The sequence below is a fragment of the Virgibacillus chiguensis genome, from assembly GCF_900129865.1.
GTDB lineage: Bacteria > Bacillota > Bacilli > Bacillales > Amphibacillaceae > Virgibacillus > Virgibacillus chiguensis.
Genome location: NZ_FQXD01000002.1, coordinates 345,638 through 403,308, shown reverse-complemented (window position 1 = coordinate 403,308; position 57,671 = coordinate 345,638). Strand labels below are relative to the sequence as shown.

At 36.3% G+C, this 57,671-nt stretch carries 56 protein-coding genes (1 of these 56 cut by a window edge); 42 read left to right on the top strand and 14 right to left on the bottom strand.

From position 1 onward, the window contains the following. From BUB45_RS04400 to BUB45_RS04370, 7 genes are all read left to right on the top strand, one after another. On the top strand, window positions 1–299 hold the 3' portion of the coding sequence (locus BUB45_RS04400) for a TRAP transporter small permease (protein ID WP_073005666.1). Its footprint begins 190 nt before the window's first position; only the last 299 of its 489 coding nucleotides appear in the window; its start codon lies beyond the left edge, outside the window; its stop codon occupies window positions 297–299. Then, window positions 289–1,596 (top strand): TRAP transporter large permease, encoded by a 1,308-nt coding sequence (locus BUB45_RS04395; protein ID WP_073005664.1) that lies wholly within the window; start codon window positions 289–291, stop codon window positions 1,594–1,596. The genes BUB45_RS04400 and BUB45_RS04395 overlap by 11 nt, the downstream gene beginning before the upstream one ends. Window positions 1,597–2,113: 517 nt before the next feature. Continuing rightward, on the top strand, window positions 2,114–2,824 hold the full coding sequence (locus BUB45_RS04390) for a sirohydrochlorin chelatase (RefSeq protein ID WP_073005662.1): 711 nt from the start codon (window positions 2,114–2,116) through the stop codon (window positions 2,822–2,824). Continuing rightward, entirely contained in the window at window positions 2,821–3,036 is a 216-nt protein-coding gene (locus BUB45_RS04385; RefSeq protein ID WP_073005660.1) for a hypothetical protein, read from the top strand. Before BUB45_RS04390 ends, BUB45_RS04385 begins: the two co-directional genes overlap by 4 nt. Window position 3,037: 1 nt before the next feature. Next, the gene (locus BUB45_RS04380) at window positions 3,038–3,271 is read left to right on the top strand and encodes an antibiotic biosynthesis monooxygenase family protein (RefSeq protein ID WP_073005658.1); all 234 of its coding nucleotides are present in this window, start codon (window positions 3,038–3,040) and stop codon (window positions 3,269–3,271) included. A gap of 47 nt (window positions 3,272–3,318) precedes the next feature. Continuing rightward, a complete protein-coding gene (gene ytvA, locus BUB45_RS04375; RefSeq protein WP_073005657.1) occupies window positions 3,319–4,107 on the top strand; it encodes a YtvA family blue-light photoreceptor in 789 nt (262 codons plus the stop codon). Between the two features lie 578 nt (window positions 4,108–4,685). Next, window positions 4,686–5,867, top strand: coding sequence for a hydroxymethylglutaryl-CoA synthase (locus BUB45_RS04370; protein ID WP_073005655.1), 1,182 nt, complete (start codon window positions 4,686–4,688; stop codon window positions 5,865–5,867). A gap of 396 nt (window positions 5,868–6,263) precedes the next feature. On the opposite strand, the gene BUB45_RS04365 is transcribed toward BUB45_RS04370, so the two are convergent. Further along, complete coding sequence (locus BUB45_RS04365) at window positions 6,264–6,716, bottom strand: SRPBCC family protein (RefSeq protein ID WP_073005653.1); 453 nt, start codon at window positions 6,714–6,716, stop codon at window positions 6,264–6,266. A 342-nt stretch (window positions 6,717–7,058) separates the two neighbouring features. Between BUB45_RS04365 and BUB45_RS04360 the strand changes: the two genes are divergently transcribed. The 3 genes from BUB45_RS04360 to BUB45_RS04350 all read left to right on the top strand — a co-directional run bounded on the left by BUB45_RS04360 (window position 7,059) and on the right by BUB45_RS04350 (window position 9,623). Next, window positions 7,059–7,868 carry an ABC transporter ATP-binding protein gene (locus tag BUB45_RS04360; RefSeq protein WP_212590743.1) on the top strand — a complete coding sequence of 270 codons (810 nt, stop codon included), beginning with the start codon at window positions 7,059–7,061 and terminating at the stop codon, window positions 7,866–7,868. 80 nt (window positions 7,869–7,948) lie between these two features. Further along, entirely contained in the window at window positions 7,949–8,653 is a 705-nt protein-coding gene (locus BUB45_RS04355) for a hypothetical protein (RefSeq protein ID WP_073005651.1), read from the top strand. 223 nt (window positions 8,654–8,876) lie between these two features. After that, complete coding sequence (locus tag BUB45_RS04350; RefSeq protein ID WP_073005649.1) at window positions 8,877–9,623, top strand: sulfite exporter TauE/SafE family protein; 747 nt, start codon at window positions 8,877–8,879, stop codon at window positions 9,621–9,623. A gap of 388 nt (window positions 9,624–10,011) precedes the next feature. Here BUB45_RS04350 and BUB45_RS04345 read toward each other — a convergent pair whose 3' ends face one another. Next, window positions 10,012–10,431: an Hsp20/alpha crystallin family protein gene (locus tag BUB45_RS04345; protein ID WP_073005647.1), complete on the bottom strand. Its 420-nt coding sequence runs from the start codon at window positions 10,429–10,431 to the stop codon at window positions 10,012–10,014. A 505-nt stretch (window positions 10,432–10,936) separates the two neighbouring features. Here BUB45_RS04345 and BUB45_RS04340 point away from each other — a divergent pair. From BUB45_RS04340 to BUB45_RS04315, 5 genes are all read left to right on the top strand, one after another. Then, a complete protein-coding gene (locus BUB45_RS04340; protein ID WP_073005646.1) occupies window positions 10,937–12,106 on the top strand; it encodes a hypothetical protein in 1,170 nt (389 codons plus the stop codon). 15 nt (window positions 12,107–12,121) lie between these two features. Then, window positions 12,122–13,366, top strand: a complete 1,245-nt coding sequence (locus BUB45_RS04335; RefSeq protein WP_073005644.1) for a metal-dependent hydrolase family protein — start codon at window positions 12,122–12,124, stop codon at window positions 13,364–13,366. A gap of 1,000 nt (window positions 13,367–14,366) precedes the next feature. Then, window positions 14,367–14,846 (top strand): diaminobutyrate acetyltransferase, encoded by a 480-nt coding sequence (ectA, locus tag BUB45_RS04325; RefSeq protein ID WP_073005641.1) that lies wholly within the window; start codon window positions 14,367–14,369, stop codon window positions 14,844–14,846. A gap of 12 nt (window positions 14,847–14,858) precedes the next feature. Further along, on the top strand, window positions 14,859–16,145 hold the full coding sequence (gene ectB / locus BUB45_RS04320; RefSeq protein ID WP_073005639.1) for a diaminobutyrate--2-oxoglutarate transaminase: 1,287 nt from the start codon (window positions 14,859–14,861) through the stop codon (window positions 16,143–16,145). Window positions 16,146–16,162: 17 nt separating this feature from the next. Continuing rightward, window positions 16,163–16,549 (top strand): ectoine synthase, encoded by a 387-nt coding sequence (locus BUB45_RS04315; RefSeq protein ID WP_073005637.1) that lies wholly within the window; start codon window positions 16,163–16,165, stop codon window positions 16,547–16,549. Window positions 16,550–16,775: 226 nt separating this feature from the next. On the opposite strand, the gene BUB45_RS04310 is transcribed toward BUB45_RS04315, so the two are convergent. Together BUB45_RS04310 and BUB45_RS20100 are read right to left on the bottom strand one after the other, a co-directional pair. Next, window positions 16,776–17,078: a hypothetical protein gene (locus tag BUB45_RS04310; RefSeq protein WP_073005635.1), complete on the bottom strand. Its 303-nt coding sequence runs from the start codon at window positions 17,076–17,078 to the stop codon at window positions 16,776–16,778. 59 nt (window positions 17,079–17,137) lie between these two features. Beyond that, the gene (locus BUB45_RS20100; RefSeq protein ID WP_139300087.1) at window positions 17,138–17,353 is read right to left on the bottom strand and encodes a hypothetical protein; all 216 of its coding nucleotides are present in this window, start codon (window positions 17,351–17,353) and stop codon (window positions 17,138–17,140) included. A gap of 729 nt (window positions 17,354–18,082) precedes the next feature. Here BUB45_RS20100 and BUB45_RS04300 point away from each other — a divergent pair. The 7 genes from BUB45_RS04300 (at window position 18,083) to splB (ending at window position 25,191) form a co-directional block, all read left to right on the top strand. Further along, entirely contained in the window at window positions 18,083–18,925 is an 843-nt protein-coding gene (locus BUB45_RS04300) for a metallophosphoesterase (RefSeq protein WP_244527651.1), read from the top strand. Between the two features lie 304 nt (window positions 18,926–19,229). Continuing rightward, window positions 19,230–20,045 (top strand): lipid II flippase Amj family protein, encoded by an 816-nt coding sequence (locus BUB45_RS04295; protein ID WP_073005630.1) that lies wholly within the window; start codon window positions 19,230–19,232, stop codon window positions 20,043–20,045. Window positions 20,046–20,283: 238 nt separating this feature from the next. Beyond that, a complete protein-coding gene (locus BUB45_RS04290; RefSeq protein WP_073005628.1) occupies window positions 20,284–21,471 on the top strand; it encodes a phosphoenolpyruvate hydrolase family protein in 1,188 nt (395 codons plus the stop codon). 251 nt (window positions 21,472–21,722) lie between these two features. Beyond that, window positions 21,723–22,949, top strand: coding sequence for a Tm-1-like ATP-binding domain-containing protein (locus BUB45_RS04285; RefSeq protein ID WP_073005626.1), 1,227 nt, complete (start codon window positions 21,723–21,725; stop codon window positions 22,947–22,949). Between the two features lies 1 nt (window position 22,950). Then, window positions 22,951–23,775 (top strand): phosphoenolpyruvate hydrolase family protein, encoded by an 825-nt coding sequence (locus BUB45_RS04280; RefSeq protein WP_073005625.1) that lies wholly within the window; start codon window positions 22,951–22,953, stop codon window positions 23,773–23,775. 113 nt (window positions 23,776–23,888) lie between these two features. Further along, entirely contained in the window at window positions 23,889–24,170 is a 282-nt protein-coding gene (locus tag BUB45_RS04275) for a transcriptional regulator SplA domain-containing protein (RefSeq protein WP_280157321.1), read from the top strand. Next, entirely contained in the window at window positions 24,163–25,191 is a 1,029-nt protein-coding gene (splB, locus tag BUB45_RS04270; protein ID WP_073005623.1) for a spore photoproduct lyase, read from the top strand. The genes BUB45_RS04275 and splB overlap by 8 nt, the downstream gene beginning before the upstream one ends. A 453-nt stretch (window positions 25,192–25,644) precedes the next feature. Here splB and BUB45_RS04265 read toward each other — a convergent pair whose 3' ends face one another. After that, the gene (locus BUB45_RS04265) at window positions 25,645–26,031 is read right to left on the bottom strand and encodes a TIGR02328 family protein (RefSeq protein ID WP_073005621.1); all 387 of its coding nucleotides are present in this window, start codon (window positions 26,029–26,031) and stop codon (window positions 25,645–25,647) included. 119 nt (window positions 26,032–26,150) lie between these two features. On the opposite strand from BUB45_RS04265, the gene BUB45_RS04260 reads away from it, so the two are divergent. After that, entirely contained in the window at window positions 26,151–26,969 is an 819-nt protein-coding gene (locus BUB45_RS04260; RefSeq protein WP_073005619.1) for a ZIP family metal transporter, read from the top strand. Window positions 26,970–27,028: 59 nt separating this feature from the next. Here BUB45_RS04260 and pabB read toward each other — a convergent pair whose 3' ends face one another. The 4 genes from pabB to BUB45_RS19745 all read right to left on the bottom strand — a co-directional run bounded on the left by pabB (window position 27,029) and on the right by BUB45_RS19745 (window position 31,488). Further along, window positions 27,029–28,756, bottom strand: coding sequence for an aminodeoxychorismate synthase component I (gene pabB / locus BUB45_RS04255; RefSeq protein WP_073005617.1), 1,728 nt, complete (start codon window positions 28,754–28,756; stop codon window positions 27,029–27,031). After that, window positions 28,731–29,333: an anthranilate synthase component II gene (locus BUB45_RS04250; RefSeq protein WP_073005615.1), complete on the bottom strand. Its 603-nt coding sequence runs from the start codon at window positions 29,331–29,333 to the stop codon at window positions 28,731–28,733. The genes pabB and BUB45_RS04250 overlap by 26 nt, the downstream gene beginning before the upstream one ends. Window positions 29,334–29,793: 460 nt before the next feature. Then, entirely contained in the window at window positions 29,794–30,843 is a 1,050-nt protein-coding gene (locus tag BUB45_RS04240) for a C45 family autoproteolytic acyltransferase/hydrolase (protein WP_073005611.1), read from the bottom strand. Window positions 30,844–31,350: 507 nt separating this feature from the next. Then, window positions 31,351–31,488, bottom strand: coding sequence for a hypothetical protein (locus tag BUB45_RS19745; RefSeq protein WP_170861702.1), 138 nt, complete (start codon window positions 31,486–31,488; stop codon window positions 31,351–31,353). Between the two features lie 342 nt (window positions 31,489–31,830). Between BUB45_RS19745 and BUB45_RS04235 the strand changes: the two genes are divergently transcribed. The 7 genes from BUB45_RS04235 (at window position 31,831) to BUB45_RS04205 (ending at window position 39,446) form a co-directional block, all read left to right on the top strand. Beyond that, complete coding sequence (locus BUB45_RS04235) at window positions 31,831–33,078, top strand: YeeE/YedE family protein (RefSeq protein ID WP_162985839.1); 1,248 nt, start codon at window positions 31,831–31,833, stop codon at window positions 33,076–33,078. Between the two features lie 436 nt (window positions 33,079–33,514). Further along, window positions 33,515–34,264 (top strand): aminoglycoside adenylyltransferase domain-containing protein, encoded by a 750-nt coding sequence (locus BUB45_RS04230; RefSeq protein WP_073005607.1) that lies wholly within the window; start codon window positions 33,515–33,517, stop codon window positions 34,262–34,264. Window positions 34,265–34,555: 291 nt separating this feature from the next. Then, window positions 34,556–35,128, top strand: a complete 573-nt coding sequence (locus BUB45_RS04225) for a DeoR family transcriptional regulator (RefSeq protein ID WP_073005605.1) — start codon at window positions 34,556–34,558, stop codon at window positions 35,126–35,128. Between the two features lie 32 nt (window positions 35,129–35,160). After that, on the top strand, window positions 35,161–35,919 hold the full coding sequence (locus BUB45_RS04220) for a FixH family protein (RefSeq protein WP_073005603.1): 759 nt from the start codon (window positions 35,161–35,163) through the stop codon (window positions 35,917–35,919). Between the two features lie 339 nt (window positions 35,920–36,258). Then, a complete protein-coding gene (locus BUB45_RS04215; RefSeq protein WP_073005602.1) occupies window positions 36,259–36,822 on the top strand; it encodes a hypothetical protein in 564 nt (187 codons plus the stop codon). 25 nt (window positions 36,823–36,847) lie between these two features. Beyond that, entirely contained in the window at window positions 36,848–37,981 is a 1,134-nt protein-coding gene (locus BUB45_RS20595; protein ID WP_073005600.1) for a winged helix-turn-helix domain-containing protein, read from the top strand. Window positions 37,982–38,168: 187 nt separating this feature from the next. After that, window positions 38,169–39,446, top strand: coding sequence for an MFS transporter (locus BUB45_RS04205; protein WP_073005589.1), 1,278 nt, complete (start codon window positions 38,169–38,171; stop codon window positions 39,444–39,446). Window positions 39,447–39,578: 132 nt separating this feature from the next. On the opposite strand, the gene BUB45_RS04200 is transcribed toward BUB45_RS04205, so the two are convergent. The 3 genes from BUB45_RS04200 to spoIIP all read right to left on the bottom strand — a co-directional run bounded on the left by BUB45_RS04200 (window position 39,579) and on the right by spoIIP (window position 43,454). Next, window positions 39,579–41,123 carry a flotillin lipid rafts scaffold protein FloT gene (locus tag BUB45_RS04200; RefSeq protein ID WP_073005587.1) on the bottom strand — a complete coding sequence of 515 codons (1,545 nt, stop codon included), beginning with the start codon at window positions 41,121–41,123 and terminating at the stop codon, window positions 39,579–39,581. Window positions 41,124–41,261: 138 nt separating this feature from the next. Further along, window positions 41,262–41,798 (bottom strand): NfeD family protein, encoded by a 537-nt coding sequence (locus BUB45_RS04195; RefSeq protein WP_073005585.1) that lies wholly within the window; start codon window positions 41,796–41,798, stop codon window positions 41,262–41,264. Window positions 41,799–42,341: 543 nt separating this feature from the next. After that, window positions 42,342–43,454, bottom strand: a complete 1,113-nt coding sequence (spoIIP, locus tag BUB45_RS04190) for a stage II sporulation protein P (protein WP_073005583.1) — start codon at window positions 43,452–43,454, stop codon at window positions 42,342–42,344. A gap of 517 nt (window positions 43,455–43,971) precedes the next feature. Here spoIIP and BUB45_RS04185 point away from each other — a divergent pair. The 6 genes from BUB45_RS04185 (at window position 43,972) to BUB45_RS04160 (ending at window position 50,047) form a co-directional block, all read left to right on the top strand. Continuing rightward, on the top strand, window positions 43,972–45,087 hold the full coding sequence (locus BUB45_RS04185) for an ABC transporter ATP-binding protein (RefSeq protein WP_073005581.1): 1,116 nt from the start codon (window positions 43,972–43,974) through the stop codon (window positions 45,085–45,087). After that, window positions 45,084–46,022, top strand: a complete 939-nt coding sequence (locus tag BUB45_RS04180) for a carbohydrate ABC transporter permease (protein ID WP_073005579.1) — start codon at window positions 45,084–45,086, stop codon at window positions 46,020–46,022. Before BUB45_RS04185 ends, BUB45_RS04180 begins: the two co-directional genes overlap by 4 nt. Then, window positions 46,019–46,837 carry a carbohydrate ABC transporter permease gene (locus tag BUB45_RS04175; RefSeq protein WP_073005577.1) on the top strand — a complete coding sequence of 273 codons (819 nt, stop codon included), beginning with the start codon at window positions 46,019–46,021 and terminating at the stop codon, window positions 46,835–46,837. The genes BUB45_RS04180 and BUB45_RS04175 overlap by 4 nt, the downstream gene beginning before the upstream one ends. Window positions 46,838–46,889: 52 nt before the next feature. Then, window positions 46,890–48,239, top strand: coding sequence for an ABC transporter substrate-binding protein (locus BUB45_RS04170; RefSeq protein WP_073005575.1), 1,350 nt, complete (start codon window positions 46,890–46,892; stop codon window positions 48,237–48,239). Window positions 48,240–48,456: 217 nt separating this feature from the next. Continuing rightward, window positions 48,457–49,212 (top strand): glycerophosphodiester phosphodiesterase, encoded by a 756-nt coding sequence (locus tag BUB45_RS04165; protein ID WP_073005573.1) that lies wholly within the window; start codon window positions 48,457–48,459, stop codon window positions 49,210–49,212. A gap of 16 nt (window positions 49,213–49,228) precedes the next feature. After that, on the top strand, window positions 49,229–50,047 hold the full coding sequence (locus BUB45_RS04160) for a glycerophosphodiester phosphodiesterase (RefSeq protein ID WP_073005571.1): 819 nt from the start codon (window positions 49,229–49,231) through the stop codon (window positions 50,045–50,047). A gap of 133 nt (window positions 50,048–50,180) precedes the next feature. On the opposite strand, the gene BUB45_RS04155 is transcribed toward BUB45_RS04160, so the two are convergent. After that, window positions 50,181–50,318, bottom strand: a complete 138-nt coding sequence (locus BUB45_RS04155) for a YjcZ family sporulation protein (protein ID WP_073005569.1) — start codon at window positions 50,316–50,318, stop codon at window positions 50,181–50,183. A gap of 27 nt (window positions 50,319–50,345) precedes the next feature. Then, complete coding sequence (locus BUB45_RS04150) at window positions 50,346–50,447, bottom strand: YjcZ family sporulation protein (protein ID WP_073005567.1); 102 nt, start codon at window positions 50,445–50,447, stop codon at window positions 50,346–50,348. Between the two features lie 350 nt (window positions 50,448–50,797). On the opposite strand from BUB45_RS04150, the gene BUB45_RS04145 reads away from it, so the two are divergent. The 6 genes from BUB45_RS04145 to essB all read left to right on the top strand — a co-directional run bounded on the left by BUB45_RS04145 (window position 50,798) and on the right by essB (window position 57,545). Beyond that, window positions 50,798–51,055 carry a hypothetical protein gene (locus tag BUB45_RS04145; RefSeq protein WP_073005566.1) on the top strand — a complete coding sequence of 86 codons (258 nt, stop codon included), beginning with the start codon at window positions 50,798–50,800 and terminating at the stop codon, window positions 51,053–51,055. A 342-nt stretch (window positions 51,056–51,397) separates the two neighbouring features. Further along, window positions 51,398–51,694, top strand: a complete 297-nt coding sequence (locus BUB45_RS04140) for a WXG100 family type VII secretion target (protein WP_073005564.1) — start codon at window positions 51,398–51,400, stop codon at window positions 51,692–51,694. A 178-nt stretch (window positions 51,695–51,872) separates the two neighbouring features. Continuing rightward, window positions 51,873–55,406: a type VII secretion protein EsaA gene (esaA, locus tag BUB45_RS04135; RefSeq protein ID WP_073005562.1), complete on the top strand. Its 3,534-nt coding sequence runs from the start codon at window positions 51,873–51,875 to the stop codon at window positions 55,404–55,406. Then, window positions 55,381–55,878: a type VII secretion protein EssA gene (gene essA / locus BUB45_RS04130; protein WP_073005560.1), complete on the top strand. Its 498-nt coding sequence runs from the start codon at window positions 55,381–55,383 to the stop codon at window positions 55,876–55,878. Before esaA ends, essA begins: the two co-directional genes overlap by 26 nt. A gap of 12 nt (window positions 55,879–55,890) precedes the next feature. After that, the gene (locus BUB45_RS04125) at window positions 55,891–56,142 is read left to right on the top strand and encodes an EsaB/YukD family protein (RefSeq protein WP_073005558.1); all 252 of its coding nucleotides are present in this window, start codon (window positions 55,891–55,893) and stop codon (window positions 56,140–56,142) included. 113 nt (window positions 56,143–56,255) lie between these two features. Next, on the top strand, window positions 56,256–57,545 hold the full coding sequence (gene essB, locus BUB45_RS04120; RefSeq protein WP_073005557.1) for a type VII secretion protein EssB: 1,290 nt from the start codon (window positions 56,256–56,258) through the stop codon (window positions 57,543–57,545). Window positions 57,546–57,671: the final 126 nt, after the last annotated feature.

The following is a 57,671-nucleotide window of genomic DNA, read 5'->3' as shown; positions in this document are numbered from 1 at the left end:
ATGTAAAAGAAGAACATATTTCCATAGACTTTGTTTTCGAACGGTTTCCAAAGCGAATGCAATTGGTTTTACATGCCATCATTCATTTCCTCACCTTTATTTTAATGGTTTTAATAGGGTGGAGTACTAGCGAATACGCAATTCGTCTATACAATGCTAATACAACTACCGGAGATCTTACTATTCCTCTTTATCCTATTGCTTGGGTAGCTGTTATTGGATTAAGTTTATTCGCATTATCAGCCCTGCTACACGCTATACGTTATATGCATAAGGGGGTCTTCATAAATGACTCCTGAAATGATAGGGATGATAGGAATTATTGGATTAGTTGGCCTGTTGTTATTAAAAATACCTGTAGGCATCGCTTTAATTATAATTGCTCTAAGCGGAACAACACTTATTCGTGGTTGGGACGTGGCGTTTTCTCAATTAGGTAGAACGCCTTTTGATACAGCAAGTTCATACTCTTTAAGCGTTATTCCATTATTTATCTTGATGGGTATGATTCTTTCTTATACAGGTATGGGGAAAGATTTATACAAAGCTGTCGATAGTTGGATTGGTCATTGGAAAGGTGGCTTAGCCATGGCAACAATTGGTTCTGCAGCTATTTTTTCAGCCATATCAGGCTCTTTAAATGCTACAACTGCTACCGTATCGAAAATCACTTTACCTGAAATGGAAAAATATCGTTATAAGCCAAGCTTGTCTACAGCATGTGTGGCAGCGGGAGGAACATTAGGCATTCTGATTCCGCCAAGTGTGATTTTGATTTTATACGGCATTCAAACGAGAGAACCTATTGGAGAACTGCTTATTGCAGGAATCATTCCAGGAATGATTCAAATGCTCCTATTTATATTGATTGTAGTGTTTCTTGTGCGTAGAGACCCTACGTTAGCTCCTGCTAGAGAAGAAGGGAGCGCTTTAACAACGGAAAAAATGACCACACTAATACGTATGTGGCCCTTTGCAACGCTTTTTTTAATTAGTATTGGAGGAATATATTTAGGGATATTTACCCCCACAGAAGCTGCTGGAGTAGGAGCTATCAGTGCTTTGTTTTTCTCCTTACTTACTAGAAAAATGAATTGGCACCGGCTAAAACTAGCTTTTCATGAATCTGTAAAATTAACAGCTTATATCTTCTTTATTCTAATTGGAGCTACGTTGTTTAGTCAGTTTTTGACGATAAGTAGACTTCCTGTAGAATTAACTTATCTTGTCAGTCGTTTAGATTTAAATCACTATATCATTCTTATTGGTATATTACTAGCATTGTTTTTGCTTGGATGTTTTATTGAAGGGTTATCTCTGATTGTACTTACCATCCCAATTGTTTATCCAATAATCTTGGAACTAGGATTTAATGGTGTTTGGTTTGGAATTATAATGGTAATGGCAATTAATATTGGTTCTTTAACCCCCCCACTGGGAATTAGTATTTTTGTAATTAAAGGGGTTGCTCCTAATATACCTGTTCAAACTATATTTAAGGGAGCTATACCAATGATAGTCGGCATGATTATTTGCATTTTAATACTCATTATATTTCCTTCTTTTGTTACAATTTTGCCCAGTTTAATGAGATAAAACCCTTGCTTGTATTATAGAATTGTAGAAGGTTTATCGTATAAGAAATTCGCCATAAAGATTTGGTAATAAGTCTGTTTTTAAAGAGCTTTATTATAATAAGAGCTCTTTTTGTTTTGAAAATAAACCACACTCAATGGTTTTATGACGTTGCTCCATTTTTACAAACAAGGGAAGCCGACGTTGAAGGATGAGAATACTACCATGTTGTGTGTTTTTAAATACATGGAGGAGAATGACAAAAGCTTTATTAGTTATTTATTCATCTACTATTTTGTACATGAACATTTGTTCAAGCAATAGAAGTTTTAATAATGATAGTCGGGTTGGTAAACTGTTATCATGCATAAGAATGTGATATTGTTAATGTAGATTTTAGCAGCACTGGAAGGATCTTTCCCGCTATAGGAAAATAAACATCTTTTCTTCCTATTAAGAACGTTTTTTCCTTCATAAAAACTTTGCTGTGAAACTGATTTTTTCTCTAAAAAATGCATAAACGTAAAGGGGCTTCTTGATGGATAAAGATGTAGTTGTGATTGTCTATCATGGATCTAAGGATGATGATAAGAATCAAGCGTTTTTAAACTTTGTTGATCATTTACAGGCTTGGGATGATGGAAATGCGCGCTTTATTGGATGTTATATTGAGCAAGCAGAGCCTACTATAAATCAAATTATGCAACAACGGGATAGCTTATACGGACGTGTTTACATTTTTCCATTGCTTTTCTTAAGAGGGAAGCATTATAACCAGGATGTAAAAGGGGTTATTGAAGCATACGAACAAGAAATAAATAAAAATACAGTATTGCTCCCACCACTTTGCGAAGACGGTTTATTTTTAACCTATGTGGTTGAGCGTTTATATTCGGTTTATAATCAACCAGTTATTATTGCGGCACATGGGTCAGCTCATGACACTCGTGCAAATGATGCACTTGAACAGTTGACTACTCTTTTGGAACAACAATATTCCCGACCATCCTCGTCTCTGTTCTTATTTGGCGAAGGGCAACATGCCGTTTTAGAACAATTTTCTTTCCGTTATGAGTTGTTTTATATTTTGCCACTAACATTTGGAAAAGGGGCAGTTTACGAGCAGTTTAAAGACAGGGTGCTAGGCTATCCAAAAGCAAAGCTGTTGCCGCCTGTCTATTTTGATAAGTCGTTGCAGAATTATGTTTTGTTGCAGTTAAAAAGTTTAAGGGAGGATGTTGAAAAGTGAAATTGAAGATTCAAAGGATTCATGGGGGAGAAACATTAGCTATTATTGAAGAAGGAAACCAAGTTCAAATTGTTTCAGAACAGGTAAATACCTATGAAATCATTGATCAATCCAATAAGTTGTGTCAAGAGGCTGTTACTGTGTTAAATTATATTGGTGTTTATAGTGAAAATAGGGAGCGCTTTGAAGAACGTTTTTTTACAACGCCCTAGAATGATAGAAAACGAACAAGGCTTTATCGCAATTCGCGTTTTACGGCCTTTACAAGATGATATATATATTGTTCTAACACAATGGCAAACGGAGGAAGATTTCCGAAATTGGCAAGCATCTACTGCGTACCAGCATGCGCATAAAAATAGAAATACGCAAAAAGGAATTGACCAAGAGCAAGGCGTACTTAAAGGAAAACCATACCATTATTTGTATCAAGCAAGCCATAGATAAAGTATGTCTTATACAAGATAATTTTGCAGGAAAGAGGAATCATTTGAATGAAGAAGCAACGACATGATGAATTGCATTTATTTGAAAAGGCATTAAATTATACGAGAGTCGGCTTAATTATAACTGATCCAAATATAGAAGATAATCCAATTATTTTTGTAAATAAAGGTTTTACTGAATTAACAGGATATGAAGAAAATGAAGTTATAGGTAAGAATTGTCGATTCTTGCAAGGTGAAGCTACGGAATCTTATAGTATGGATAGAATACGGTCTGCAATTTGGACAAAGGAGTCCATTTCGCTACAGCTATATAACTATAGAAAAGATGGGACTGGTTTTTGGAATGAGCTTTCGATTGATCCGATGTGGGTGGAAGAGGAGCAAAAATATTATTTCGTTGGCGTCCAAAAAGATGTTACAGAATTAAAAGAAAGTGAACGCCTATTACAAATGAGTTTGCAGGAGATCGATAAACTTTCCACGCCTATTGTACCCATTAGAGATGATGTCGCAGTCTTACCTCTTATCGGTAATATGAATGATCAGCGAATGGAAACGCTCATGACTAATATATCTACGTATATGGAGCAGGCAAATGAGGGATATATCATTATTGATTTATCTGGGCTATATGAAGTGGATACATATACTGTGTCACGTCTTCTAAAAGTTCATCAATTTATTTCATTAATGGGCAAAGAATTATTATTTGTTGGTTTTCGCCCAGATATGGCTCTGAAAACGGTGATTATTCAAGATACGTTTAAAGATATGAATACATTTAAAAATGTTAAAATGGCTTTAAATTACATAGATAAAATTAGTAGAAATTAATTATTCAATTGGGAAAATGCATCGGATTAAACAAGATGGTTATCAATTCGATTTAGGGCCAAGTATCGTTATGATGCCAGAGTTGTATCGAGAGATTTTCGAACTTACAGGGCGTAATCCGGATTAGATCCAATGTATACAGTAGAAGAGGAAAATAAAGCTTTGCGCAGAGACTTTAATGGCATTAAAATTCACGGAGCACATGTGCACATTAGATACTGTTTTCCTCTTTCCCTTTTTTAAAAGATAAGAAAGCATAAAATTTGATGCTTTGGCGTAATCAAATAACCGAATGGGCGCCGGCATACTCCTGTTGCAGGAGCATGATTCCTAAAACTTTCGTCGATTCGCTACGTTGCTAAACTGGCGCCCCGAGCCTTTGTTCTTTCCTTTCCAAATTCATAGAGGAATCTTATGGGCGATAATTCAATTAAATAAAAAAATTGGAAGCGCCGTTATTTGTGTTTAAGACTAGATTATATTATGATATACTATGGTTAATTTTTTAGATTAATTGTGAAAATAGTCACTTAATGGATATTTCATCTAGTATGTAGTAAAGGAGCTAGGAGCTTATTATGAAAATAGGAATAGATAAAATAGGATTTTACACGCCACATTTATATGTAGATATGAATGATTTGGCAAAAGCTAGGGACGTAGATCCAGCCAAATTCACCATTGGTATTGGTCAAGAAAAAATGGCTATCGCACCACTTACCCAGGATGCTGTTACGTTGGCTGCTAATGCTGCCTTGGAAATTATTGATGAATCAGATAGACAAGCTATTGACTTTGTAATATTTGGTACAGAAACAGGTGTAGATCATTCTAAAGCAGCAGGAGTATATGTTCACCATTTATTAAATCTCCAACCGCAAACAAGAACCGTGGAAGTAAAGCAGGCTTGTTTCGGAGCAACAGCTGGGATTCAAATGGCTAAAGCTCACATTGCTTTACATCCAAACAGCAAAGTTCTAGTATTGGCCTCAGATATTGCCAGATATGGACTACGAACTGGTGGAGAGGCAACACAAGGTGCAGGTGCAGTAGCCATGGTAATGAGTAAGAACCCTAAAATTATGGCAATAGAGGAGCCATCTGCCTATTTAACAGAAGATGTAATGGATTTTTGGCGACCTGTATACTCTGAATATGCTCAAGTAGATGGAAAATTATCAAATGAAATGTATTTGTCTTTTTTTGAAAAGATATGGGAAGCCTATCAACAAAAGACAGGCTTGGGAATTGGCGATTTTTCTGCCATTTGCTACCATCTCCCATATACGAAAATGGGTTTAAAAGCTCTAAGAATGATTTATGACCAAGGAACGGAAGCGGACAAAGAACGTCTGTTAGAAAACTTGGAACATAGTAAAATATACAATAAAAATGTCGGAAATATTTATACTGGCTCTTTGTATTTGAGCTTTCTGTCTTTAATTGAGCATCAAAATAATCTACGTGCTGGTGACAGGATTGGGTTGTTTAGTTATGGATCTGGAGCAGTAGGAGAATTTTTTGCGGGTATTTTACAATCTGGTTATCAAGAACATTTGCATGCAGAGCAACATCAGAAATTACTTTCTTCTAGAACAGAAGTAAGTGTAGAGGAGTACGAACGAATATTTGCAGCGACGTTGCCAAAAGATGGAACTGCTTATCAACTGGATGATCAAAATGATCCTGCAAAGATTAAACTTTCCGGGGTTGGTGAGCATAAACGCCATTATGCAAATAGCCTTGCAGTGAAAATGTAATAAAAGCGGTAAGGTGACTCAAATTGCCCTCTGGAGCCATATGTCATACCTTTGGGCTACTAAACACAATTCGTGTTTGGGTAAAAGAAAACCTCCAAGGGTTGAAGATTCCCTTATGTAAGCAAGCTGAACAATGATAAGAATTGTTCAGCTTTTATTTTCGCTATATGAAGGATATGAAAAATTTGGGCTTTATTGTATTTGCTTATGTCTTATAGAAGGTATAAAAATGAAAGGTTTATAATATAAGAAAAACTCCCTTTTTCCCATAAAAGCTTCGTAAAAAGATAAGTCATGATCGGTTCGTCATCTTACCGTAAATCTTTTATCCCAGTTCATTCATTTCATTCGCTACGTTGCTAAATGTGCGCCCCTTCTTTGTTCTTCCAATGTAGATTAAGAATGACTTTTGCTGTTGGTTATTTCTTGGGCAATTGCTTCCGTTAATTCTGTAGTCATCTTAGGTAGAAAGGATTTTAAAACTGGGTTAATAACTGGTCCCATCATCCCCTCAGCTTTCATGTCTAGATGACCTGTCATTTTTGTTGTATCTGAATTTATTGCTAAAGCATGAAAGTAACCACTACCGGTGAATTTCTCACTTATTCCTTTTAAATTAAAAGTTACTTTTTCAGGTTTTTCCCACTTTGTTATAAGTACTTTTAGTTGTACTTTTTTTTGAACAATACCGAGATCCCCTTTGAATTTCCATGTGGATTCGGTATCGTTTATAATCTCATGATCAATATAGCCAGGTACTAACGGAGCCCAGTGGTTCATATCGCTAACAAAATCCCATACTTGTTCAATTGGCGCTTGAAGAGTCATTTCCTTTGTTCCGCTAGGCATACATGCATCCTCCTTAGAATAAAATGAAATTTTCCCCTGTATAGATAATTTTTTTTGGAACACAGACTGCTCTAATTCATGACACTTATATGTTATGTTATACCACAATAAAGATCCATTTAACCATCAAAAAAGACAAATAGGTAAAAAGATTTTGAAAGTAAAAGTAACTATGGATATAATAAATACATATATAATCCAAAATATTCCTTATAGCGTGTCAAATAAAAGTGTGGTTAAAAGTAAAGCACATGCTGGTAAGCGCAGTAATGTATTACTTCGTTAGAATAGGTATTTTTAAAGAGGGGTGGTTTGTTGTCCATATTGATGCAAGGTAAAAATATGTCAAAAAACATAAATAAAAAACATATTTTACAGAACCTAAACTTTACTTTTTATCAACAGAAAACAGTAGCAATTATTGGCGCTAATGGATCAGGTAAGAGCACTTTACTACGAATTTTAGCAGGAATTACACTTCCGTCAAGTGGAAGCATTCGACGTGAGCATATCCGGATAGGGTATGTACCAGAGCAATTTCCTTCGAATATGACGTTTACAGGATTTAATTATCTTTATCATTTAGGAAGAATAGGAGGACTCTCACGTGAAGTCGCAAAAGAACGTGTTGGTCAGCTCTTTGATCAGTTTAACTTTACTGCCCAGTTTGAAGCAATTAAGCATTATTCGAAGGGAATGAGACAAAAAATAAATATCATGCAAGCACTCTTACATCAACCTTCTTTGCTCATATTAGATGAACCCTTATCAGGGTTAGATGAGTCTGTTCAGTTAGAAGTAGAATCTATGTTATATCAATTAAAGCAGCAAGGTTTAACGATTTTTTTTACATGCCATGACTCGCCACTAGTGCATCGTTTAGCAGACCGTACCGTTACATTACAAAATGGGAAGCTTATGGAAAGTGTAATCACTTATGATTATGTCGAGGAGAGTCTTGTTACGATAAAGTCGACGCTTCCAGCAGATGTATCTATTCTTACACAAATAAGCGCTATCTATGGTATCAATCATGAAACAATACACAAAAAGAAGATTCAATTTACTGTAAATTCACGACAAAGTGATGAAATCATTGCTCTATTAATTCAAAGTGGAGCGTCCATTTATTCTGTATGGCATATTCCATAAAAAGCGTTTTCTATGTACGAAGTATAGAATTTCAGAGTTTATTGTGTAAGGCAAGTTTTCTAAGCAAAGGAGGGAACGAAATGAGATCTTTGATGACTTATCATCTTATATCATACATAAAATCATACAATTATGTAGCGCCTATGAGTTTTTTTATTATCATTTTAGTGGTCAACTATGCTATTTATCCAAACCCTGTGTTAGCTAGTTATGGCGTGACTTCGATATATTTGTATATTATAGCAGCTTGGATTACGGTTCGTTTTTTTCATACAGAAGATCCCGTTCAACAGCAAATAACGATGCTTCACGCTAAAAATGAGATGCGATATTTTTGCAGTAAATATGTAACAGCCAGTAGTTTTGTCGTTTTGTTAGCTCTTATTTCGACTAGTTATCCTATTGTTTTTGGAATGTTTAGCAAGAACCCAACAGTATTAGAAGTCACTGTTGGCTTTTTTACTCATTTTTTATTAGGGTTAGTAGCCGTTACTGTCAGTGTGTTATTTTCTAGAATAATTTTAGTTAAAAAGATTAATTCCTGGTTGGGGCTTAGTCTTGTGCTTGTAATATCTATTGTCTCCTTAGGAGTAGAACCATTATTGCCAGGATATTGGAAATACATATTAATAGTATTTCCGCCAGTATCAGAATTAGCTTTACTTATGAACGATCCATTGGACAGTACGAGACTGCTCCTTATTTATTTATGGATATTCCTTTATGCAGCCGTGATGGTAGGTTTGTTTGCGATATTGTATCGTCATAAAAAGAAATTTTCATAAATTAAGCTGGTTTGCGAAAAAATGAGCATATTGCTTTCAAAAACGTGTATTATGCAATACTATTCTATGTACACTTTTCAATTTTATGGCTCTCTCATTTACTGTAATAGAAAAGAAGCAAATGATTAGTTTCACAGCGGGATTTAGAGTCGGGAAATGCCAAGTCGTTGTGACGAAAGATAGATAGAAATTTTAGTATTACAGTAAAAAGGAGGGGATTCACTTGTTTGATTTAACCATTTTGGACTGGTTCATCGTAATTGCTTGTGCTTTATTTATTGGTTTTTCTAAATCTGGAATTCCAAATTTAGTTATTTTAGTGGTCACAATAATTATGTTTGTTTTTCCAGCAAAGGAATCAGTGGGCGTTCTGCTTCCTATGCTTTTGATCGGCGATTTATTTGCTGTCATTTATTATCGTCGTCATGTTGTTTGGAAAAATCTTATACCGCTTATTCCATGGATTTTAGTTGGAATTCTTGGTGGGTTCTTTGTTTTAAGACAAGTGAATGATGAACAGTTAAAGCCAATCATAGGAACGATCGTTCTCGTTATAATCGGTTTAAACGTCATTCGTAATCAATTTGGTGAGCGGTTTAATCAGCTGTTACCAACCTCCATTAGTTTTACAATAACTATGGGAATCCTTAGTGGTTTTACGACGATGGTAGGGAATGCTGCTGGTGCAATCATGACGATTTATTTGTTAGTAAAAAGAGTTCCTAAAAAAGAATTTGTGGGTACAAGTGCGTGGTTTTTTATAACTGTAAATACGATAAAGGTTCCTCTTTATTTGCATCTAAATTTAATTAGCAGTGCATCTTTTAGCCTGAATTTATTAATGCTTCCAGTAATTTTAATTGGGGCCATTATTGGGGCTAAAGTGCTACCGTGGATACCGCAAAACGTGTTTACAATTATAGTGTTGCTGTTAGCTGCTTTAGGAGGGTTATATTTAGTAATTGGTTAGATGATAACTTGATATAAATATAGGTGTACGAATATAAAGGCCAGAAAGAAAATGAGCGGGTTAAAGTTTGGAAATTTTTTCAAACTATGGAGTTTTTAAACATAATAAATGATCATCACAACAAGCGAAATTACTAATTTCCCTAAAAATTTCACCTGAAACCCCTCCGATTATATGTCTTTACTACATTCAGTGTAACAATCTGTTATGAAGGGAGTATAAAACTGGTGTAAAGTGTCTGTAAAGTGTGTCTTGAAATTTTGGCACGTATATAATACGGTCGTTCACATTCAAACTTTATAACAATTAGTGGGGTAGAAAAAAGCCCCACTAATTGAGTGATGCATCATCTTATGTTTCTGCTATTGTAAACGCTTAACCGAAACCGTTACAAATCTGTAGTGTCGTGAATGGAGATAAATTTCCGGCTGGAATTGTTTTTCGGAATAGTTACTTGTAGAATGCCATTATTCAATTTTGCTTCGGTTTCTTTTTCGGAAATTGCAAATGGAAGTGTTACAGTTCTTTCTGATTGGTGGCTGTAACCTTCTTCATCCGTGTTCGAATGATCTTCAACAAAAATTCGTAATTGATTACCAAATATCTCTAATTGGATTTGATCGCGTCTGTACCCTGGAAGTTCAGCTTCTACAATCACATTGTCCTCTGTTTCACGTGTACGAACAGCCAATGGGCGTTTAATAAGCGAATTGAAGTTCTTCGCAGATTCATTAAAAAAAGCGTCCATTTGTTCCATAATACCTTGAAACGGTCCTCGTTCTCCGCGTTTCCAACGTTTATTATCCATTAGCAAACACCTCATATATGCGTATTTATTCATAATATATGCTTTATCTATTCAATCGTTTTGGGCGAGTGCACCAAAATAATGATTTTACCTAAGGATTCTGAAATGTATATCACATTTGAACCTGTCCAACACATATCTGCCAACTCGTGAGTGGGAGTTTTGTACAATAACGATATATCCATTGGAATTTTCTATCATTATAGGTAAGTTTAAAGTTTTTGAAATTTATAGTAACAGAAAAACAAAGGCTTTTGCTATAAGACTTGCGACAAGCTAAGTTCTATGTAAAACTTTTGAGAAAAATTTTAGAAACATTTGCGCTCTTTTTAGTAATATATTGAAAGCGTTACCTATAAAGGGAGCATCGCAAATTTAAAATAAATATTAATTATATATTAGCGTAAAATTGTGTAAATAAACGTTAATTGTCAAAAAAAGCAGTATAGACAAAAAACACTACTAGTGATATATTAGTTAGTATTATTTTTAGGAGGCGATTCTCTTGTTAGCTAACCCGTTAATTGCTACTGTACTTATTTTTGCATTAATTGCACTGGGAGAATGGCTCTCCATTGTTTCTAGAGCAAGAATACCTATGCTACTCACTGCCATGACAGGGTTTCTTGTTCTTGTTTGGACAGGGATATTTCCAGGAGATATATTGGAAAAATCACAGTTTGCTGCATTAGGCGCCATATTAATTGGTCCTGCAATCGTTCATATGGGTACTTTGATTCCTATAGCTTTATTAAAAAGTCAAATAAAAGCCGTTTTTATTTCATTAGGTGGTATACTTGTAGCAAGTGCCACTATTTTAATAGTTGTTTCGCTTGCTTTTGACTATGCAACGGCTGTTGCTGGAGTTGGGCCGTTGAGTGGAGGAATTATTGCTTTAATTGTTACTTCTGAAGAGCTTGCTGCTGTAGGTAAATCTAGCCTTGTCGTTATACCAGCCTTAGTTGTTGCTTTTCAAGGGGTTTTAGGTATGCCATTAGCACTAAATTTTATGCGGAGATATGCGTTGAAGCTTCAAAAGCAAATGGATACCAATACATTTATCCCTATGGATGCAAGCATTATGTATAAAGAAGCGTCTAGTGCGACAGAACAAATCAGTCCATTAAAGCAAAGTTTAACGTTAAAACTGTTTTACGTGTTTGTGGGAGCAGCAATAGGTGTTGCTCTTGGTGAATTAACACCTATACATTATAGCTTATGGTGTTTGGCAATTGGTATTATTGGTTTGAAATTAGGTTTGTTAGAGAGTAAATCTCTAGAACAGGCGAATTCTTTTTCTATAACAATGGTAGCAATAATATTTGTAGTTATCGGCACAATGGCGGGGGTTTCTCCTCAAGATGTTCTCGCAAATTTACCTAGTATTTTGCTGATCTTAATTTTAGGAACATTCGCAATCGCACTGGGCGGGTATGTAATGTCCAAGCTAGTAAAATGGGATGTATTAAAAGGTATGCCTGTTGCTTTAACCGCATTATTTGGATTCCCTGCGGATTACATTTTATGTGAAGAAGTGAGTCGTAGTGTAGCTAGAAATAAACAGGAAGAGAAAATAATCTTCAATGAGCTACTTGCGCCTATGCTAATTGGCGGATTTACAACTGTAACAGTAGCATCTGTAGTTCTTGCTGGAATCTTAGTAAAAACTTTATAACGGGAGGAAGAAAAATTGGGAAAAAAATTAATTAAGAATGCGCTTATTATTGACGGAAACGGTGCAGCTCCAATAAAAGATAGTATCATTGCCTTAGATAATGAAAAAATTACTTACGTTGGTAAAGAAGAAAATTATACATTTGATGGATCAGAATCCGTAATAGATGCTCAAGGTGGCACCGTTTTGCCGGGTTTTATTGATACACACGTACACATGATGTTTGAATACGCACCAATTACCCAAAGATTAGCCACTCCATTTTCATTTATGTACTATCAAGCAGCAAATTATTTAAAAGCAACTTTACATGCTGGAATAACTTCTGTTCGCGATGCTTTAGGTGCTGATTTAGGAGTGAAAAAGGCTGTTAACGAAGGATTAATATGTGGACCAAGGATGCAATTAAGTATTAATGCTTTAACAATTACTGGAGGGCATGGCGATGGTTATACTATATCTGGAAACACCGTGGATTTGTTAGCTTCTAATTACCCAGGTATGCCAAATGGGAAATGTGATGGCGTAGAGGAAGTTCGTAAAAAAACACGACAAATGCTACGGGCTGGTGCAGAAGTGATTAAAGTTCATGCTACAGGTGGTGTGTTAAGTGCCACAGACCATCCTGAATTTACGCAATTTTCATTGGAAGAATTGAAAGTTATTGTAGAAGAGGCAAAATTTCGCAAAGGTGTTAAGGTAATGGCTCATGCCCAAGGTGCTGAAGGGATAAAGAATGCGATTAAAGCTGGTGTTCACTCCATTGAACATGGGATTTTTATAGATGATGAAGCTATTGAATTAATGTTAGAAAATGAAACTTATCTCGTGCCAACCTTACTTGCTCCGGTTGCTGTTTTAGAGACAGCAAAAGATGCAGGAATGCCTGATACAGCTGTAGAAAAGTCGAAAGAAGTGATTGAACAGCATCAAGCAAGCATTGCGAAAGCGTACGATTCAGGCGTAAAGATTGCAATGGGAACGGATGCTGGTGTTATGAAGCATGGAACAAATTTACGAGAACTTGGTTTAATGAGAGACGCTGGGATGACTGCTATGGAAACAATTGTGGCTTCTACTAAAACAGCCGCAGAGTGTTTAGGATGGGAAGAGCAGTTAGGCACCCTTGAAGTGGGGAAATTAGCGGATATTATCATTGTAAAAGGCAATCCACTAAACGATGTTGATATGCTATTGAATAATGATACCATACAAGTAGTAATCAAGAATGGGAAAGTAGAAAAAAACTTATTGTTTTAATTATATCTTACTATTCATAAGCTGTTGTTCGTTCAAAAAGAATCAGATACCTTTTTAGACCTAACATTTAGTAATTAATGGGAGACAACGATTTGCCGATATTCTTGCAAGAGCGTGGCTTTGATACATGCACCTCACATACTCTTTACTATTACAATTCGGTAACCAAACATATATATTTGTAATCGTACTTAAGCATTGAACAAATACCCGATCATCGTCATTTGATGCTCGGGTATTTGTTGCACTATAGGAAAGTATAGAACCTCTAGGCTTATTAGTATAAGAAAAACGACGGCATTCCCATCGCCATCAAGGCGTTGTGAAAAGCCAAGTTTTTCTAAGAGGATAAGAAAAGTATAAAATTTGTTGCTATTGGATACCGATTTAATGGAATAGCGACGTCCGGCTCCAGCGGCCAGCAACTAGGCGACTTCACTCCATTGCCCCTAAGCTGAGTCACTATCGGTTCGTGCTAAATAGGAAGGCCGACTAAAAACGGGCTTGCCTTCGTGCGTCGGCATACCCCTGTTTTAGTGGCAGGCTTCCTAAAACTTTCGTTGATTCGCTCCACTCGCTACGTTGCAAAACGGGCGCTTGCACCTTTTTTCTGTTATAGAGAGTCACTTATTCGAAAAAAGGAATGATACCTACAATTAGTTACATTTACCATTTAATTGTATAATAACGCTAGTTAAAGATGCAATAATTGTCGAATGGTAAGAGATGTTGTTTTATTTATCATCGAATTTAGATAACAATACTATTATTTGGAATTTTTCGTAGCTATTCTTAAAGGAGAGCATATTCTACAACCGTGAGGGCTGCTGAACACATTTAATCTTCCTAAATGCTACTTAAAGCCTTTTGACGATGTAGTTGATTTATTTATAAGCTTATATAGAAGCTTATATTAAACGAAGGGAGAAGTGAAACCATCCAAACAGCAATTCGCACGAATTCAGTTAAAAGTAAAGTAGAACAAGAACTTACATTTCGTATGCCTACAAAAGATGATGGGGCAGCAGTCTGGGATTTAATTCATCAAATTGATAATCTGGATTTAAACTCTTCTTATAGTTATCTTCTATGGTGTGATATGTTTTCTGAAACATCTATCATCGTTGAGGAAGAGGGAGAAGTGGTTGGGTTTATATCCGGGTTTATCCATCCGAATAAACCGAATACATTATTTGTTTGGCAAGTTGCTGTTGATACTTCACAGCGTGGGAAGGGTCTAGCGACACGTATGTTATTTAAACTGCTAGAACGAAAGCAGTTAGCAGAAATTCAGTTTGTTGAGGCAACGGTAACACCTTCTAACTTGCCCTCACAGTATTTATTTATGGGCTTAGCTAAAAAACTAAATACAGAATGTGTTGTTGGTAATTACTATACTTCCGTCGATTTTCCACGAACAGGACATGAAGATGAACAGTTGTATAAGATTGGCCCTATTCCAAGGGAAAATAACAAATAAAAGGATGATTTGGTGACTACAACAGTTGTAAAAAATAGTCCGATGCAAGCATTTGAAGAATTAGAATCAGCAGTAAGAACTTATAGCAGAGGATGGCCGACGATTTTTGAAAAAGCAAAAGGCTATAAACTTTGGGATATAGATGGAAATATGTATATTGATTTTTTTGCAGGTGCTGGTGCGTTAAATTATGGTCATAACCATGAAAAGATGCAACAGAAACTAATCACTTATATACAAAATGATAATATTATTCATAGTTTGGATATGGGGACGACACCCCGTAAAGAATTTTTACAGACCTTTTATAAGACCATTCTAAAACCACGAAATATGAATTATAAAGTGATGTTTCCAGGCCCAACTGGAACGAATACAGTTGAAAGTGCATTGAAGATAGCTAGAAAAGTAACTGGACGTGATACAGTAATAAGCTTTACGAATGCTTTTCATGGAATGACAATTGGATCGCTGTCGGTGACAGGAAATTCATTTAAACGTCATGGGGCCGGGATACCACTGCATCACAGTGTTTCTATGCCGTTTGACGAATATGTGGATGATCAAGATTCAATTGCTTACTTGGAACGATTTTTAGAAGATAGCGGGAGCGGTGTCGCTTTGCCTGCAGCAATTATTCTTGAAACTGTCCAAGGCGAAGGAGGCATTAATGCGGCTAGCACGGAATGGCTGCAAAAGGTTGCTTTCATTTGTAATCGTTGGGATATTTTATTAATTGTAGACGATGTTCAAGCTGGATGTGGGAGAACAGGAACTTTTTTCAGCTTTGAGCTAGCTGGTATCATACCAGATATAGTGTGTATGTCAAAATCAATTGGTGGTATTGGACTTCCAATGGCCATTACTTTAATCAAACCGGAATATGATCAATGGGCACCAGGGGAGCACAACGGAACATTCCGGGGTAATAATTTAGCGTTCATCGCAGCAACAGAAGCTTTAACGGAATTTTGGAAGGATGAAGAATTTTCAAAGTCTATACATCGGAAAAGTAAAATCATAAAAAAACGTATAGATCATATTATCGAAAAATTCCCATCATTAAATGCGAAAGCTCGTGGAAGAGGAATGATGCAAGGGATTGCCATGGAGAAAAGTGAACTTGCGTCAGCCGTTTGTAAGGAAGCTTTTGAAATTGGGTTAATTATAGAAACATCTGGGCCAGATGATGAAGTTGTCAAGTTTCTACCACCGTTAACTATTGATGAAGCGGGGATCAACCAAGGGTTTGATATTTTAGAAGTAAGCATTGAACAGGTGTTAAACAATAAAGGATAAATAAAGGAGATACTTACATGATTGTTAAATCACTAGACGATATCATTGGCACTCGAGATGAAACATCGGGTAACAATTGGACGAGTCGCCGTTTTATCATGAAGAAAGATAATGTAGGTTTTAGTTTAAATGATACGATAATTAAAGCAGGAACAACCAATTTCTTCTGGTATAAAAATCATATTGAAGCGGTTTATTGCATTGAGGGGGAAGGTGAGATAGAAAAGCTGGAAACTGGTGAAGTATATAACCTGAAGCCAGGCACTATGTATCTATTAAACGAAAATGATAAACATGAGCTTCGTGCAAAAACACAAATGCGCATGGTCTGTGTTTTTAATCCTCCTCTAGTAGGAACCGAAACACATACAAAAGAAGGATATTACCCACTTTTAACCGAATAAACAGCAAATCTTTAGAGCGAGGGACATAAGTAAAAGGAGTATAAACGCGGCTTATCACCAAATTTTATGGTGAAAGCCGTCGTTTTGTTTTCCTCTACTATGAACCCTTCATTAGCCATACCATTTGCGGTAGTATGTAGTTATGTCCCTTTCTCACTTATCATGGTGTAAGAATTGTTAGTAGAGAGAACACAGTCAACTAATCACTAATTATTAGCACGGGTATTTATGAAGTTTTATTTTGTTTTAACACCGTTCGTTGGGTCGGAACGCCACCTAAATTAACGTTCCATTCTATAAACGTGTAAGGAGCCCCATCAATAATAAATCGCCCATTACCTTCATAGAAAGCTTGCTTTCCTTGTTTTTTTAATTCTTGTAAAATAGCTTGTATGTATTCTCCGTAATTAACATAGCGCTTGTCTAAATCAAAGACGATTTTACCTTTTCCTTGACCAGATAAGAAATTGAAAAAAAACAGTCCGCCAACAATAGCTAAAGGTATTAAAATAATGCTCCATATATTCATATTTTTTGTCTCCTCGTATATTATGTTTAGGCGTTATTTTTCCGCCTATTTTATTCTAACTAATTTATAAAAATTGTATCTGCTAGTGCTACCGTTACTTTCCACTGCAGGCGGACGCTTTCCGCGGGCATGGCTTGAGCCTCCTCACTCGCAAAAAACGCTCGTTGCGGGGTCTCAAGTCTCATGCTTTTCCCGCTGGAGTCGCCGCCTTCCGTTCCAAGTAACTTGGTTTGGACAAACTCATGAATTAGTAAAGACCTAAGATAATATGTCAAATATCTTGGACGTTCCGTGATGTTCCTAATAATGGTCTTAGGATCATTTGGGACAATTCTTACTCTCCTTGCGGACAACCGCATTAGAAAGACTGTTTCCCAGTGTGCGTTTCGACCTACACATATTTACTGGAGTCGGTTTAGGGTTGCCTTTTTTAAGCAAATTGTACCTTGATAACTAAAAAACTATTTAATTTTTACTTGACATACTACCGCAGGTCTTTATGAAGTAGTACGATGCAGAAAGAAAAATGTTTCATAATTTATCTATAAAATCCATTAAATGTAATTTTTGCTGTGTAGGAAACGATAAAGAGTGTACTTAGGAAATAAATAAATAACTATTTATGCATGTCTTGATTCATCGCCCAGTAACTAAGCGACTTCATGAAATCACCCTACGACGGTTCTTCACCTTACTGTGATTTTTTTATCTTCGTTGATTTGTTCCATTCGCTACGTTACTAAACGGGTGCCTCTCGTTGTTGTTCTTGCGCTATATTTAATAGCATAGCACTACCAATGATTGCCATACGTCCAATTCCTGTTAAATAGCTTTAGGCTTCCTCACGTAGTACAATCCCAATTAATGATCATCTATACGGTTTTTATTTGGGGTTATACTGATTATAAAATAACTGTCAAAGAATTTTCTACTCGTATTTTTTCCATATATTGCTTTAGCCAGATGATCGAATTTGTTTATATAATAGTAGTGGAGGTGATATATTGTATATTGGCTTAGTAATATGTATTCTTTTTAGTTACTTGTTCTTTAAAGGCCATCAAAATACACAAAAATTCGTCGTTAATGAAATTACGATAGATACAGATGATAGAGATAATAAAGAAAAGGTGCTTCAAATATTGCATATTTCTGATATGCATTTAGAAAATATTTCCGTTACTCCAGATCGTTTAATAGAAAGCATCGGTTCTTATAATATTGATATAATCGCGCTAACTGGAGATTTTTTAGATCGGAAACGGAGTATACCTAAGTTAATTCCCTATCTAAAAGCTTTAAGGAATTTACAACCAGTGTACGGTTCATTTGCTGTTTTTGGAAATCATGATTATGTGTTAAAAGAGAAAAACTTTGTAAAACTTAAGAAAGTATTAAATGAATATGGTTTTCAAACATTACAAAATGAAAATAGACAAATAGAATTAGATGGGAAAAAAATAAATATCATTGGAATTGATAATTATTCTACGAAGCATAGTGATGTAAAAAAAGCTTTCACTGGTATAAATCAAGGAACCAATTTAGTATTAACCCATGATCCTAACGTTGTCATAACGATTAATAACTATCGATTTGATTATTTACTTTCTGGACATTTTCATGGTGGGCAAATCCACTGGCCAAAACCGTATCATCTTAAAAAAATGGGACAGTTGGTCAAAATGAATATGATAAAGGGGCTCCACAAAATAAATGGACGTCCTTTCTATATTAGTGAAGGGCTCGGTCAAACCGGCTTTAACATTCGTATTGGTAGTCGTCCGGAAATTACTATTCATCATTTTGCTGTAAATGGTAAGGTAGAAAAGGCGATTTTAAAATAAGAGACCAGCAACATGAGAGAGGTTACTGTAAATTTGTATGTGAAAAGTTTAACTCATTTCCTTCACCTTCCAGTAAATTTAAGGTGGAGGATTTTTATAAGATAAGAAAGCTTTTGTTTTTCTGATACTTTGCTATAGAGCAAAACAATTTCTAGTTAAAAAATGAATAAAAGTGTACATGAATAGAGTTTGCAAATCACTATGTTGTAAAAATTGATAGAAAGAAGATTATCTATACATTTAAAACAAGATTATGGTAATGTAAAGCTATTGTTTTATCTTTTTGGGAAGGAATGTCATCCTTATGGAAGTTTTTACTGGGAAATTAATCCTTATTTTCTTGTTTATTTTTGTCATACACAGTATTGAAACTTTAGCTTATGCAGTGCGATTATCGGGGGCTAGAGTGAAAATGATTGCCTCTGCACTTGCTTTATTTAATGTAATGGTTATTGTATCCAGACTAGCCAATATGATGCAGCAACCGTTTACAGGGAGCCTTATTGATACAGCACCGCCAGTGTATGCGCTACAAGTGGTTGAAGATCAATACCGTATATTAATTGGAGCTTCTACTGCAGGTACTATCGCAGGTATTATTGTATTTCCAACGTTTATCGCCTTGTTTTCTAGAGCTATTATTCATTTGGCGAATGAAAAAGGATCTATACCTGCGCTTATAAAAAAAGGCTTTTCAATGGAATTTTTTATGCGCGGGTGGAAACATTTTCGCTTACCAAAACGTACGGATATAAAAGAAATTCGTTTCAGTGATATACCAATGAAATTATTTCTTATGAATATGATCATAACAGCTATTTACACAATAGGTGTGTTAGCTGCTTTATACGCCTCATTGCTTGTACCAGAACGTGCAGCTACAGCTGTCATGGCTTCTGGATTAATTAATGGAATAGCAACAATTTTACTTGTTGTTTTTGTAGATCCAAAAGTTTCTGTTTTAGCAGATGACGTGGTGAATAACCGAGGGAGTTATCGAACTTTAAAAGGCGTTTCGCTTATGATGGTAACCTCGCGTTTGTTCGGTACATTATTAGCCCAAGTACTATTTATTCCTGGAGCAAAGTATGTTGCTTGGTTTACTAAGTTTATCGTTTAACGATAGGTGTTTATTACATAGCTCGTAATAATTAGTGCGCTTTTTATTATGGGCATGGTTTTGCGGGGAAGTGTTTTTCAGTAAAAGTATAAAATTCTATATTTTTAGTATGATGAAAACTACATATTTTGTCTTCAAAACTTGGCTATCAATCAATTTTTATATACATATTGGTTATGCAAAAATAACAATATTAATGTATAGTATATTCAAAACAAGCTAGATGGAGAGTAAATGGATGGTATATAATAAATGGCGTTTGCTTGAAAAGTTAAATCAACAAATAAAAACAAATAGGCATGTGATTGGAGTTGCAGCTGGATCTGGGCTTACAGCTAAGTATGCAGAGCAGGGCGGAGCTGATTTTATCTTAGCATTATGTTCTGGGCGTTTCCGCCAAATGGGTGTTAGTTCCTTGGCTGGTTTTACAGCTTGTGCGAATAGCAATGAATTAGTTATGGACTTTGCTTCAAAAGAGTTGTTGCCAGTTATGACAAAAATTCCAGTTATTTTTGGATTGTTTGCCACCGATCCTATGCTTCATATGGAAGACTATATTTCACGTATTAAGCAATATGGTTTTATTGGAATTAATAACTATCCGACTGTCGGCTTAATTGATGGTCAATTTCGAGAGGCGTTAGAATCACAGGATATCACTTTTTCTAGAGAAGTAGAGGCTATTCGAATAGCACACCAACTTGATTTATTTACAGTAGCATTTGTGTTTAATCAATCACAAGCTATCGACATGCTTCATGCTGGTGCAGATGTTATTTGCGTACATTTAGGTTTAACAACAGGTGGTGTGTTAGGAGCAAAACAAATTCAGTCTTTACAGAGTGCTAAGAAGTTAGCCGTAGATATTTTTCGAGCATGTAATGAAATTAATCCGAATGTAATTAAGATGGTTTATGGTGGGCCTGTCAATAGTCCAATTGATGTGCAATTTATGTACGATGGTACGGGTATTAATGGGTATATTGGTGGGTCCGTGTTTGAACGCATTCCAGCTGAGCAAGTAATTAAAAATACAACCAAATCCTTTAAAGAAACGTTTAACATTCAATATGAAGCTTCTATTCAAAAAATAATGGAAGGATTTGCAAATAAAGAAGACTATGTAGAGTTTATTAAAGACTATATCAGTAATCATTATATGGAAGAAATCACCTTAAGTGATTTAGCAAATATTTTAAACTTATCCAGAACGTACGTAAGCACGCTTTTTAAAGAAGAAGTAGGCGTTTCTTTTGTTGACTACCTCATCAATTTCCGATTAAATCGGGCTATTGAAATGATGCATACGGAAAGATTACCCTTAGCAAGAATTGCTGAAATGGTCGGATATGCGAATTACGTACAATTCAGTAAGATTTTTAAAAAAAGAAAAGGAGTGTCTCCAAGCCGATTTTTAAAGGAGTAGTATATATTATGGGTGATGGTTAATACTTGAATTATAATCCCATTTACTTTTTTTACAGGAAATTACAAACGTGAAATCGTGTTAAACGTTTGTAAGTGAACATAAAGACAAAATGAACATACATAACGACATTAATTTTCACTTCCGAAAACGGTATCATATAAGTGAGGGCAAAAGTAATTTTAAATCACTACTGCTTTTACTTTCACAAATGGTGCCGTTTATTTATTCACGAAAAAGGAGAGAGTACATTGACAAAAACGATAGCTTTAGCAGGGACGTTTGATACAAAAGGAGAAGAATTTTTGTATGTAAAACATCTAATTGAGTCATTAGGTTTTAAAACCTTAACCATTCATACTGGTGTATTCAGACCACAATTTCAACCAGATATTTCAAATGAAGCCATTTTTCAAGCTGCTGGGGAAGACATACAATCCATTGTAGCTGCAGAAGATCGAGCGAAAGCTACGCTTGTATTATCAAAAGGTATGGAAATCTTATTACCTCAACTGTATAAAGCAGGAAAATTTGCAGGGGTACTCTCTTTTGGAGGATCAGGTGGAACTTCCATTGTAACTCCTGGGATGCGAGCGTTACCGATTGGTGTTCCAAAAGTGATGGTATCTACAGTTGCCTCTGGTAATGTAGCCCATTATGTTGGGACAAGCGATATAATGATGTACCCATCTATCGTTGATGTAGCAGGTTTAAATCAAATTTCTACAAGGATATTTTCGAATGCTGTGTTTGCGATTGCAGGGATGTTACGATTTGAAAATAATCAAAAGATAGAACAAAAACCACTTATAGCAGCTACCATGTTTGGTTTAACGACGCCGTGTATTAATTATGCGAAGGCATATGTGGAAAAGCAAGGTTATGAAATGCTTGTTTTTCATGCCACTGGGATCGGCGGTAAAACAATGGAGAGTTTGATTGAAGATGGGTTTATTGCAGGTGTGCTAGATATTACTACTACGGAATGGGCGGATGAGTTAGTTGGAGGTGTATTAGCAGCTGGACCGAATCGTTTAGAAGCAGCGGCTAAACATCACATTCCACAAGTGGTTTCTGTTGGGGCAGTCGATATGGTTAACTTTGGACCTTATGAGTCGGTTCCTGAAAAATTTACTGGGCGCAAATTTTATAAACATAACCCAACAGTGACGTTGATGCGCACAAATGTAGAGGAAAACAAACGCATTGGAGAAGTTATAGCTAAAAAGTTAAATTTAGCACAAGGGAACACTTCTTTAATTTTACCATTAAAAGGATTATCAGGCTTAGATGTAGAAGGTCAGCCATTCTATGGGCCAAAAGAAGATCAAATGCTTTTTCAAACGCTAAAAGAAAACGTTGACAGAACGAAGGTTCAAGTAATTGAATTGGAAAAAGCAATTAATGACCGTGCTTTTGCAGAAGCAGCAGCCGAAAAACTTATTCAATTAATTGAAAAGAGAAAAGGAGAGAAATAGCATGTTAAGTAGAAAAGAAATTATACAACGATTTCATGAACAAATAAATGAAGGTAATGTTTTACTTGGAGTAGGGGCTGGTACTGGGATTACTGCAAAGAGCAGTGAAGCTGGTGGTGCTGACATGTTGATCATTTATAATTCTGGACGTTATCGCATGGCAGGCCGTGGTTCTCTAGCTGGGCTTCTCTCCTATGGAGATGCTAATCAAATCGTCGTAGAGATGGGCAATGAAGTTTTACCAGTTGTTAAAGATACGCCAGTTTTAGCAGGTGTAAATGGAACAGATCCATTTCGTGTCATGGACGTATTTTTAAAGCAACTGAAAGACCAAGGATTTAGTGGAGTACAGAATTTCCCTACTGTCGGATTAATTGATGGTGTTTTTCGTCAAAACTTGGAAGAAACAGGGATGGGTTATGATTTAGAAGTAGACATGATTCGTAAAGCACATGAGCTTGATATGTTAACTACCCCATATGTCTTTGATGAAGACCAGGCTAAAAGAATGGCAGCGGCTGGAGCTGATATATTAGTAGCCCATATGGGTTTAACAACAAAAGGAACCATTGGCGCTCAAACCGCATTAACATTAGATGATGCTGTGGAGCGTATTCAAAAAATAATTGCTGCAGGTAGATCCGTAAATCCTGAAATCATGGCGATTTGTCATGGTGGACCAATCGCAGAGCCCGAGGATGCTGCTTATGTGATTAAAAGAGTCGATGGGATTGTTGGCTTTTTTGGAGCTTCCAGTATAGAACGATTTGCAGCAGAAAAAGGGATTAAAGAACAAGCGGAAGCATTTAAACAAATTGGTAAGTAAGTTTTAACAATACTTGTACGGAAGTCATGTTTATGTAAAAGAACTTCCCTAATTTAATTATTGATTTGACATTTTTGTAATAAAAGGGGAAAGATTGCGCATAATGAGTGTAAATGCTAAGAAAGCTAGGTGAAAAAATGGAAGTGCATCATCATTTTCAACCAGGTGAAGTTGTTTACATTATTATTCGCAATCCACATGCCCAAAATGTTGCACACATTCAACAAGCTGCTGTAGTCGAACACCCAGAGCAATCCAATGAGTTGGCGCTATTTATCCATGAAACGTACTATCCTTTAACAGAGGAAGTAGCTGTGTATAAAACATCGGATGAAGCTGAAGCGGCATATGCCTCAGCATTTGGCGTGGCGGATCAGGAAGGATATTATGGTTAAGCCGTTTGTACCGCAGCTTGTTTATGTGGAACCAAAAGCATTGGATTATCCTTTAGGGCAAGAGCTCGTTACAAAATTTGAAAATATGGGGATAGAGATTCGGCAAACTACTTCTCATAATCAGATTCGTAATTTACCTGGAGATAACCATTTTCAAAAATATCGGGTAGCAAAATCTACTTTAGTAGTAGGATTACGAAAAACGTTGAAATTTGATACGTCAAAACCTTCTGCCGAATACGCTATCCCTTTTGCTACAGGGTGCATGGGCCATTGTCATTATTGTTATTTACAGACGACGATGGGGAGCAAGCCGTATATCCGTACGTATGTTAACACAGAAGAGATATTTGAAGCTGCAGAGGCGTATATGGAAGAAAGAGCCCCAGAAATTACACGTTTTGAAGCTTCCTGTACGTCGGATATTGTAGGTATCGATCATTTAACCCACACATTAAAACGGGCAATCGAATTCTTCGGGAAAACAGAGCATGGACAGTTGCGATTTGTTACGAAATTTGCTCATGTTGATCATTTGCTCGATGCTGAACACAATGGAAGAACTCGCTTCCGCTTTAGTATAAATGATGATTACATTATTAAATACTTTGAGCCGGGTACGTCCAGACTTCATGAGCGGATAGAAGCCGCTGCTAAGGTGGCTAATGCAGGTTATCCATTAGGTTTTATCGTTGCACCAATTTATTTACATGAAGGTTGGAAAACGGGTTATTACGAGATGTTTGAAAAATTAGAAGCAATGTTGCCAGAAAAAGCGAAGAAAGATTTAACTTTTGAAATGATTCAGCATCGTTTTACGAAGCCAGCTAAGCGTGTAATTGAGAAAAATTATCCAATGACCAAGTTAGAGCTAGACGAATCAAAACGAAAATGGAAATGGGGCCGTTACGGCATAGGAAAATATGTATATAAAGATGAAGAACAAGCTGATATAAAAACGACATTACATGGGTATATTCAAGAGTTATTTCCAGCTGCTAAAGTGGAATATTTCACGTGATAAAATGTTTATCTTTAGAATTTGTGGCAACACCATAAGAACCTTTTATAAATGAGGGCTGCTAAACCGTTAAGGTGGTATAAGCAGCCCTTTTTCTTATGGTCTAGGAAATTATAAAATTTAGCAGCTGTGGATAAACTTACTAAGTTATTTAGCCACGTCCGGCTCCAGCCCCCAGCAACTAGGCGACTTCACTCCATCGCCCTACGATAAGTCATCATCGGTTCGTGTTAAAAAGGAAGGCCGATTAAAAACGGGCTTGCCGCCCACGGCATAACCCTGTTTTAGTGGCATGGTTCCTAAAACTTTCGTTGATTCGTTCCACTCGCTACGTTGCTAAACGGGCGCTTGCGCCTTTGTTCTTACGCTTAGAAAAACGGGAGCTTCTCCTAAAGATTTTTGGTTTATAGTAGCAGAAACAACTTTTGCAAGACCAGCCTTCTATAAAATAAATTAAACTAAAATATCAATGCCTTTTTCTTTTAAGTTCACAACACATTCTTGTAAATATGTGTCGTCATGTTCGGGGTAGAAAGGCCATTCATTACTAATATTTTCTTCCCCTGCATAGAGGCTTTCTTTTGTATGTTGCTTACATTGTTTCCCTCGGTAAAATGCGTTTTCCCATAAAGGATCGACTCGATATCCTCTTCCTTTCATTTCTTCCATAATGAATTGGTGATATAAAAACAGGCGATATGGAGAGTAGTGAAACACGTAATTTACAATTGCGTGACTTTTTCCCCAACCGTTTCCTCGTAAAGCACAACATTCTCGATGTTGCCCTAAAAGTTGTTGTCTAGGTAATTTTGTGATTAGCTTTTCATGCCAAAGTCGCATAATGTTATGTCCCCTCCTTTCAATAAATAGTGTCGTAAATAGCTTGTTAATGTGCCAATAGGATAATGTATGATAAAATGGCAGTATGGTAAATAATTGATATTTTGGAGGGTATGCGCATGCTCGTAGATTATTTTCTTACATTACATCCAATAATTCAAGCATTAATTGCAACTTTATTTACATGGGGGATGACAGCACTCGGCGCGGCTCTCGTTTTTACAACCAAAAATTTTAACCAACGTTTTTTAGATAGCATGCTCGGTTTTGCAGGCGGCGTAATGATTGCAGCTAGTTTTTGGTCGTTATTATCTCCAGCGTTAGACATGGCGGAAGCTAATGGTGACACGCCATGGGTTCCTGCCGCTATCGGTTTTATGTTTGGTGGAATAGCACTTTGGGGTGTTGACAAGGTATTACCACATTTGCATCCTACTTCTCCAATCCAAGAAGCAGAAGGGATACATCCAGGACGTAAAAAACGTAGCACGCTGTTAGTTTTGGCGATCACGTTACACAATATTCCTGAGGGCTTAGCCGTTGGTGTCGCATTTGGAGCTATTGCTGCTGACCTTCCAACAGCGACTATTACAGGGGCAGTAGCCTTAGCAATTGGTATTGGCATTCAAAATTTCCCTGAAGGTGTTGCGGTATCAATGCCATTGAGAAGGGAAGGGATGTCTAGGAAGAAAAGCTTTATGTACGGTCAATTTTCAGGAATGGTTGAACCAATAGCTGGTGTTGTTGGTGCTTTAGCTGTAACGTTTATTCAGCCATTACTACCATATGCACTTAGCTTTGCAGCCGGAGCAATGATTTTTGTAGTGGCAGAAGAGGTTATTCCTGGGTCGCAAGAACAAGGCAATCGTGATTTAGCCTCCATGAGTTTAATGGTTGGCTTTACAGTTATGATGATATTAGATGTTGCGCTTGGTTAAAGAAAAGCTCCAGAATAGACAAATCTATCTGGAGCTTTTTACTTCTACAAAATCTATTTTTACATTTGTTCCCTTTCAATGGTAACAGGGACCCAGCCTCTAACGCTGTTAATAAGCCAGATATTCGATATTTGTTGTAAATCTGTAATAGTAATGATTTTTTCTTGCACTTCTTTTGTTTCAAGTACATATTGACGGAAGGTTCCTGGTAGCAACCCGCATTCTACTGGGGGAGTATAATATTTTTTATCTATTTCTACGACCACATTGCCAATGGTAAATTCGGTAATTTGCAACTCATCATTCCATAATAAAACGTCATCAGCATCGGGATGCTCTGTTAAAAATGCTTCGTATATTTCTCGGTTTGTCGTTTTATGATAAAAGAAAGGGTTTGTTTTGTTTATTGCCCGTGTAGCAAGACGGACATGCAGTTGTTTTTTTAACATGCTTATCGGCTGCAGATCTAAATTAATTTGCCCAGTTTTGGATAACAATAAACGCAATTTGTGCACTCTTGTATTCGATTGCTGGGCAATTTGTTCCAGTTTCTGCTTTATAAATAATGGATCAAATGGGTAAGAAAAATGGGTAGCCGATTTTTCCATTCTGTTTAAATGGTACGCAAGCAATGGATAGCAACCGTTTTCTAGCCGAATACTTTCCAGTAAGTCAAAGCTATTTTTCTTTTTTTCTAACACGAGCGTTTTGGCAAGCATTTCTTCATATTCTTCCTCCGCTGTTGAATCCCAAGTTATTCCTCCTCCTACACCGTAAGTAGCTTCATTACTAGTGTTGTCAATGGATACTGTTCGAATTGGTACATTAAAGATCGCTTCATGTTCAGGAGTTATGTAGCCAATTGCACCACAATAAATATTGCGCGGTGTTTTTTCTATATTACGAATGATATTCATGGTGCTGACTTTTGGTGCCCCGGTAATCGAACCACAAGGAAACAATGCTCCAAAGATGCTCGTTAAATTCGTTTCCACTTCTGCTGTAACAGTTGATGTCATTTGAAAAACAGTGGGGTAGCGTTCTATTGTAAACAGTTCAGGTACACGTACGGTGCCGCGTTTTGCAATTCTACTAAGATCGTTACGTAATAAATCAACAATCATCACATTTTCCGCACGATTCTTTTCAGAATAATAGAGCCAATCCGCATTTGCTTTATCCTCTTCGATTGTGCTACCTCTTTTTGCAGTTCCTTTCATCGGTTTTGTAGTAACTACCCCCTTTTTTAAATGAAAAAAAAGCTCTGGGGAAGCCGATAAAATAGAATAATTGCCCGTTTGTAAATAAGCAGCGTAGTTTGCAGCTTGTGAAGCGGCTAATTGCTCATAATATGCAAAGCTATCACCTGTAAAATAGCTCCTTAAGGGAATGGTATAATTAACTTGATATGTATGACCTTCTTCAATCTGCTGTTTAATATGTTCAATTTGCTGCTTATATTCTTGTTCTTTGATATCCATTTGCCATTTTTGAATGGCAAATGGACTCACTCGTCGTTTGTGAGGTGCCTCCGCTTCTGAAAAAATACCGAACCATATTAGCGGAAAGCTCCCGTTTGTATGTACTTGAAAAGCTGGGTCAAATGCTGGCGCAGCTTCATAAGCTAGAAACCCTCCTGCGTAGTATCCAGCTTGAATATATTGCTCCACCTTCTGCAAACAAGGGACAACTTCAGATAACTCATAGGTGGAAATAATGGTAATGGGATCTTTAAATGCAACAGGTTGCTGTTCGTTAAAGTCAAATTGCAGGTAAATATTTTCCATTCTTATAACTTCCTTTGACAGTAAAAAAATTATGAAGTAATTCGATTCCACTTTTTGATAAAATTGCCTCGGGATGCGCTTGTATGCCTTCTATTGGATAAAGTTTATGGCGAAGCGCCATGATTTCTCCCTCTTTTGTCGTAGCGCTTGTTTCTAAGCAGTCTGGCATGGATTCTTTATTTACAATGAGGGAATGATACCGAGTAACTGCTAGAGGATTATTTAGATTTTGAAACATTCTTCGATTATCGTGGGTAATGAGAGATACTTTACCATGCATGGGTTGCTTTGCTTTTTCAATCGTGGCGCCAAAAGCTTGGGCAATCGTTTGATGACCAAGGCATATACCGAGTATAGGAATTTGTTGGTATAGTTTCGTTACAATTTCTAAACAAATTCCAGCTGAATTTGGAGTTCCAGGACCTGGAGATAGGACAATCGCTTCTGGCTGCAATTGTTGAACTTCTTCTACAGTGATCGCATCATTTCTTGCAATACGCACTTCCAAATCAAGCTGTCTTATATATTGTACTAAATTGAAGGTAAATGAATCATAATTGTCAATCATGAGTATCATAAAATGACTCCTCGTATATTAATTTAGGTGTTATATTCATCCGTTATTTTTCTAAGATTTTATTTGTTTTCCTAATCCAAATTGTATACGTACTTGAACCCGTCGTTTTTCACTATAGGCGGACGCTTTCCTCATGGTTGCTTGAGTCTCCTCGCTCGCAAAAAACGCCAATCTCATGCTTTTCCAGCAAGAGTCGACACCTTTCCTTCCAAGCGAATGATTATGTGCTCCTACTATTACTGGACATGTCCAGTTTTTAGACGTTTTTGAGATGTATTTGTCCCTTTGTTCCACTATCGGAAAAACGTTAGCTTTTGCCATAAAACTTGGCGACAAGCCAAGTTTTTCTAACGTATATAAGTATAACATAGATAGAAGGTAGAAAAGGCTTCAAGTAACCAGAAGGGAAACATCGCCCACTGGTTATGTTGAGAAAAAATGATTCGTGTTTCTAGCACCATTAAAAAAGTTCCATGTTTGCAAAAACTTCCGAACTATGCAATTCTCCTTTTATTCGTTTCATATTCGTGTCTTTGCCTTGAAGCCAACGGTTAAAGTCAAATAGTAAAGGCTCTCTATCTCCTCCTAGCGCAAACCACGCAAGTTTACTTTTAGGTAGGTATAGCGCCGTATGCAATGTTCCAGCCCAAGCCCCATATTTCGTCGAAAATATACCATTATTTGACTGATTGAGCATTTGGAAAGCTTGATAACGGGTATGGATATGTGTAGACTGACTTTCTATCGCATCGTAACGTCGCAAGGAATCATCCATGCGAAAACGGTTTTCTTCAGATAAATGCTGAAAATGATTTGTGCAAATAGAAGCATTGTGTACCACAACATCTCGAGGAGAGGCTTCGACGACTTTTCTCATGCCATTTTTATCAAGTAAGGCGTAACTAAAAGAGTGTCGATGTGGTATTTCCCTTAAAAGTGCAACAGCCTCTTCTACATTTTTACATGATTCCAAAATAATTCGTCCAATCATATTACATAAAAATCCGTCAGCAGACTGCTTACGATTAATAAAGTTATAACCCATTGCTAAACCATGCTCGTTCATCCCATCTGTTCGCCCTGTTATTTGCATTGTAGGGCCGAGAGCGGCGTATCCATAATCTGTAGGTTGATACAGTAAATAACGACCTTCATAGGTAGAGGGTGCATTATCGTAATTTCGCACCATGTAATCCGTATTTGTGTAAATAGAGCAGCCACTACGACCGTACTCCAAATAATATCCACCAAAATCTTGAATTGCTTCATTAATATTCATTTGTAGAGCATCTTTTAGACCGTGAAGTTCATCCCAGATACCAGGTGCAAATTGAAATAATCGTTCTTTTATTTTGTTGTCATCTATTATAAAATGGCGTTGCTTTTTTGCGGCCCATTGCTTTTTTCGATTGGGTAAAATAGGCAAATTTTTTAATAGCGTTCCTTGGTAATAACCAAAGTCGTAATGAGTTCCACGAAATTGATTAATATCACTATAAACTTGTTGCATGGAGAACCTCCCTTTCATTTAGAGGCTTTTGAGTATGATATACGAACATTATTCAGTGGAGGATGTACTTAAACTCCCTGATGAGTCAAGATTTCACATTATATAGGAATATAATTCATTTTTCCGTCATAGAATTTTTCTAAAAGGAAATATAAGTGGTGCTCCATGTTTGAATCGTTTGGAACTATATAGAGTTTACGCGATGTGTAAAAAAAAGCATAATAAAATGCTTTATGAAAGTAGTGCTGCTTTTTAACATATGTATTTTTAAAGACTTACTGGTGGCAAAAGGCTGTCGTTACGCTTGTACTGTACTATAAGGGATCCAATTTTATCTTATGAAAATGCTAGACAATTGCTAATCTCCGAGCATGTTGGTGCAATTTTTTGCTTTATAATAAACCAATGTATAAAAAATGAAACTTAGCGATAAGCCAAGTCTCATGAAGAATTTACGTTTTGCAACGAGCTTTATTTCATTAAAATTAGGTACAACAATGTTAATGCTTAACGATTTTGCTTTTTTATTTCCTGATTCATTGGATTTTCTCTGGAAAATTCAACATCGGGACGTAACTTATTGTGTTTATTTTGATTGTTTTGCTTGTTTTTGTCTTTGTTACGGTTTTTGTTTTGTTCAGACATGTAACTTCCTCCTTTGCTATACGTAGATTTTCCATATAGCAAATAAATTATGTATATACCTTGGGGGCTATGGATTATTAATCGTGCTGTTTTCGGTTTTGAAAGAGATAGAATTTAAAACTGTAGAGAAGGCTAGTTACAGCGATTTTGAGAAGTGAAGTTTTTTCTAATATTTTTTACTCAATAAGAAGGTCTAGAGGTGTATCGTATAACAACAACTACAGTTTCGGCTATAAAGATTAGCGACAAGCCAAATTTTCTAAAAAGTATTGACACGTATTTGTGTAGAATGTATTATTATAAATTAAATCCGACTAATTTTATAAGGAAAGGATGTTTTTAATGAAAGTTCAACCAGTTAGTGAAGTGAAAAACCCTGTACGTACGGATCAGTTTCAATTAAACAAACCACAAACTACTTTCATTACAGGCGGAATCATTGTTGCTTTTCTCCTTGGAATATATTTAGTTACTACTCAGGAAATCACCCAGCCAATTTTGTTACTACTTGGTTTGTTATTAGGTTACACATTGTTTCACGCACGTTTCGGTTTTACTTCTGCCTTTAGACGTTTTATGTCTGTAGGTAATGGAGAAGCATTACGTTCTCATATGCTCATGCTTGCTGTAGCAGTTACGTTGTTTGCCCCAATTCTTGCTTACGGTTATTCTTTTTTTGGTGCAGAAGTAAACGGCTATGTTTCGCCTGTTGGTATTAGCTTGCTAGTTGGAGCTTTCGTATTTGGGATAGGCATGCAACTTGGTGGTGGATGTGCTTCAGGGACACTTTACGCTGTTGGTGGGGGGAGAACGGTTATGTTTGTAACACTCCTGTTTTTTATTATTGGGTCTACCATTGGCGCAAAACATCTTCCTTTTTGGACAGAAGATTTACCGAGCTTTGCACCTATTTCATTAGCTACATCTACGGGCCTTGGGTATGGTGGCGCATGGTTGATATCAATTATTTTGTTTGGCATGATTACATGGATCACGATTGTTGTAGAGAAGAAAAAACAATCACCTAAAATGGCATCTGTACCTTCCGAAAAAGGCTGGAAGCGTATATTGCGGGGGTCATGGCCTTTACTTGCGGCAGCGGTGGTATTAGCTGTATTAAATGCACTAACACTTATGACGCGAGGCACACCTTGGGGAATAACATCTGGTTTTGCACTTTGGGGTTCTAAAATTGCTGCACTTATAGGTGTGGATGTAGCAAGCTGGGGTTATTGGCAAGGGGATAATGCTCAAGCATTACAAGCTTCCATTTTTGCTGATTCCACAACTGTACTGAACTTTGGCGTTATTATAGGAGCTTTTATAGCTTCTGCTGCTGGTGGTTTATTTAAATTTACACGTTTAAATTTGAAAAATGTCGCTGCATCAGTTATCGGTGGATTGTTAATGGGTTATGGAGCCCGTTTAGCTTTTGGGTGCAATATTGGCGCTTATTTTGGAGGAATTGCCTCATTTAGTTTACATGGCTATATATGGGGGATTTTAGCGCTAGGAGGAACATTTATCGCTTTATATGTACGCCCATTATTTGGCTTGTCTGTACCAAAATCAAAAGATTCGTTTTGTTAAGTGAAACTGCCGGAGATTCTTGCGGCAGTTTTTTACTCTAGAACAAATGAGAACTGGACAAAGAAAGATCGAATTCTTGGTTTGTAGAACGTGATAGAAGAAGCCAGCTAGTAATCGATAGCACGGTAGCTGTTAGATTTTAGAACAAAAAATACCGCAGTTGATACTGTTTTTAAGCAGCGGCTATCTACATTTCGCCTGTGCGTTTGTAAAACAATCATTCTATTAGCACCAGTAGTATAAGTGTAAATAGAGGCGCTGAAATATAGAGGTTATAACTACGTCCAGAAAAAATTCACACATACGATTTGACGATAAGCCTAGTTTTTTAACTACCAGTTTGTTGTAATTACTCGTCTTCCTAACTTGTGTTATAATAAAAAAAATTCACACTTAATGAAAATATGGTTTAATAATTTTTCAAGGGAGGATATTCATGTGTCATAAAGAGGTGTTAACACAATTCGCAAGCCTTTGTCGAAACATACTGCAAGGAAAGTATGTTGGAGTATATTTGCACGGTTCGCTTGCAATGGGGTGCTATCAATATGGACGAAGTGATATTGATATCTTAGTTATCGTCAATTCTCCAATAACGAAACAAGAAAAAAAGCATTTGATTCACCATCTTATGAGTCTTGAGGCAGACTACCAAGTGCAATTTGAAATGAGTGTCATTGACAAGGCGGTATTATTTCCTTTTCAGTTTCCAACGCCGTTCGAACTACATTACTCTGTCTATCATAAGTATCACTATGAAAATGAGGAGGACTACCTTTGTGATCAAGGAACTGATAAAGATGTAGCCGCGCATCTTGTAGTAACACTACATAGAGGGATGACTGTGGACGGACCAAATATGGAAGAAGTTATTCCGACAATCGATGATAAGTATTTCATATGTTCCATAAAAAATGATATACAAACAGCAAAAACAGCAATTATACAATCTCCCGTTTATTATGTGTTAAATTTATGTCGAGCTCTTTTTTACGTTCAAGAAGGCGTGGTAGCTTCTAAGCAAGAAGGGGGCATTTGGGCGATGCAAATGGTTGCTGATCATTGGAAACCGTTAATACAGCAAGCTTTAGAACATTATCAGCGGAACTTAACGACCCCAAATTGGAACCAGGAGAACTTGGTCTACTTTGCGACATATATGCTAAAGAAAATAGACTTTATGTAATTTCTAATAGCTTTAGTAGTGGCTATTTGTTTTTGAAGGTTTATATGATAGGTAGGACTATCCATTGTTCCATCGCAAGCTAACTGATTTACAGTAGCATAATTGAACATTTGCACAAGCCTATTTTATCCCAACTAGAAGCGAATAAGTGGGTGAAATTTCATTTTATGTGAACTTTGTCACAAACAAGTTCACAAACATGTCACGAAAAAAGGCTTGTTGTATCCGATTGCAAATGATATATTTTGTTTTAGATTGTTAGAATTTGTTATGGAATGAGGGGAGGTATCTATGTTACCACTTGAAAGGAAGGAACGTATTAAAGAGCTGATCTTGCAGAGGAAAAATTTGAAAATTGCAGATTTAAGCGACATGTTTGGTGTATCAGAGATGACCATACATCGTGATGTTAAATCCTTGGAAGAAGAAGGAATTGTTACAAAAACCTTTGGTGGCATTTCCTTAGTGCAAACAGAGGAAAACAGGCAGGATAGGTGTGTTTATTGTGCAAGGTCAATAAATGAAAAAATGGCTTATCGCTTAATATTGACGAATCATAACATCGAAGTTACTTGTTGTGCCCACTGTGGCTTACTACGCCAACAACAACTTGGTGATAAAGTGAATCAAGCCATCTGCCCTGATTTTCTAAGGAGTACAACCATTAGTGCTTCTTTAGCTTGGTATGTGACGGATACTTCTTTACATATGGGCTGCTGTCATCCGCAATTATTAACTTTTGAGTACCGAGAACATGCTGATAAATTTGTAAAGGGTTTTGGAGGAAAAGTGTATTCATTTGATGAGGTACAAGAAGTCTTACATCAACAAATGAAAGGATCGACACAATGCAAGCATCACTAAAATTTTAAATTTAAAAGGGGATTTGTTGTATCATGAGAAGAAGATTTTGGATGTTTATTGGAATTATTGCGTTAATCTTAATGGCCGCATGTGGACAAGAAGAGAAGGCTGAGAAAAGTACGGATGCTAAAGAGGAGGAGCCGAAAGAGTTAAAAGTGGATTTTGAAGTTCCTGAATCAGCTGAAATAGGAGACACTGTTGAGTTGAAAGCAACGGTAACTTATGGGGAAGAAAAAGTAACAGATGCAGATGAAGTGGTGTTTGAAGTTTGGGAAAAAGGTAAGAAAGATGACAGTACTAATTACGAATCTACCAATCATGAAGATGGCACTTACACCGCAGAAGTTACTTTTGATAATAACGGTGTATACGAGATGTTTGCTCATACCACCGCTAGAGATCTGCATACGATGCCGCAAAAAGCGATTACAGTTGGTGATGTGGAAAATGTAGAAACAAAGGATGACGAAGAACATGCCAACCACGAGGGAACAGACGGATTTACGTTACACTTTATGGAACCAGAAAATGTGGCAGCGGGAGAAGAAACAGAGTTAATGGTACATCTACAAATGAATGAAAAACCTTTAGAAGAAGCTTCTGTTCGTTATGAAATCGGTCGGGAAAATACAGCGGATAAAGAATGGGTAGACGCTGAAGAAGGTAAAGCAGGAGAATACACAGGTTCTTATACATTCACAGACAAAGGGAAATATCAATTAATTGTTCATGTAGAAAACGATGATGATTTGCATGAGCATGAAGAGTATGAAATTACAGTAGAAAAATAACGACGCGTCTCACTTATAAAAATAATTGGTAGAAAATTGGAGTCTACACTACTACTTTAAAATATAAAAATAAATTTCTATATGTGGAATGGTTCAATACGTAATCCTAAAAAATGTAGCAGCGTTATAGCGTTATTTTATGTAATGCCACTATAAGTAATGTAGAAAGTAATCCCTCTTATGCTTTATAATTTGGAGGGATTACTTTTTTTGCTACAAAAGTGTAATGATGTAGACTTGTATAAAAAAGTTAGCTTACGCTTAAAGAAAGCTTGCTAAGCTATGTTTTCTAATTTGTATATCTTTACGTTGCTGCATAAAATAAAAAGAGGTGGATTCATGAATGTCAAACGAATCGTAGATATAGCCAAAGAGTTAGACAAAGCTCAAATTACCTGGGGAATTGGCGGTTCTATGCTGTTAGCTTACTATGATATTGTAGATCATGTAAATGATATAGACATTATTGTAGAACCAGAGCATATAGATAAGGCTGTCCATGTTTTACAAAGGATGGGAAAAGAAAAAGAAGTAGAGCGCCACAAGCCATTTGCTACCGTATATTTTCATAAGTTTTGTGTGGAAACGGCAACTGTGGATATGATGGCTCAATTTCAGTTAGAGCATATAAATGGTTTGTATACCTATGATTTTTCCAATTATTCCGTTAAGCGGCATAACTATTTAGGGGAGGTACTTCCATTCTGCTTACTAGAAGATTGGTTCGTGCTTTATCAATTAATGCCAAGAAGAGAGCAAAAAGTTAGGTATATGGAAAAATATTTCCGAAAACACGGCATTTCCCATACAAATGTTTTACAAAATGCATGTAAGCAGAATTTACCTGCTTCAATAGAAATGAAAATATATGCTATATTGGAGGAGAACCATAGATTACGTTAAACATCCTAATGGGAGGAGGAGATACATGATTTTATTTCAAGTGGATAATTATTCCATAACTATACATGGTCAAACTATCGATCTTCTCAGAAAAGAATACTTACTATTGAAATATTTGTATATGAATGCGAATAAAGCGTTATCTCGAAATCATATTTTAGAAGGAGTTTGGCCACTACAGTCTCCGTCTGATCGAACAGTAGATGACCATATTTATCGGTTGCGAAAAAAATTAAAACCTTATCGATCCTTCTTGACCATTGAAACGATGAAAGGATATGGATATTGTCTGCGTATAAATAATACTTATGTAACAAATGAAGAGACACATTTAAGGAATGATGTTGAAATACAATCTTTGTATGAACAATTAATTTCCAAATATCATCTATATGGAAATGGGCAAGCTGTTAGAAACCTTTTGGATGAGAAAGTGTTTACTGTACAAATGGAAGAATCGATCCGTGCTAGATTGTCTTTTTTTAATGGCGACTTTTCTTCTCTATTAAAGAATAAAGACTTGCCTATAAAGGAAAAATCCTTTTGTTATCTTTCTTTTTATGCATTAGTAAACACAGACCCCTATTATAATTATGGATTACTGAAAAGATACATAGAAAAAGGCTTCATTGATGAAAAAGATTTACCCGAAGTGTATTTATTAAGTTCTTTTATGTATTTACAACTGAGTCATTCGGAACAAGCATGTTTACTTTTGAAAGAAAAAGACGCTTTTATTTTAAATGAAGAAAATGGCTTTTATGGCTTTCAACAGCTTTGGTGGCTTATGTACGCCTTGTATATAAAAGATGATTTATTAACAGAAGAAAAAATAGCAGAACTCCATCAATTTCTTGATACAAAGAGCTATCAAAGAGAAAGAGGATTATTTTCTTTATTAAAAGGATTTTACTATATTCAATTAAACAAAGAAAAACAAGCTTTAGATAGTGTACAGCAATGCTTTACTATTTTAGAGAGAGAAGGATTTCCCCTTCATATTCTTTTATCTATAAATATAGGGGAACTACTGCTGTCAGTTTATTCAAACTTCCGACTCAAAGAGTTACTTAAATACTTACGTGAAACTTACGAAACAAACTATCACACAGACCACTATAAAGAAAAAATAAAACAAGAACTTTTATCTTGCTTATAACTACAGTAACCGTTTTTATTTAGGAACTGTTTTTTAAAGTTTATGAAGGTTATAAAGTTAAGGTCGGCTGTTTCTTCAGGGAACGGACGTTTTTATTATGACATTTTTTCATCCTCTGATATTCTTCTGACATTCCATTGCTATCCTTTCGTTATACAACTCTAAACCGAAAGGGAGTATATGGATTTTGAAGCAATCTTTTATAAAAGTTGATACATCTATTTGGAAAATAAGTGTTTTTAATCGACTCTTCGCCTCGTACTCTGTTTCCATGTTTGGTACATGGTTTGATATGTTAGCGATGATCGTTTTATTTAGCTATGAATGGCAATTGGGGCCAATGCTAATTTCTTTCATACCTGTTGCTTATGCGTTGCCGCAAGTTATTTTAAGTCAGTTTGCAGGCGTTATTTTAGATCGATACTCGAAAATACGTGTTATGTTGATCGCAGATATAAGTGCAGCCATACTTACTTTTATCATAGTTTTTATACAATCAGCTTGGCCTGTTTTATTCATTATTATGATTCGGTCAGCTGTTACAGTTGTACATGGACCAGCACAACAAGCAATCATTAAACAAGTGGTACCTGATCATTTAATTTTACAAGCGGTCACTTTAAATGGAGTGGTAAGCCAGCTTTCTAAAATTATTGGTCCTATGGTAGGTGGGGCATTAATTAGTGTCATTTCTCCAATATATATTATTTTAATCAATGCCATCTCCTTATTAATGTCAGCACTTATTTTATTTAGCATTCTTAGAAGTGCTAGTTACCATATTATCTGTACGAATGGTGAAGTGGAAAGACAGACTGAAGGCAGCTTTTTTCGTTTATGGATGGAAGGTTGGATGGTTATTTTAAGAAGGAAAATCTTAATTTTTAGTATGTTGATCATGGTTATAGGGGTTACAGGAGTACAAATGGTCGATATCCAAATTGGTGTTATATTACGTATGTTTGCTCCTGCAAAACCTGAGCTAGCTGGCTGGTTAATGGGTGCTTCTGGATTAGGAGCTGTTTTGGCTATCCTTGTATTAAATCGTTATACAGCTTTGAAACAATATGGCAGGTTGTTAGGCCTAAGTTTGTTTCTTGTTGGCATTGGATTTGGTGGAGTTGGATGGTTAACACATGGTTTTCTAACATTATATCTTCTATTACTTGGATTTATTGCTGGAATAGGGATTGGATTGTTGAATAGTATATTCTCTTATATTATTCAAATGAACACATCCGCCTCAGAAATAAGCAGAGTTACTGGCATAACGAATACTGTTATAAGCAGTACAGTGATTTTATCTCCTCTGATAGGTGGTTTATTGGCCGAAGTAGTAGGTATTATTTCATTGTACCGTTGGGTTGGAATTAGCCTAGTAATAGTTTCTATATTTTGTATAATAAGTAATAAATGGTTCAATGAGGGGCGACTATTAAACGTTAGGGAACAAAGTATATCATAATGAAAAATAGTTGTAAGAAAAACAAAGCAATTATTCAATCTAGGAAGCTGCTTCACATGTAAAAGTAAACGTTAAAAACATAGAAGAGAGAGGCACTTTGTACAATGCCTCTCTGTTTAAAGACCCTTATAGTTATTCGTTGTCTACATCTGCTAGTTCTCTATTTAATTCGTCTGTTTCATATCGTGGGCTACCTAAATCATAATCATCTGTCGTGTGCTTTTTACCACTTATATTTTCCAACAGCTCTTTGACATCAATGCCGGAAGATGCCTTCAATGACTCTTGTAGATTTGCCATTAAGTTTGTTGCATATCCAGAAACTTTATTTGCTCCACCCTCTGCATTATTGCCACCTGTGTCTACTACAGTAATTTTATCAATATTGGAAAGTGGACTAGCGACTTCTTTTGCATATTCTGGAAGCATTTTAATAATCATATCTAGAATAGCTGCTTCTCCGTATTGTTCAAATGCTTGCGCAATTTCTCGTTTTGCTTCTGCTTCTGCTAAACCAGTAAGCCTGATGACTTCTGCTTCTGATTCCCCTTGAGCTCGTTGTGAATCTGCTTTAGCAAGACCGTCCACACGTACACGTTCCGCTTCTGCTTTTGCTTCCGCTTCAATACGATATTGATTTGCCTCTGCTTCTGTCATTTGTTTCATTTTATCTGCTGTAGCTGCTTGCTCTACAGCATAACGATCAGCATCTGCTTTCTTTTTCACTTCTGAATCGTATTGTCGCTCACGACGTAAGATTTCTTTTTCTTCCAGTTCGATTTGTTTTTGTCGTTCAATGATTTTAATTTGCATTTCCTGTTCAGTAACGTCTTGTTTAGCTCTTGCGGTTTCAAAATCATACGCTTGGTCTGCGCGAGCTTTCGCAATATCCTGCTCACGACGATAGTCGGCTGTTTTTAACTGGTTGACTTTTTCTGCTTCAGCGATTTCTGTTGCGCGTTCTAATTCTGCTTTTTTCGCCTCTTTGGCAGCTTCTGCTTGCTTAATCCGCGTTTCTTTATCTGCCTCAGCTGTAGCGATATCTGCATCTCGTTTTACTTGGGCGATTCTAGGTTTACCAAGAGATTCTAAGTAACCATTTTTATCTTTCACATCTTTAATCGTAAAAGAAACAATAATAAGTCCCATTTTTGCTAAATCTTGTGAGGCGACACGCTGTACCTCCTGTGAAAATTTATCCCTGTTTTTATAAATTTCTTCTACCGTCATCGATCCTAAAATAGAACGAAGATGCCCTTCTAGTACTTCTTTCGCTTCTACTTCCCGATCTTCTTTCGTTTTTCCAAGAAATTGTTCAGCAGCAGTAGCAATTTCACTAATGGACCCACCTATTTTAATAATCGCTGTTCCGTCTGCCATGACTGGAACTCCTTGTTCTGTATAAACTTCAGGTGTTGTTACTTCTAATTTGCTAGATAGTAGACTGAGAGGCTCTGCTTGTTGGAACACTGGCAATACAAATGAGCCACCACCGCGAATGATCTTAATTTTGTTTCCAGATTCATCGATATGGACATTTTTCCCACCAAGATAACTTCCAGTGACAATAAGTGCTTCATCCGGACCAGCTGTGCGATATTTGGAAACAAAAATACCGATAAGTGCTACGAGTAAAAATAAAACAATACCAATAATAATCCAAAATCCTTCAAACATAGAAATCCTCCTTAGATTTGTTTTGCTAAACAGATAATCCCTTGCTGAGTGCATTTGAAAATAATTAAAATGCATGCACGGAATGGGCTGAAAAAGTGTAAATTACTAAAGTAACATGCTTAGAACTCGTGCATGTTTCTATGCATCTAAAACATCCTTCGAATAAGGTTCAGCATAGAGCACGCCACCTTTTATATCTAAAATTAATACTTCTGTTCCTTCAGGTATGGGCTGGTTGTGATACGCTGTTACAGGTTTAGAGATTCTACCACTTTTGCTTTCAATAACAACTTCTCCGTATCCATCTGCTGGAACGGGAATGATAATTTTGCCGACACGCCCAATTAACGATTCCTCTGTATAGCCAAGAGATTCTTCTGCAGAAGCCAAAGGACCCAAAATAAATACATTTAAAAGCGTATCAAGAATAAAGGCAATAAGCATGGCAATGAAAATAATGATTAGACTGGACAAGGATGTTAACGTTTCAAGTAAGTAACCCGTTGCTGAAAAGAAAGTGACAAAGGCAAGAATAAGGATAGGATTAGCTATAGGAATTACTTCACCAATCCCTTCTAATACATCGCCAAAAAGCATGTAAATAATGGTTAGGGCTGCAGCAATAATCAGCATGTATAAATATAATGTCTCGATTGGCAACCCAAAAACAGTCATATGTATTCCCCCTTTTTAAGCCGTAGCGTATAAAACCTTAGGCTTTGTAGAATAAGAAAAACGACAATTTTCAACATGTTAGGCAATGAAGTTCGTTTTTCTACAAAAGTAATGGAAATCATTTACTTATAATACGAGTGAGTGAATAAATAGTTTCAGGTTAAAGTAAATTAATTTTAGAAAATGTACCGAATTTTAGACGTCTCGCTTATTTCGCTATAAGATACTCATTTCAAGATTTTAAAGAGGAGGATGGGCAAATTTAAATGGAGAAGAAAACCATGTGTCGCTTATGAAAGATGGACATTATAAATACCGTTATGCATTATTTTTAGTACTAGTAGTGCTTCTCTGTCACTGCTCCCTTGAAAATATTCGTCTATTTCAAGGGAGCAGTGTATATACATTTTTTTTGGAAGCTAACTAAAGACGCCTTTGTAATTACTCTTATTCAACTGAATTCAACATAAGAAAAACAAAGGCTTTCGCCATAAGATTTGGCGACAAGTTATGTTTATCTCATATTCTTTTATTCCACATAAGTTACCTCTCTGTCGTTACTTGCTCAGCATTTTTGTAATATTCTCCAATTACTTTCCCTAAAGCTTTCGTTGTATTGGATAGTTCTTCTTTATTATTATCTACGCCACCAACTTCGATTAGGATGGACTGTTTGGATAAATCTTGATTGTAAATACCATTACCATCTGTGTGATCTTTTAAAAAGATACCGCGACTTATGCCAGGATAATTTTCTTCTAGTTGGGCATTGAGCTTTTCTACAAATGCAAGGTTTTCTTTGTAATTTTCATGTTCCTCACCAACAATAAAATACAATTTGGCAAATGGCTCTCCGTGAATCGTCGTAGTAGTAATATCTTTACGCTGGGCATCACGATGAATATCAATAAAATATTGTATTTTCTGGTTGCTTGCCATCGCTGCTTCTACCGTTTTTCGAGATAATCGGTAGGAGTCGTAATAATCCCAACCTTGCTCGTGTAGAGCAGCAGTAACGTTTGTTCGATCATGAAAAGTAGGTATACCTTGCTTTTCTAATTGCTCCGTTAACATGGAGCCTACTAGAACAATATTTTTTGCATTATCCGTACTAGATGCTTGTGATGGTTTTTGTTTATCTTCTCCTAATAAGGGTAAAAATCCCTCCCAACTATGACTATGGTAAACATACACTTCTGCTTCTTGCTGATCCGTTTTATTTTTATCGTCTGTTTGCTCTTCTTCCGGTTCTTCTTTTAATAATTCCTCAAAATCTGGTGGCGGGGATTCAATAGGCATGGATAATTCATCTACACCGTTTGAAACAAACGAAAAATGAAAGTCAGGGTTTCTTCCAGGAAGCGCTAAATCTAGTAAGCTTGAGAAATTTCTAGGCGAAACACCAGATGTGGTTTCTAATAATAGTTTTGGTAAATTTGCCATTTGTATATCATTTTCTTCAAGTGTAGTTTCCATTTGTGGTATTTCTGTGCTCATAACCGTATAGAGTGCATCAGAAAAAACAACTGATTCTGTTATTCCATCAAGCAATGGTAGCTGAAAGAATTTGCTTTGAAATTGGGGTAAAGTAAGGAAAAAAATGAGTGAAAATATACTTGTCATAGCTACTAACCCGGTTAATAATACACGTTTCATTCTATGTCAGCCTTTCTTTGTTTCTTTAACATATTCTATGCAAGAGAGACTTTTTAATAGAACGAACAAATATGAAAACATGTCATTTTCTACCGAGAAGACAATACTTGGAAAAATTCTACTTCAGTGGACAGCTTATCCATGAATCCATTTGGCAAACATATTGCATTTTTTCCTATCTGATCTTTCCATTGCTATTTCTTATTGGACAAGGAAAGCTATGCATGCGAACAATGAACGAAGAAACTGATTGTCATTTTCAAGGAGTAACGGTGCTTCTCCTCCGCTACCTTATTCTAGCATTGTTTGCCAGAAGGAGGATTATTCAGCTAGACGATAGCTTAAAGTGCAAAAACATCTAATTTAACTCTTCTACATGGAATATTAAGGAAACGTTAAAAACATTAAAATAAAGCAAATATTATGTAAAAATACCCAAAAACAATAATTATTATGTTTAAATAAACGTGGAAAAGGAGCCTTAGAAGTAAGTTATTACATTGAGGGAGGGTGAAGAATGAGCAAAGTGGAGTTATGGGATATCTCCAAATCTTATGACAAACAGGCTAATGTATTAAATGGTATTAACCTGTCCTTAGAGGCAGGGGAGTTTTTTGTGCTAGTAGGACCATCTGGTTCAGGAAAAAGTACGTTATTACGTATGATTGCTGGTTTAGAAGAAATTACAGGAGGCACATTAAAGATTGCCGATCGTATAGTAAATCATTTACGCCCAAAGGATCGTAATTTATCCATGGTTTTTCAAAATTATGCATTGTACCCGCATTTAAATGTAGAGCAAAACATTTTATTTGGCTTACATGCGAAAAAAGTAAGCAAACAAGAGCAGCAGGATAGATTGAAAAAGACCACAGAAATGATGGGGTTATCGGAGTTGTTAAAAAGAAAGCCTAGGGAACTTTCTGGAGGACAACGACAAAGGGTAGCACTTGCTAGATCTGTTGTCAGTGAAGCACCTCTTTGTTTAATGGATGAGCCATTGTCTAATTTAGATGCGAAACTCCGTGCGCATATGCGTATAGAAGTTAGAAGATTACAAAAAAAGTTGGGTTTAACAATGATTTATGTAACACATGATCAAGTGGAAGCCATGACGATGGGTGACCGAATTATGGTTTTAAACGATGGGGAAATTCAACAAGTTGGAGAGCCGATTGCATTGTATAATGAGCCCGCTAACTTATTCGTTGCCTCATTTATCGGATCACCAAAAATGAATCTCGGAAAAGCTGTGTTCAATCAGCAAATGTTAAAGGTAGAAGATTTTCTTGAGATTGATATGGGTTCTATACAACCTGCCACAAAAATTGTCCAAGCTAAAAATCTTACTATTGGTATTCGTGCAGAGCATATTTTACCTGCCGTTGATCTGGAAGCTACGCATCATCTAGATGTAATTAATGTAGAACAGCTTGGAAATGAAACACTAGCTACATTTGAAATAGGTCCAGAATTATGGACGGCTAAATGGTTAGGACAATGGTCGATAAAAGTTGGGGAAAAGGTACCCGTACATATTTCCAGAGATAAACTGTGTTTTTTTGATACAGATTCAGGTTTATTACTAAAAGCAGCTTCTTCAACAAAGGAGAAAGAGGTTGCGGTCGTATGAAAGAAGCAGTCGTACTACAAGAGCAATATAGGAAAATTGACTTCCTTAAAATCAAGAAAAAGCAAAAGCGTATCCGCTTTGTTAAAGGAATGCTGTTTCTATTACCTTCTATGATATTGTTTAGTGTATTTTTATTTTACCCAATGGCGCGAACATTATATTTAAGTTTTTTTCTGACTGATAACAGTGGAGCCACAACGGTTTTTGTAGGCTTGGATAACTTTAAAAACATCTTCACATCACCTATTTTTTTGAAAAGCTTACAATCCACTTTTTTATTCGTGCTTTACACCGTGCCGGGTACGATTGTAATTAGTTTGTTTCTCGCTGTGATTGCCAATGAAAAATTAAAAGGAATCAGTTTATTTCGAATGATTTTTTCCTCTACCATGGGGATTTCTGTAGCTGCGGCATCTGTATTTTGGATGTTTTTATTCCATCCGACGATGGGGTGGTTTAATCAACTGTTAGAGGCGGTAGGGTTAGAGGCAATTGGTTGGCTAACAGATCCAAAATGGGCGCTTATTTCTGTATCTATATCCACAATTTGGATGAATCTTGGTTTTACCTTTTTAATTCTTTTAGGTGGTTTACAATCGATAGATTCGCATTTGTATGAAAGTGCAGAAATTGATGGCGCTAGTTATTTATATAAATTACGAAGAATAACGATACCAATGCTGTCGCCTACGTTGTTTTTTGTCATTACCGTCTCGTTCATTAATGCGTTTCAAACCTTTGGTCAAATTGACATGTTAACCCGTGGTGGACCGCAAAATGAAACGAACTTACTTGTGTACTCTATATATCAAGAAGCATTTGAAAATTATCAATATGGGACAGCGAGCGCACAAGCAGTTGTTTTGTTTGTCATTATTCTTTTGATGACATTGTTACAATTTAAGTTGGGAGAGAGGAAGGTGCATTACCAATGACGATGTCTATTAGTAAAAAGCTGGTTTTTTACCTTCTTCTTACCGTATCTGCATTGTTGCTGTTCGCCCCAGCGATTGTGGCGTTTTTAATGAGCTTTATGTCGAGCCAAGATATTTTAACAGGGAAGATTCTACCAGAAACATGGACGTTGGACAATTATATAAAAGCCTTTGAACGTTTCCCTTTATTTGGTTATTTGATGAATAGTTTTATTGTCTCGTTGCTTATTACGCTTGGACAATTGTTGTTATCAAGTATGGCTGCATATGCTTTTGTGTTTTTGGAGTTTAAAGGGAGAGATACGTTGTTTTTTATTTTTATTGCGACAATGATGATCCCTTTTGAGGCTTCGATTATACCTAATTTCCAAACGATAAGAGGGCTTGATTTATTGAATACGTATACTGGGTTGTCCTTGCCATTCTTTGCAGTTGCGTTTGGCACGTTTCTGTTACGGCAACATTTCAAACAAATCCCAAAAGAATTAAAAGAGGCAAGTGAAATAACGGGGATGGGCGATGTCAAATTTTATCTAACTGTCGTTCTACCTGTAGCCAAGACGAGTTTAGTAACTTTAGGAGTATATGGCTTTTTAACTTCTTGGAACATGTATCTCTGGCCTTTACTTTCTACCACAGATGATACGGTTCGAACCGTTCAAATAGGATTAAAGCAATTGCAATCACAGGAACAGCTTAATGAGTGGGGAGTTATTATGGCTGGCGGGCTAATTGTGGTTTTACCAACATTAATTTTATTGTTTTTAGGGCAAAAGAAATTGCAAAAAGGTTTAACAGAAGGCGCAATAAAATAACACAATTCTATCTTAATAAAATAAATAACATTGTCAAAAGGAGCGAAGAAAATTGAAAAGAATACTCGTATTTACTTTAGTTATTTTTACGTTCATACTTGCTGCCTGTAGTTCCGAGGAAAAAGATAGTGAAGGTACAGCAAAAGCGAAAGAAGATGGAGAATCAGGTGGCAAAACAGAGGTAACGTTTTGGCATGCAATGGGCGGTCAAGCACAGGTTGCCTTGGATGAAATCGTAAAGAAATATAACGAATCCCAAGATGAAGTTCAAGTCAATGCGGAATATCAAGGGACATATGAAGAAACGCTATCAAAATACCATAGTGTAGGTGGAACTGACGATGCACCAACCATTGTGCAAGTAAATGAGATTGGAACGATGTCGATGGTTCACAGTGGTAACGTGGAACCAATTCAAAAGTTTATTGATGAAGAAGGTTATGATATGAGTAATTTGGAGGAAAATATTACGAATTATTACAAGGTCGATGGAAAGTTTTATTCCATGCCTTTTAACTCTTCTACACCAGTCATGTATTATAATAAAGATGCATTTAAAGAGGCTGGTTTAGATCCAGAAGCACCACCAGAGACCTATGAGGAAGTAGAAGCAGCAGGCAAAGCAATTAAGGAATCCAATTCTGACATGAAAGGCTTTGCGCTGCAAGCTTATGGCTGGTTATTTGAAGAATTGTTAGCAAATCAAGGCGGTCTGTTATTAAATAATGATAATGGACGTGGTGATACAGCGACTGAAGTAGCCTTTGATAATAAAAAAGGAAAATCGATTTTTGAATGGGTCAAACGTATGATGGATGAAGATACATTTGCAAATTATGGAACGAATTCAGACAATATGGTAACTGGATTTTTAAGTGGCGATGTAGCTATGTTTATGCAGTCTTCCGCTAGTGCTAGAGATGTGATTGATAATGCGCCATTTGAAGTAGGTGTTGCTTTTATCCCATATCCTGAGAAAGAGGAGCGCCATGGAGTTGTAATTGGTGGTGCGAGCCTTTGGATGTCGAAAGGAAAGGCAGAAGAGGAACAAAAGGCCGCTTGGGATTTCTTAAAGTATGTGCAAAAACCAGAAGTACAAGCTGAATGGCATGTAGGGACAGGGTATTTTGCCATCAATCCTAAAGCATATGAACAGCAAGTTGTGCAAGAAGCGTATCAAAAAATGCCGCAATTACAAGTAACGGTAGAGCAATTACAGGCTACCAAACCTTCCATAGCTACACAGGGAGGACTCATGGATATGATACCTGAAGAGCGTAAAATTATTGAAACAGCATTAGAGACGGTATACAATGGCGGCGATGTCGATGAAGCATTCTCGACTGCTGTAGAACAAGTGAATGCGGCGATTGAACAAGCAAACACTGCTCGAGGAGAGTAGATTATAAGAAGAGAATGAAGCTAGTAGTTTCATTCTCTTCTCTATATAAAGTGATTTATCTCGGATGTGAAATGCTGTAAGACTCGGACTTCAAAAATGCGATGCGATCTGGGTAAATTAAAATTTCTATTTGAGAGAAGAAAGTAAATTTTCCCTAATAAGGATCTTACGTGGTAAGTATAAAATGGATCACTTTTACTATTTAAGGAGGGACTTTATGGAAACAAAAATTTATGGTCATCGAGGCAGCATGGGAACATACCCAGAAAATACGTTGTTAGGATTTATGCAAGCTATAAAAGAAGGTGTTGACGGGATTGAATTAGATGTGCATATGACAAAGGATGGAGAAATTGTCGTTATTCATGATGAATTTTTAGATCGCACAACAGATGGAACAGGATATATAAAGGACTTAACGTTAGAAGAAATAAGAAGACATAGTGCTGGGGTGAAGTTTTCTCACTTTGACTTATTTGAGGATCAATGGCGCTTGGAACAGGTTCCTACTTTACAAGAAGTTTTAGAATTGTTAAAACCGTATTCGATTGAACTAAATATTGAATTAAAAACGACGAAGTTTACGTATAAAGGAATAGAAGAAAAAGTGCAGCAAATTGTGCAAGTTTATGGAAATAATAGAAAAGTGATTTACTCATCCTTTCACTTACCAACATTGCTTCGAATAAAACAATTAGACCCAAATCATGAGGTCGCGCTACTCGTAGAAGGAAACTTACCGCATCCGCATGAGTATATGGATTGTTTTCATTTAGAAGCTATTCACGTTTCTCGAAAAGGGATTTTAAACGGGGTAGACTATTGGCGTCCTAGTTTTCCAAGGTTACGAGCATGGACAGTGAACGATATGAATGATATGAAGCAGTTGCTTGGTCTTCGGGTAGCTGCAATCATAACGGATTATCCAGAAAAGGCAGTGTTCTACAAAAGTGAAAGAAAATCATTTGTTTAACAGAATAGGAGGGTTTTTGTTCATACTACTATTGCTTACAAGCTTATCGTTATATGCTCATGCAGAAATTCAAATAACGCCTATGGTTACAGAAAAAGCAGAAATCTATGCGCATAGAGGGGCAAATGATCGTTTTAATGAAAGTACCGTTACTGCTTATGAGATAGCGGCTAGAGATGGTGTGGATGCGTTAGAATTAGATTTACGAATGACAGAAGATGGAGAGCTTGTTGTCATGCATGATGACACCATTGATAGAACAACGAACGGTAGCGGCAAAGTATCTGCGTATACGTTTGCGGAATTGAGGGAGTTTGAGACTGTTGAAGTCTTTCAGCAAGAGGAGAAACGGGAAACAATACCAACTTTAGAAGAAGTATTGCAAGTTTTTGAAAAAAAGGAGCATTATTATATTGAAACACGGCTCGTTCATGGTAAAGCGAAGATGGAAACAAAATTAATTGAATTATTAAAGGAATATGATCTGCTTGATCGACAACATGTCTCTTTTCAATCATTTTCAGAATCCAGCTTGGAACAATTGCAGCTGCTTGCTCCGTCCATTCCGTTAACGTTACTGTTTAAAAAAGGGGCATTTAATCTTGAAAAAGCAAAAGAGGTACCATATTCTGCTATTGGAGTAGAGTCGACGGATGTGAGTTTACAAGTTGTAAATGAGCTTCATAAGCAAGGAAAAGAAGTACACGTATATTTTACCGATTTGGCAACACAAAAACAAGAACAAAAACGTGTCAAATCTTTTAATGTTGATGGCTATTTTACTGACTTTATCAATTATACACAACAGTTATTAAACGATAAGACGATAAAGTAGTTAGGAAAGCATGTTTTTCATGAGAAAGTAAGAAGGCTTTTTATTTTTACGGGGAAAAATAATCTACAATTCTATACAAATTAAAAAAAGCAGGTCGCAATAGGGACCTGCTTTTTCCTGTAGTGGTAAAATCTTAAAAGCATGCTGCTCCAACGATAATGAGTAAGATGAATAGAACAACAATTAAAGCAAATCCGCCGATACCACAGCCATATCCAGCAGGTGCGGAGTAACCGTATCCTCCACAACCGCAATTATATCCATATCCCATAGTTTATCCTCCTATCTTTATGAATTGTTAACAGATGTAGGCAACCCCTACGATAATTAACAGAATAAACAATACGACAATTAAGGCAAATCCACCGCCGTAGCCATAACCTGCAACAGCTTCACCCATGTTAAACACCTCCAGTTCTTTTACAATAATAATGTATGCCTAAGCAATGAAAATGATATGGGTGATCACCTAGTATGCTTGAATTTATTTGAAAGAAATTTTGTGAAATAGCGTTATACATACTATTACACCTAAGATTTTTAATACTTTAGGTAGGCCAAAAATTTTTAGGACTTGTAGTATAAGAAAAATAGTTTATGCCTTCTGACTGGATGACAAGCTGAATTTTGCTAAAGGATATTTTTTAACATTAATTTTCCGCTCATTACCTGAGTAATTTGTCTTTTACAGGGCTAATTACTATCTCATATGATGTTGTATCTGACTTATACATTGGGGGTGAAATTTATATGTCAGGTTCGCATTATTATTCATTATGTCAACGTCATATGGGAAAGGCTGTAGAGATTAAAACACATTGTGGGAAAGTTCATCGAGGTATCATTGAAAAAGTGAGCCCAAACCGAGTTTACATGAGGCCGTTAGATAGAGGACGTGGACTGGGAGGCTTTGGTTTTGGTTTTTATGGTTTTGGATATGGATTCGGCTACGGTGTTGCTTTAGGTGCAATTGCATCATTAGCCATATTACCATTTTTCTTTTGGTAAGAATTTATTCATTTTTCTTGTTATTTGAAGTGCTTCTATAGGAGAGTTTAGAGTTGATTCTTTTAGTCGATGAATCAACTCTCTTTCCGTATAGTGATAAAGATATTAACTGGCAAAAAAATGAAACTAATACGATAGTCCTAAATTTTGACGGGGTAAATATTTCCTAATTTTACCATGTGAAAAATGTACATTCGGTGTAAATTAGGTCTTTGTTATCAATTATCCAAAAAATGCATATAGTCAATTGACATAGAAAATTCGGTTGATTAGTCTTGTAGGAAAGAGGCTAATTACTTTATTTCGCCTCTAAGTAAATCAACAAAGGGAGATGAGATTGTAATGGCAGGACAAATTCGTATGACGCCTGAACAGTTGGAGGCAAAAGCAAAACGTTATGGGAATAGTTCAGATCAGATTGAGCACATCCTAAGAGACTTGAGTAACTTACAAACTGAATTGCGCGGTGAATGGGAAGGGCAAGCCTTTGACCGATTTGATGAGCAATTTGAGGATCTTAAACCAAAAGTACTGAATTTTGCTCAATTAATGAGAGATATTGAATTGCAGTTAACGAAAACAGCGGAAGCAGTTGCTGATCAAGATCGTGCATTATCTCAAAATTTTGGTCTTAAATAAAGGTTTTTATATGAGCGGAAAATTGTCGTAAACAACGTTTCGTGACTCATTATGAGAGCTGCACGGCTTAAGTTGTGCAGCTTCTGTTTTGGAAAGATAGTATAAAAAACGAACAAGAGTTTGCGATTAGTGATTCATGTAACAAAATAAATTGTGAAACTTCTAGGAGCTGTTTGTTATGAAAAAATTGGATAAACGCTGGTTCCTGTTTTTAGTATTAATCGTTATCTTAGCATCAGGCTTATCCTATCTTGCTTTAAGCCAACAAGAACAAACAGAAAAGGATGAATCAGAATCAAATAAAGCAATGGCTGTAGCGCTTGTTAATGAAGATGAGGGGTCTATCTTAAATGGACAAGAACTAGCTTTTGGAGAGGCTTTCGTCCAAGGAGTGAACAATGAAGACAATCACGAGTGGTTTGTAGTTAGCCGCGGTGTAGCAGAAAGTGGCTTAAAACGTGGTACATATGACATGATGATTGTGATTCCTAATGATTTTTCCGAAAAAGCGCTATCTATTGATTCGGAATCGCCAGACCAAGTCGTTTTAAATTATAAGATTAACGCAACGGATAATGAGCAAATAAAAGCGGAAGCAGAAAAAACAGCCAGTAATATTCTTAATCAATTTAATCGTAGGATTATTGACGTTTATTTTGCAAGTATTGTCGGAAATCTGCAGAATGCACAGGATAATATTGGTGGCATTATTGAAAAACAAGCCGTATTTACAAACACTATGAGCAGTGAAGTGTATAATCCTTTAGATAATTATACCAATCAATTTAGCACGATAAAAGATAGCACAGAGGTATCGAAGGATAGCTTTCAAGGCTTTCAGGAAATAATGAATAACTTTGAAAAAGAGCTGTTAGATGATGCAGAACTGGATGAAGATTATTTGTCATCTGTTCATGATGTTAAAAAATTAAAAGAGCAAAATAATACGCAAATTCTCGAATTCTATCAAACTTTAAATGAATTTGATCGCTCCTTAAAGCAACAGGAAGTAGAACAAGAGTTGGAACGTTTACAGTTGGCAAATAAATTGATTAATGAACAATTACAGAACAACGGCGGTATGGAAGAAATTAAACCACCTGTGAATTCTGTAATGTATCAAAGTAATCCCGGGGGTAATATTGCAACAAGAGCGAATGTATTAAGGAAGCATTTAGACGATTCATTAACGCAAGTCCAGAAAACGTATAATGATATTGAAAAACGAATAAACCCAGAATATTGGGGCGGTTTTACTGGGGTAATTTCAGATCGTTTAGATGGACTACTTACCAGCAAGCTGGGTAAAGATGATCAACTGGTAAATATGCTTTTAAAAAAGCCAGCTGTTCATGCAAAAGACACTATTCATAAGCACATAAGAAGATTACCTTCAATGGATATGGAGGACTTTGAAGAAGTTGGTTTGCCAAAGCGGACAATCAAAGAAATTAGAAATGTTATTGCGGTAACAGAAAAATATATGAATGAAGACGGCTTAGGCAAAGATGAAAATCTTAGCCCGGATGGTGACCCAACCAAACTCCTATCATATAAGATAAACAAACTAAAAGAAAAGTTGCATACTTCAGGGATGACGATGTCTGATTCCGTCAAGTTGCCAAAAAATAAAAAATCAGCACAAACATTCAAATTAAAAATACCAAAGCGTATTCTCGAAAAATATAATGTGGAAAACTTACAACTTACCATTCCTGGTATTGGCGAAGAAGATTATACAAAAGAATATCATGATGGTGAAATTATTCTTCCAGCGAATGAAGAAGGTGTATTTACCGTTCAGGTTACACTACGGTTGCGTGATAAAAATTCAAATATAGACATACTCCAACCAATTCCTTGGGGATGGAATCTTCATCAAAAAGATATTAATAATGTAGATGTTCCTGAAACAGCCCAAATTGAAACAGCAGAAACACCACTTGTTGCCAATGCAAAGGTAGAGGTGGAGCAACAAGGAAAAAATGTTGACACTTCAGATAATAAAGCGAAGCAAAAACCAACTTCAGAAGAAAAGTCTGAGGGAAGCAATGAACAGAGCGATTCTGAAGAAGGTGGAAGTTTAGGTGAGGATGGAGAAACACCTGGAAATAATAATCCGGACGAGCCAGGGGGCGGGGATGTCTCAGATGAGGATGAACCATCGGACGAAGAAGATAGTGTCCCGCTTGAGAAGCTAAAACCAGCAACCAAAAGAGTTAAAGTCATTAATAATCGCATTAACCATGAAATTATGACTCCAATGGAAGGAATGGATAAAGCGACGAATCAATTAATTAAAGCTGTAACGAACACGGTAACCCCTTACCAAAAACTATTCTCAACCTATGAAAGTTATTTTGGTTTGCATATGGGGGGGCCGAATTTACCGGAACAAATTAAAGGTAAACCTTTAAAAGAATTAGCTACTAAAGATTCGTTATATTATCTTTTTAATAAAAAAGATGTCCCTGGTTTAATCAAAGACTATATTGTCTTACAAATTAGTGATGAAGTGGCTAAAGAAATCCGCACTCCATGGGAACAATTACAAGCTCAAATAGAAATCCATGAAGAGAAAGTTGCATTAATGAACAGCAATGCGGATGCTTTAGTGAATAAAATAGATGAAACTGCTGAAAGAGCTAGGGTCTTGAATAAAAGTCTTGAAACAACTTTAAGTAATGTAGAAGCTTGGCGAGAGAAAAGCTTGAACTTACTTGAATCTCAAGAACAAATTCAAACAAAAGAAGATGAAGAGCAGTCTGCCATCGTTTCCTTGGATGACAGCTTTCAGCCACTACTATCAGCTAGTCAATCTTTGTCGGAGCAAGCACAGAGCAATGTAAATGAAGGTGATGTAGTTTATGATACTTTCGATAGTATTAATGAGCAAGCGACGACGATTCAAGAAAGTGGCGATGATATTGTTCAACAAGTAGAAACGTTGTCAGAAAATATGACAAATAAATTAATGGACGATGAAAATTTTGCCGAGAACTTCACTGGTGTATTAGCAAATAGTCGTATTGGTGACAGGCAAAATGAAGACTTATATGATTTCTTATCCAATCCAGTTCAAACAAGTAATGAAGGAACGATTACATCCAGTGATTCATTTACACCATACTATCTTGTGTTAATCTGTTTCATTGTTGTCTTGTTTACAGCCTATGTTATTTCAACAATAAACCAGAAGCGTATGGAGAGAGATCCATTTTCGGAAGGAAAAACAATAATGAGCCTGAACATACCAATTACACTTATAACGATTGGTATCGGTGTATTAGAAGGTATTGTGATTGGTGTTGTATCTAGTTATACAATGGAAATTGCTGATAGTGATATGTTAATGCTTACAACGCTTATTGTCTTATTAATTACTGGAATGTTACTTTTTTCCACTTATTTATTAAGACAAGTTAAAATGATTGGTATGTTTATACTTTTAGTGGTGCTCAGTCTATATCTGTTCTTAACAAATGCTTTTGGAACAGGTATAAAAGGAATGGAGACGTGGAAAGAATTCTCGCCACTGCAATATGTTGAAACCCTTTTGTTTCGTGTTGTACAAGGAGAAGCTAATTACTCCGCGTCCATCTTTATTATGATTGGTGTTGTAATAGTAGGTGCTTTAGCCAATTTGTTTGTTGTACATCGCTCAACACAAAAAGGGGATGTGGACAATGAAAAAGAAGCAGAGGTTAGTTAAAGCGATCCTCACACTTGTTATTAGCGTGCTGGTTGTTTGGGGATACCAAGCACCAGCGGCTAGTGCCGATAGTGATGGAGACTTAGAAATGAAAATTGACCGTATTGTGGAAGATGATAAGAAAAATACAGTTAACCAGGAAACAGAGTTAGAAAAGATTTTCCCTACACTATTTACAGAAGAAACATCTAAAATCATTGCTGAAAAGAAAGCGGAGCAGCAGCAGTCTTTAGAAGAACTGGAGTCAGATCTCTTTGCAAAGGATGTGCAAATAAATAAGACATTGGATTCTGTTAAAGACGACCTGTTCACGAAAGATTATGAAGAGATTGCCGCATCTACCTCGAAGCCGAATAAAGATGAGATAGCAGAGACAAGCCAATCTAGTAATACATGGCTATATGTGTTAACAGGTTTTGCTTTACTTTTATGTGGTGGAATCTATGTAATGATGCAAAAAATGTTAAATTAGGAGAAATAACAAATGGCACAAGATACCCATATTAATGTGACAATGGATTTTAACTACATTGGATGCGGAGTTTACGACCTCCGTATCCCCACACAATTAACGGTAAAACAATTACTCTATTATGTAACAGATGCTCTACATATTACGCTACCAGATCATTCTTACTATGCCATCAAAGTTACCACGAAGAAGCTGTTCATTGCAGATGATGATTATATCATCGATTACCCTGTTACAGATGGAGATATATTAGTTGTTCAATAACAAGAAACATATGGCTTATATGAATGATTGCTAAAATGATCGAGCTTGACACAATATGTCGTGTTGTAAGCGGAATATGCATTTTTACTGGAGGACAAAGGAGTTAATGGGAAATGAAGGAAAAAACAATCGAATTTGAAAACCTCACATTGCAATTTGAAATGGATCAAACTAATTGGAAAATGCGTTTACCGAAATCACAAACCGCTGTACATGATGTTCGCCAAATGGATATCATGTTACATCCTTCTGATTTTTTTGCCCCGCTTACTATAGAGGAAGAAAAAGATGCATTTCAATTTACATTTAAGTTAGAGCCTAGATGGAAAAACTGGGATCATCTACTGCAATTACATAGAAATGAAAAATTACGATTACTTTGCAACATGTTGCAATTAGAGCCTATTTTGAACACGAGGATAACTTTTGTGCTTCATCCTGATAACCTGATGGTTAATGATAATCTGATGCCTGTTGTTATCTATCGAGGTATTCGCAAGCTTGTACCACCTTATGAATGGGATGAAGCAGATTTTTTAAAACAATTAAAATGCTATGCGATCGCTTTATTCTCTAAAAAATTTAATTTTGATCAGCTTTATCATGGGTCATTACAAAATGCAACGGAAACCGAATTCCAACGACAGGTAAGTGAAGTAGCCGACTTAGCAGAGCTCAAGGATTTATTGTATAAAAGTTATCAGGAAGAACAAGTCAAAACAGAACAAACGATGACAGTTGTACCAACGAAACGCTTTCGTTTATTTAAGCAACTTTCGATTATTATGATTATCGTTTCCGTATTGTTAACCGTTCCCGTCATTTATTACGGCATTATAAAAGCACCTTACCAAGATAATCTATTAGAAGCTCACGGTGAGTATTTGGCTTCTTCCTATGGCGATGTTATTTCCACTTTAGAGGGGGAAGATCCAGAAAAGCTACCGATTCAAACGATGTATATTTTAGCTCATTCCTATATTAACGTGGAAAACTTACCTGATGCAGAGAAGGAAGTTATTTTAAAAAATGTCAGTTTGAAAAGTGATCCTGATTACTTAGCCTATTGGATTTATAATGGCAGGGGAGAATTTGATACATCGCTTGAAAAGGCCAAGTACATTGATGACCCTGTCTTAATTATACACGGACTTATTCAAAAGATAGAGGAAGCTAAAAACAATCCAGACTTAACAGGATCAGAGAGAGAAAAGACTGTTAAAAAGTTACAAGATGAACTAGAACAGTACCGTGAGGAGTTTGATTTACAAGACGAGGATGAAGAAACAGTACCGGCAAGTGAGTCAGAGGCGGAAGATACTAACCAAACAGAACAAGAAGCGCAATCAAATGAGGACAATAAAAAGAAAGAAGATAGTGGTGACAAAGAAAAGGAAAAATAGCTTTTTAGCCATCTATTAAATTAATCTTTCGTGTTGCTTCATCGATACACACGTTCATTACAGGTATGACATCAAGCGCCGTATATCTTGCGTAGTATAAACATTGGCGTCCAGAAACTGTCCACA

Coding starts and splice junctions, on each gene's coding strand:
- ytvA (WP_073005657.1), top strand. CDS start 3,319: ATGAAGAAGCAACGACATGATGAATTGCATTTATTTGAAAAGGCATTA.
- BUB45_RS04250 (WP_073005615.1), bottom strand. CDS start 29,333: ATGATACTCATGATTGACAATTATGATTCATTTACCTTCAATTTAGTA.
- BUB45_RS04185 (WP_073005581.1), top strand. CDS start 43,972: ATGAGCAAAGTGGAGTTATGGGATATCTCCAAATCTTATGACAAACAG.
- BUB45_RS04200 (WP_073005587.1), bottom strand. CDS start 41,123: ATGTTTGAAGGATTTTGGATTATTATTGGTATTGTTTTATTTTTACTC.
- BUB45_RS04275 (WP_280157321.1), top strand. CDS start 23,889: ATGCTAAGAAAGCTAGGTGAAAAAATGGAAGTGCATCATCATTTTCAA.
- BUB45_RS04395 (WP_073005664.1), top strand. CDS start 289: ATGACTCCTGAAATGATAGGGATGATAGGAATTATTGGATTAGTTGGC.
- BUB45_RS04155 (WP_073005569.1), bottom strand. CDS start 50,318: ATGGGATATGGATATAATTGCGGTTGTGGAGGATACGGTTACTCCGCA.
- BUB45_RS04125 (WP_073005558.1), top strand. CDS start 55,891: ATGGCACAAGATACCCATATTAATGTGACAATGGATTTTAACTACATT.
- essA (WP_073005560.1), top strand. CDS start 55,381: ATGAAAAAGAAGCAGAGGTTAGTTAAAGCGATCCTCACACTTGTTATT.
- BUB45_RS04345 (WP_073005647.1), bottom strand. CDS start 10,431: ATGGATAATAAACGTTGGAAACGCGGAGAACGAGGACCGTTTCAAGGT.
- essB (WP_073005557.1), top strand. CDS start 56,256: ATGAAGGAAAAAACAATCGAATTTGAAAACCTCACATTGCAATTTGAA.
- BUB45_RS04370 (WP_073005655.1), top strand. CDS start 4,686: ATGAAAATAGGAATAGATAAAATAGGATTTTACACGCCACATTTATAT.
- BUB45_RS04355 (WP_073005651.1), top strand. CDS start 7,949: ATGAGATCTTTGATGACTTATCATCTTATATCATACATAAAATCATAC.
- ectA (WP_073005641.1), top strand. CDS start 14,367: ATGCCTACAAAAGATGATGGGGCAGCAGTCTGGGATTTAATTCATCAA.
- BUB45_RS04150 (WP_073005567.1), bottom strand. CDS start 50,447: ATGGGTGAAGCTGTTGCAGGTTATGGCTACGGCGGTGGATTTGCCTTA.
- BUB45_RS04360 (WP_212590743.1), top strand. CDS start 7,059: ATGTCAAAAAACATAAATAAAAAACATATTTTACAGAACCTAAACTTT.
- BUB45_RS04195 (WP_073005585.1), bottom strand. CDS start 41,798: ATGACTGTTTTTGGGTTGCCAATCGAGACATTATATTTATACATGCTG.
- BUB45_RS19745 (WP_170861702.1), bottom strand. CDS start 31,488: ATGTCTGAACAAAACAAAAACCGTAACAAAGACAAAAACAAGCAAAAC.
- BUB45_RS04165 (WP_073005573.1), top strand. CDS start 48,457: ATGGAAACAAAAATTTATGGTCATCGAGGCAGCATGGGAACATACCCA.
- BUB45_RS04265 (WP_073005621.1), bottom strand. CDS start 26,031: ATGCGACTTTGGCATGAAAAGCTAATCACAAAATTACCTAGACAACAA.
- BUB45_RS04260 (WP_073005619.1), top strand. CDS start 26,151: ATGCTCGTAGATTATTTTCTTACATTACATCCAATAATTCAAGCATTA.
- BUB45_RS04180 (WP_073005579.1), top strand. CDS start 45,084: ATGAAAGAAGCAGTCGTACTACAAGAGCAATATAGGAAAATTGACTTC.
- BUB45_RS04365 (WP_073005653.1), bottom strand. CDS start 6,716: ATGCCTAGCGGAACAAAGGAAATGACTCTTCAAGCGCCAATTGAACAA.
- spoIIP (WP_073005583.1), bottom strand. CDS start 43,454: ATGAAACGTGTATTATTAACCGGGTTAGTAGCTATGACAAGTATATTT.
- pabB (WP_073005617.1), bottom strand. CDS start 28,756: ATGGAAAATATTTACCTGCAATTTGACTTTAACGAACAGCAACCTGTT.
- BUB45_RS04225 (WP_073005605.1), top strand. CDS start 34,556: ATGTTACCACTTGAAAGGAAGGAACGTATTAAAGAGCTGATCTTGCAG.
- BUB45_RS04235 (WP_162985839.1), top strand. CDS start 31,831: ATGAAAGTTCAACCAGTTAGTGAAGTGAAAAACCCTGTACGTACGGAT.
- BUB45_RS04220 (WP_073005603.1), top strand. CDS start 35,161: ATGAGAAGAAGATTTTGGATGTTTATTGGAATTATTGCGTTAATCTTA.
- BUB45_RS04140 (WP_073005564.1), top strand. CDS start 51,398: ATGGCAGGACAAATTCGTATGACGCCTGAACAGTTGGAGGCAAAAGCA.
- BUB45_RS04240 (WP_073005611.1), bottom strand. CDS start 30,843: ATGCAACAAGTTTATAGTGATATTAATCAATTTCGTGGAACTCATTAC.
- BUB45_RS04215 (WP_073005602.1), top strand. CDS start 36,259: ATGAATGTCAAACGAATCGTAGATATAGCCAAAGAGTTAGACAAAGCT.
- splB (WP_073005623.1), top strand. CDS start 24,163: ATGGTTAAGCCGTTTGTACCGCAGCTTGTTTATGTGGAACCAAAAGCA.
- BUB45_RS04295 (WP_073005630.1), top strand. CDS start 19,230: ATGGAAGTTTTTACTGGGAAATTAATCCTTATTTTCTTGTTTATTTTT.
- BUB45_RS04390 (WP_073005662.1), top strand. CDS start 2,114: ATGGATAAAGATGTAGTTGTGATTGTCTATCATGGATCTAAGGATGAT.
- BUB45_RS04280 (WP_073005625.1), top strand. CDS start 22,951: ATGTTAAGTAGAAAAGAAATTATACAACGATTTCATGAACAAATAAAT.
- esaA (WP_073005562.1), top strand. CDS start 51,873: ATGAAAAAATTGGATAAACGCTGGTTCCTGTTTTTAGTATTAATCGTT.
- BUB45_RS04145 (WP_073005566.1), top strand. CDS start 50,798: ATGTCAGGTTCGCATTATTATTCATTATGTCAACGTCATATGGGAAAG.
- BUB45_RS04290 (WP_073005628.1), top strand. CDS start 20,284: ATGGTATATAATAAATGGCGTTTGCTTGAAAAGTTAAATCAACAAATA.
- BUB45_RS04175 (WP_073005577.1), top strand. CDS start 46,019: ATGACGATGTCTATTAGTAAAAAGCTGGTTTTTTACCTTCTTCTTACC.
- BUB45_RS04380 (WP_073005658.1), top strand. CDS start 3,038: ATGATAGAAAACGAACAAGGCTTTATCGCAATTCGCGTTTTACGGCCT.
- BUB45_RS20595 (WP_073005600.1), top strand. CDS start 36,848: ATGATTTTATTTCAAGTGGATAATTATTCCATAACTATACATGGTCAA.
- BUB45_RS04310 (WP_073005635.1), bottom strand. CDS start 17,078: ATGAATATATGGAGCATTATTTTAATACCTTTAGCTATTGTTGGCGGA.
- BUB45_RS04230 (WP_073005607.1), top strand. CDS start 33,515: ATGTGTCATAAAGAGGTGTTAACACAATTCGCAAGCCTTTGTCGAAAC.
- BUB45_RS04315 (WP_073005637.1), top strand. CDS start 16,163: ATGATTGTTAAATCACTAGACGATATCATTGGCACTCGAGATGAAACA.